Source organism: Microbacterium sp. GXF6406, from assembly GCF_054798215.1.
This window is the reverse complement of sequence record NZ_JBSJZH010000013.1, coordinates 1-56310: the sequence shown is the minus strand read 5'-3', so window position 1 is coordinate 56310 and position 56310 is coordinate 1. Positions and strand designations below refer to the sequence as shown.

At 67.0% G+C, this 56310-nt stretch carries 53 protein-coding genes, 4 tRNA genes, 1 other RNA gene and 1 pseudogene (1 of these 59 only partly in view); 13 read left to right on the top strand and 46 right to left on the bottom strand.

Going from position 1 to position 56310, the window contains the following annotated elements; genetic code table 11:
- The 4 genes and pseudogenes from rpmF to ACWAUG_RS09035 form a co-directional block, all read right to left on the bottom strand.
- On the bottom strand, window positions 1–156 hold the 5' portion of the coding sequence (gene rpmF, locus ACWAUG_RS09050; RefSeq protein ID WP_441904435.1) for a 50S ribosomal protein L32. It extends 54 nt beyond the left edge of the window; the window shows 156 of its 210 coding nt (coding positions 1–156); the start codon lies at window positions 154–156; its stop codon lies beyond the left edge, outside the window.
- Between the two features lie 5 nt (window positions 157–161).
- A pseudogene (locus ACWAUG_RS09045) lies at window positions 162–656 on the bottom strand (YceD family protein); the annotation flags it as partial.
- Window positions 657–764: 108 nt separating this feature from the next.
- Window positions 765–1262: a pantetheine-phosphate adenylyltransferase gene (coaD, locus tag ACWAUG_RS09040; protein ID WP_298039016.1), complete on the bottom strand. Its 498-nt coding sequence runs from the start codon at window positions 1260–1262 to the stop codon at window positions 765–767.
- A gap of 25 nt (window positions 1263–1287) precedes the next feature.
- Window positions 1288–3468: an ATP-dependent DNA helicase RecG gene (locus ACWAUG_RS09035; RefSeq protein WP_460802204.1), complete on the bottom strand. Its 2181-nt coding sequence runs from the start codon at window positions 3466–3468 to the stop codon at window positions 1288–1290.
- Between the two features lie 44 nt (window positions 3469–3512).
- On the opposite strand from ACWAUG_RS09035, the gene rsmD reads away from it, so the two are divergent.
- On the top strand, window positions 3513–4091 hold the full coding sequence (gene rsmD, locus ACWAUG_RS09030) for a 16S rRNA (guanine(966)-N(2))-methyltransferase RsmD (protein ID WP_460802203.1): 579 nt from the start codon (window positions 3513–3515) through the stop codon (window positions 4089–4091).
- Here rsmD and thiL read toward each other — a convergent pair.
- Window positions 4061–5056, bottom strand: a complete 996-nt coding sequence (gene thiL, locus ACWAUG_RS09025) for a thiamine-phosphate kinase (RefSeq protein WP_460802202.1) — start codon at window positions 5054–5056, stop codon at window positions 4061–4063. The two genes, rsmD and thiL, sit on opposite strands and share 31 nt — an antisense overlap.
- A 23-nt stretch (window positions 5057–5079) precedes the next feature.
- On the opposite strand from thiL, the gene ACWAUG_RS09020 reads away from it, so the two are divergent.
- Window positions 5080–5589, top strand: coding sequence for a DUF3515 family protein (locus ACWAUG_RS09020; protein WP_298039005.1), 510 nt, complete (start codon window positions 5080–5082; stop codon window positions 5587–5589).
- On the opposite strand, the gene ACWAUG_RS09015 is transcribed toward ACWAUG_RS09020, so the two are convergent.
- The 7 genes from ACWAUG_RS09015 to ACWAUG_RS08985 form a co-directional block, all read right to left on the bottom strand.
- Window positions 5590–6678: a D-alanine--D-alanine ligase family protein gene (locus tag ACWAUG_RS09015; protein ID WP_460802201.1), complete on the bottom strand. Its 1089-nt coding sequence runs from the start codon at window positions 6676–6678 to the stop codon at window positions 5590–5592. It lies immediately after the preceding gene.
- On the bottom strand, window positions 6584–7717 hold the full coding sequence (locus ACWAUG_RS09010) for an NAD(P)H-dependent glycerol-3-phosphate dehydrogenase (RefSeq protein ID WP_460802200.1): 1134 nt from the start codon (window positions 7715–7717) through the stop codon (window positions 6584–6586). The genes ACWAUG_RS09015 and ACWAUG_RS09010 overlap by 95 nt, the downstream gene beginning before the upstream one ends.
- Window positions 7707–8471: a lysophospholipid acyltransferase family protein gene (locus tag ACWAUG_RS09005; protein ID WP_460802199.1), complete on the bottom strand. Its 765-nt coding sequence runs from the start codon at window positions 8469–8471 to the stop codon at window positions 7707–7709. Before ACWAUG_RS09005 ends, ACWAUG_RS09010 begins: the two co-directional genes overlap by 11 nt.
- A complete protein-coding gene (gene murA / locus ACWAUG_RS09000) occupies window positions 8468–9841 on the bottom strand; it encodes a UDP-N-acetylglucosamine 1-carboxyvinyltransferase (protein ID WP_298038996.1) in 1374 nt (457 codons plus the stop codon). The genes ACWAUG_RS09005 and murA overlap by 4 nt, the downstream gene beginning before the upstream one ends.
- A gap of 69 nt (window positions 9842–9910) precedes the next feature.
- Complete coding sequence (gene leuD, locus ACWAUG_RS08995; protein ID WP_298038994.1) at window positions 9911–10507, bottom strand: 3-isopropylmalate dehydratase small subunit; 597 nt, start codon at window positions 10505–10507, stop codon at window positions 9911–9913.
- A gap of 2 nt (window positions 10508–10509) precedes the next feature.
- Window positions 10510–11970 (bottom strand): 3-isopropylmalate dehydratase large subunit, encoded by a 1461-nt coding sequence (leuC, locus tag ACWAUG_RS08990; RefSeq protein ID WP_298038992.1) that lies wholly within the window; start codon window positions 11968–11970, stop codon window positions 10510–10512.
- Window positions 11971–12117: 147 nt separating this feature from the next.
- The gene (locus ACWAUG_RS08985; RefSeq protein WP_298038990.1) at window positions 12118–13131 is read right to left on the bottom strand and encodes a TerC family protein; all 1014 of its coding nucleotides are present in this window, start codon (window positions 13129–13131) and stop codon (window positions 12118–12120) included.
- 328 nt (window positions 13132–13459) lie between these two features.
- Between ACWAUG_RS08985 and ACWAUG_RS08980 the strand changes: the two genes are divergently transcribed.
- Complete coding sequence (locus tag ACWAUG_RS08980) at window positions 13460–15121, top strand: substrate-binding domain-containing protein (RefSeq protein WP_460802198.1); 1662 nt, start codon at window positions 13460–13462, stop codon at window positions 15119–15121.
- 156 nt (window positions 15122–15277) lie between these two features.
- Here ACWAUG_RS08980 and ACWAUG_RS08975 read toward each other — a convergent pair.
- A tRNA-Glu gene (locus tag ACWAUG_RS08975) sits at window positions 15278–15350 on the bottom strand.
- A 146-nt stretch (window positions 15351–15496) separates the two neighbouring features.
- Window positions 15497–15572 (bottom strand) — tRNA-Glu (locus ACWAUG_RS08970).
- 165 nt (window positions 15573–15737) lie between these two features.
- Here ACWAUG_RS08970 and ACWAUG_RS08965 point away from each other — a divergent pair.
- On the top strand, window positions 15738–16376 hold the full coding sequence (locus ACWAUG_RS08965; protein ID WP_460802197.1) for an MBL fold metallo-hydrolase: 639 nt from the start codon (window positions 15738–15740) through the stop codon (window positions 16374–16376).
- A 21-nt stretch (window positions 16377–16397) separates the two neighbouring features.
- Here ACWAUG_RS08965 and pepN read toward each other — a convergent pair whose 3' ends face one another.
- Window positions 16398–18875 (bottom strand): aminopeptidase N, encoded by a 2478-nt coding sequence (gene pepN, locus ACWAUG_RS08960; RefSeq protein WP_298038007.1) that lies wholly within the window; start codon window positions 18873–18875, stop codon window positions 16398–16400.
- Between the two features lie 291 nt (window positions 18876–19166).
- Between pepN and ACWAUG_RS08955 the strand changes: the two genes are divergently transcribed.
- Entirely contained in the window at window positions 19167–19370 is a 204-nt protein-coding gene (locus ACWAUG_RS08955; protein WP_298038010.1) for a cold-shock protein, read from the top strand.
- A 56-nt stretch (window positions 19371–19426) separates the two neighbouring features.
- On the opposite strand, the gene ACWAUG_RS08950 is transcribed toward ACWAUG_RS08955, so the two are convergent.
- The 11 genes from ACWAUG_RS08950 to ACWAUG_RS08900 all read right to left on the bottom strand — a co-directional run bounded on the left by ACWAUG_RS08950 (window position 19427) and on the right by ACWAUG_RS08900 (window position 29684).
- On the bottom strand, window positions 19427–20401 hold the full coding sequence (locus ACWAUG_RS08950; RefSeq protein ID WP_460802196.1) for a DNA topoisomerase IB: 975 nt from the start codon (window positions 20399–20401) through the stop codon (window positions 19427–19429).
- Entirely contained in the window at window positions 20398–20673 is a 276-nt protein-coding gene (locus ACWAUG_RS08945) for a hypothetical protein (protein ID WP_298038016.1), read from the bottom strand. The genes ACWAUG_RS08950 and ACWAUG_RS08945 overlap by 4 nt, the downstream gene beginning before the upstream one ends.
- 71 nt (window positions 20674–20744) lie before the next feature.
- Window positions 20745–20816 (bottom strand) — tRNA-Gln (locus ACWAUG_RS08940).
- Between the two features lie 93 nt (window positions 20817–20909).
- Entirely contained in the window at window positions 20910–21410 is a 501-nt protein-coding gene (locus ACWAUG_RS08935; RefSeq protein WP_298038017.1) for a lipocalin family protein, read from the bottom strand.
- Between the two features lie 63 nt (window positions 21411–21473).
- Window positions 21474–22979, bottom strand: a complete 1506-nt coding sequence (gene gltX, locus ACWAUG_RS08930) for a glutamate--tRNA ligase (protein ID WP_460802195.1) — start codon at window positions 22977–22979, stop codon at window positions 21474–21476.
- A gap of 12 nt (window positions 22980–22991) precedes the next feature.
- The gene (locus tag ACWAUG_RS08925; protein ID WP_460802194.1) at window positions 22992–23768 is read right to left on the bottom strand and encodes a class I SAM-dependent methyltransferase; all 777 of its coding nucleotides are present in this window, start codon (window positions 23766–23768) and stop codon (window positions 22992–22994) included.
- Window positions 23765–25015, bottom strand: a complete 1251-nt coding sequence (locus tag ACWAUG_RS08920) for an MFS transporter (RefSeq protein ID WP_460802193.1) — start codon at window positions 25013–25015, stop codon at window positions 23765–23767. Before ACWAUG_RS08920 ends, ACWAUG_RS08925 begins: the two co-directional genes overlap by 4 nt.
- 10 nt (window positions 25016–25025) lie before the next feature.
- On the bottom strand, window positions 25026–25802 hold the full coding sequence (locus ACWAUG_RS08915) for a fumarylacetoacetate hydrolase family protein (RefSeq protein WP_298038025.1): 777 nt from the start codon (window positions 25800–25802) through the stop codon (window positions 25026–25028).
- A gap of 92 nt (window positions 25803–25894) precedes the next feature.
- Window positions 25895–26989 carry a branched-chain amino acid aminotransferase gene (locus tag ACWAUG_RS08910; RefSeq protein ID WP_460802192.1) on the bottom strand — a complete coding sequence of 365 codons (1095 nt, stop codon included), beginning with the start codon at window positions 26987–26989 and terminating at the stop codon, window positions 25895–25897.
- A gap of 46 nt (window positions 26990–27035) precedes the next feature.
- The gene (locus ACWAUG_RS08905; RefSeq protein WP_460802191.1) at window positions 27036–28085 is read right to left on the bottom strand and encodes a 3-isopropylmalate dehydrogenase; all 1050 of its coding nucleotides are present in this window, start codon (window positions 28083–28085) and stop codon (window positions 27036–27038) included.
- 63 nt (window positions 28086–28148) lie between these two features.
- A complete protein-coding gene (locus tag ACWAUG_RS08900) occupies window positions 28149–29684 on the bottom strand; it encodes an MFS transporter (RefSeq protein ID WP_460802190.1) in 1536 nt (511 codons plus the stop codon).
- Window positions 29685–29741: 57 nt separating this feature from the next.
- On the opposite strand from ACWAUG_RS08900, the gene ACWAUG_RS08895 reads away from it, so the two are divergent.
- Window positions 29742–30290, top strand: a complete 549-nt coding sequence (locus ACWAUG_RS08895) for a TetR/AcrR family transcriptional regulator (protein ID WP_460802189.1) — start codon at window positions 29742–29744, stop codon at window positions 30288–30290.
- A 10-nt stretch (window positions 30291–30300) separates the two neighbouring features.
- On the opposite strand, the gene serA is transcribed toward ACWAUG_RS08895, so the two are convergent.
- From serA to ACWAUG_RS08880, 3 genes are all read right to left on the bottom strand, one after another.
- Window positions 30301–31905: a phosphoglycerate dehydrogenase gene (gene serA / locus ACWAUG_RS08890; protein WP_298038034.1), complete on the bottom strand. Its 1605-nt coding sequence runs from the start codon at window positions 31903–31905 to the stop codon at window positions 30301–30303.
- A gap of 130 nt (window positions 31906–32035) precedes the next feature.
- Window positions 32036–32368 (bottom strand): hypothetical protein, encoded by a 333-nt coding sequence (locus ACWAUG_RS08885; protein ID WP_298038036.1) that lies wholly within the window; start codon window positions 32366–32368, stop codon window positions 32036–32038.
- Window positions 32365–32850, bottom strand: coding sequence for a hypothetical protein (locus tag ACWAUG_RS08880; protein ID WP_460802188.1), 486 nt, complete (start codon window positions 32848–32850; stop codon window positions 32365–32367). The genes ACWAUG_RS08885 and ACWAUG_RS08880 overlap by 4 nt, the downstream gene beginning before the upstream one ends.
- 72 nt (window positions 32851–32922) lie before the next feature.
- Here ACWAUG_RS08880 and ACWAUG_RS08875 point away from each other — a divergent pair, with 72 nt between their 5' ends.
- On the top strand, window positions 32923–33837 hold the full coding sequence (locus tag ACWAUG_RS08875; RefSeq protein WP_460802187.1) for a hypothetical protein: 915 nt from the start codon (window positions 32923–32925) through the stop codon (window positions 33835–33837).
- A gap of 69 nt (window positions 33838–33906) precedes the next feature.
- Here the strand turns inward: ACWAUG_RS08875 and ilvC are convergent, their stop codons facing one another.
- The 7 genes from ilvC to ACWAUG_RS08840 form a co-directional block, all read right to left on the bottom strand.
- The gene (gene ilvC / locus ACWAUG_RS08870; protein WP_298038044.1) at window positions 33907–34935 is read right to left on the bottom strand and encodes a ketol-acid reductoisomerase; all 1029 of its coding nucleotides are present in this window, start codon (window positions 34933–34935) and stop codon (window positions 33907–33909) included.
- Window positions 34936–34978: 43 nt separating this feature from the next.
- Window positions 34979–35488 (bottom strand): acetolactate synthase small subunit, encoded by a 510-nt coding sequence (ilvN, locus tag ACWAUG_RS08865; RefSeq protein ID WP_298038046.1) that lies wholly within the window; start codon window positions 35486–35488, stop codon window positions 34979–34981.
- Between the two features lie 4 nt (window positions 35489–35492).
- A complete protein-coding gene (locus ACWAUG_RS08860) occupies window positions 35493–37295 on the bottom strand; it encodes an acetolactate synthase large subunit (protein WP_460802186.1) in 1803 nt (600 codons plus the stop codon).
- Between the two features lie 63 nt (window positions 37296–37358).
- Window positions 37359–39068 (bottom strand): dihydroxy-acid dehydratase, encoded by a 1710-nt coding sequence (gene ilvD, locus ACWAUG_RS08855; RefSeq protein WP_460802185.1) that lies wholly within the window; start codon window positions 39066–39068, stop codon window positions 37359–37361.
- Window positions 39069–39077: 9 nt separating this feature from the next.
- Window positions 39078–39875, bottom strand: a complete 798-nt coding sequence (gene otsB / locus ACWAUG_RS08850; protein WP_460802184.1) for a trehalose-phosphatase — start codon at window positions 39873–39875, stop codon at window positions 39078–39080.
- Between the two features lie 39 nt (window positions 39876–39914).
- Entirely contained in the window at window positions 39915–41327 is a 1413-nt protein-coding gene (locus ACWAUG_RS08845; protein WP_460802183.1) for an alpha,alpha-trehalose-phosphate synthase (UDP-forming), read from the bottom strand.
- Between the two features lie 32 nt (window positions 41328–41359).
- Window positions 41360–42583: an MFS transporter gene (locus ACWAUG_RS08840; RefSeq protein WP_460802182.1), complete on the bottom strand. Its 1224-nt coding sequence runs from the start codon at window positions 42581–42583 to the stop codon at window positions 41360–41362.
- A 141-nt stretch (window positions 42584–42724) separates the two neighbouring features.
- Between ACWAUG_RS08840 and ACWAUG_RS08835 the strand changes: the two genes are divergently transcribed.
- Window positions 42725–43018 carry a hypothetical protein gene (locus ACWAUG_RS08835; protein ID WP_298038062.1) on the top strand — a complete coding sequence of 98 codons (294 nt, stop codon included), beginning with the start codon at window positions 42725–42727 and terminating at the stop codon, window positions 43016–43018.
- Window positions 43019–43029: 11 nt separating this feature from the next.
- Here ACWAUG_RS08835 and ACWAUG_RS08830 read toward each other — a convergent pair whose 3' ends face one another.
- Genes ACWAUG_RS08830 through ACWAUG_RS08820 form a run of 3 tightly spaced genes read right to left on the bottom strand, consistent with a single transcriptional unit; the run spans window position 43030 to window position 45642 of the window.
- Entirely contained in the window at window positions 43030–44208 is a 1179-nt protein-coding gene (locus ACWAUG_RS08830) for an acetyl-CoA C-acetyltransferase (protein ID WP_460802181.1), read from the bottom strand.
- Window positions 44205–44858 (bottom strand): CoA transferase subunit B, encoded by a 654-nt coding sequence (locus tag ACWAUG_RS08825; RefSeq protein ID WP_298038068.1) that lies wholly within the window; start codon window positions 44856–44858, stop codon window positions 44205–44207. Before ACWAUG_RS08825 ends, ACWAUG_RS08830 begins: the two co-directional genes overlap by 4 nt.
- Before the next feature lies 1 nt (window position 44859).
- On the bottom strand, window positions 44860–45642 hold the full coding sequence (locus ACWAUG_RS08820; RefSeq protein WP_298038071.1) for a CoA transferase subunit A: 783 nt from the start codon (window positions 45640–45642) through the stop codon (window positions 44860–44862).
- A 106-nt stretch (window positions 45643–45748) separates the two neighbouring features.
- Here ACWAUG_RS08820 and ACWAUG_RS08815 point away from each other — a divergent pair, with 106 nt between their 5' ends.
- Complete coding sequence (locus ACWAUG_RS08815) at window positions 45749–46537, top strand: IclR family transcriptional regulator (protein ID WP_460802180.1); 789 nt, start codon at window positions 45749–45751, stop codon at window positions 46535–46537.
- 84 nt (window positions 46538–46621) lie between these two features.
- On the opposite strand, the gene ACWAUG_RS08810 is transcribed toward ACWAUG_RS08815, so the two are convergent.
- Window positions 46622–46694, bottom strand: a tRNA-Lys gene (locus ACWAUG_RS08810).
- Between the two features lie 151 nt (window positions 46695–46845).
- Between ACWAUG_RS08810 and ACWAUG_RS08805 the strand changes: the two genes are divergently transcribed.
- Both ACWAUG_RS08805 and ACWAUG_RS08800 read left to right on the top strand, forming a co-directional pair.
- Window positions 46846–47652, top strand: coding sequence for an inositol monophosphatase family protein (locus ACWAUG_RS08805; RefSeq protein ID WP_298038077.1), 807 nt, complete (start codon window positions 46846–46848; stop codon window positions 47650–47652).
- Window positions 47653–47666: 14 nt separating this feature from the next.
- Window positions 47667–48245, top strand: a complete 579-nt coding sequence (locus ACWAUG_RS08800) for a hypothetical protein (RefSeq protein ID WP_460802179.1) — start codon at window positions 47667–47669, stop codon at window positions 48243–48245.
- 71 nt (window positions 48246–48316) lie between these two features.
- Here ACWAUG_RS08800 and ACWAUG_RS08795 read toward each other — a convergent pair whose 3' ends face one another.
- Together ACWAUG_RS08795 and ssrA are read right to left on the bottom strand one after the other, a co-directional pair.
- Window positions 48317–49765, bottom strand: coding sequence for an aldehyde dehydrogenase family protein (locus ACWAUG_RS08795; RefSeq protein ID WP_298038082.1), 1449 nt, complete (start codon window positions 49763–49765; stop codon window positions 48317–48319).
- Window positions 49766–49960: 195 nt separating this feature from the next.
- Window positions 49961–50330, bottom strand: a transfer-messenger RNA (tmRNA) gene (gene ssrA / locus ACWAUG_RS08790).
- 144 nt (window positions 50331–50474) lie between these two features.
- Between ssrA and ACWAUG_RS08785 the strand changes: the two genes are divergently transcribed.
- Window positions 50475–51134, top strand: a complete 660-nt coding sequence (locus tag ACWAUG_RS08785) for an SIMPL domain-containing protein (RefSeq protein WP_460802178.1) — start codon at window positions 50475–50477, stop codon at window positions 51132–51134.
- Window positions 51135–51143: 9 nt separating this feature from the next.
- On the opposite strand, the gene hflX is transcribed toward ACWAUG_RS08785, so the two are convergent.
- Entirely contained in the window at window positions 51144–52649 is a 1506-nt protein-coding gene (gene hflX / locus ACWAUG_RS08780) for a GTPase HflX (protein WP_460802177.1), read from the bottom strand.
- Window positions 52650–52708: 59 nt separating this feature from the next.
- On the opposite strand from hflX, the gene ACWAUG_RS08775 reads away from it, so the two are divergent.
- On the top strand, window positions 52709–53350 hold the full coding sequence (locus tag ACWAUG_RS08775; RefSeq protein ID WP_460802176.1) for a class I SAM-dependent methyltransferase: 642 nt from the start codon (window positions 52709–52711) through the stop codon (window positions 53348–53350).
- 39 nt (window positions 53351–53389) lie between these two features.
- On the opposite strand, the gene ACWAUG_RS08770 is transcribed toward ACWAUG_RS08775, so the two are convergent.
- The 3 genes from ACWAUG_RS08770 to ACWAUG_RS08760 all read right to left on the bottom strand — a co-directional run bounded on the left by ACWAUG_RS08770 (window position 53390) and on the right by ACWAUG_RS08760 (window position 56194).
- Window positions 53390–54772: an LLM class flavin-dependent oxidoreductase gene (locus ACWAUG_RS08770; RefSeq protein ID WP_460802175.1), complete on the bottom strand. Its 1383-nt coding sequence runs from the start codon at window positions 54770–54772 to the stop codon at window positions 53390–53392.
- Window positions 54773–54859: 87 nt separating this feature from the next.
- The gene (dapF, locus tag ACWAUG_RS08765) at window positions 54860–55732 is read right to left on the bottom strand and encodes a diaminopimelate epimerase (RefSeq protein WP_298038092.1); all 873 of its coding nucleotides are present in this window, start codon (window positions 55730–55732) and stop codon (window positions 54860–54862) included.
- Window positions 55733–55768: 36 nt separating this feature from the next.
- Entirely contained in the window at window positions 55769–56194 is a 426-nt protein-coding gene (locus tag ACWAUG_RS08760; RefSeq protein WP_298038093.1) for a GNAT family acetyltransferase, read from the bottom strand.
- Between the last annotated feature and the right edge of the window lie 116 nt (window positions 56195–56310).

The following is a 56310-nucleotide window of genomic DNA, read 5'->3' as shown; positions in this document are numbered from 1 at the left end:
CGAGTCGGTGACGACCTTCGCCTGGTGCGGACGGCTGTAAACGGTCTTGCCGTTCTCCTCCGTCTTCACGAGGGCGATCGGGGCCGCCTTCCACTGCGCGCGACGCGAGCGGGTGTTGGAACGGGAAACCTTGCGCTTCGGGGGGTTACCGGCCATGGCTTACTCTCTTCTGTGTTCTCAGGAGCACGACGGTCTGCCGCACTCCCCTGGTCTGTGATCTGCTGGAGCGCACTCCATCGAGGATCGATGGGAGCGTCTGCCTCCACTCCGGCGCTTTCGGTCAGCCGCTCGCCTGTAACCGGATCGAGTCCGAGGCAATCCGGCTGACACACCGGCTGAAAAGGAAGCGCCATGACGGCGGCTTCCCTGACAAGAATTTCAAGATCCACGTGGTTGTCTTGAACTTCGAAGTCAGTCTCTTCCTCACCAGGATACGCGAAAAGCTCCTGGAACTCGACTTCGACAGGCCGGACGATCTCCGTGAGGCATCGTCCGCAGACTCCGGAGTACTCGGCATCCGCCGTTCCGGAGACGAGAATGCCCTCGTGGACAGATTCGAGACGGACATCGAGATCGACCTCGGTGCCGGCGTCGAAAGTGACGATCCCCTCACCCCAGCGTTCAGCCAGAGGAACCGTGATCTGATGCTCACGCATCTCACCGGGGTGTCGAACGATGTCTCGGACCGGCACCACGAAGGGGCCGTTGAATCGGGTCTTCACACCTTCATGCTACCGGCCGCACCTGAGCGCGGGGCCGGTATCTCAGAGCCCGCGTGCGCCAGTGTCGAGGAAAGCCGCCACAGCACGCGGCACGAAAGGAGCGACATCGCCGCCAAGACCGGCGACCTGACGCACGAGAGAGCTCGACACCATGGCGTGGGCGGGGTCAGGCAGCAGGAACACCGTCTCGATGTCTGCGAGATGGCGGTTGACGATCGCCATGGGCGATTCGTAGGCGACATCGATTTGCGAACGGATGCCCTTCACGAGCACTCCCGCGTTCACATCGCGCGCATAGTCGACGAGAAGCCCCATGCTCCAGGATCCGACCACGATGTTGCCGCCCATGCCGTCTTCCTCGATGGACTGCTCCAGCAGAGACAAACGCTGCGCGATCGGCAGCATTGCCTCTTTTCCGGGGTTGTGCACGACCAGGACGTGGAGCTCGTCGTACAGCTTCGCCGCCCGACGGATGACGTCGAGGTGACCGAGGGTGGGCGGGTCGAAAGACCCCGGGACGACGGCGATCCGGCTGCTCATGGAAATCAGCCTATTGCACCCCTCGTCAGTTCTTCGCGAGAGCGGCGCGATCCTCGTCGCTCACCCGTCTGGCGATGGCATCGCGAAGATCCGGATGCTCCGCCAGCTGCGGGTCGTGATGAAGAATCTCCTCCGCCAGCTCGCGCGCACGGGCGATGAGCTTCGAGTCCTTGACGACTCGCAGCAACCGCAACGATGACCGAACGCCCGACTGGTTGGCTCCGAGAACATCGCCCTCTCCCCGAAGCTCGAGGTCGACCTCTGCAAGCGCGAATCCGTCGAGAGTGGCTGCGACGGCATCGACACGCTCACGGGCGAGCGAGTCCTCTTCCGTCTCGGTCACGAGCAGACAGAGCCCCGGCACGCCGCCGCGCCCGACGCGACCGCGCAGCTGATGCAGCTGAGACACCCCGAAGCGATCGGCGTCCAGAACGATCATGGTCGAGGCATTGGGCACGTCGACGCCGACCTCGATGACGGTCGTCGCGATCAGCACATCGATCTCGCCACGGGCGAAGGACTGCATGATGGCGTCCTTCTCATCGGAGGGCATCTTGCCGTGCAGAACGGCGCGTCGCAGTCCGCCGATCGTCGGATGCGTCGCAAGGGCGGCCTCCAGCTGGACGACGCCCCAGCGCGGGCCGGTTCCTCCTTCTTCGGAAGGCAGGAGCGCTGCAGCATCCTCCTGCCCGCCAGATTTCGTCGTCGTGTCGATCGCGGCGCACACGGCGAAGACCTGGCGCCCGAGCGCGATCTCCTCCGAGGCCCGTTCCCACACGCGGTGCCACCATGCGGGATGCTCCGCGAGAGGCGCGACGAAGGATTGAATGCCGGCACGGCCGGCGGGCATCGTACGAATCACCGACGTATCGAGGTCGCCGAACACCGTCATGGCGACCGTGCGCGGGATCGGCGTCGCGGTGAGGACGAGCGCATGAGGGCTGGATCCCTTGGCGCGGAGCGCCTCACGCTGCTCGACGCCGAAGCGGTGCTGTTCATCGACGACCACGAAACCCAGGTCGGCGAATGTCGTCTTCTCCCCCAGCAGGGCGTGCGTGCCCACGACGATCAGCGCCTGCCCGGACGCGACGCGCAACGCAGCTCTTCGCCGCTCCGCGGCCGGCATCTGTCCGGTGAGCAGAGTCGGCATGAGCTGCGCCGACAGGTCAGGGCCCAGCATCTTCGTGATCGATCGCAGGTGCTGACCCGCGAGCACCTCGGTCGGGGCGATCAGCGCCGACTGCCCGCCGCTCTCGGCCACCTGCAGCATGGCCCGAAGGGCGACGAGCGTCTTGCCGGAGCCGACCTCTCCCTGCACGAGCCGGTTCATCGGCCACGTTCCGATCAGGTCGTCGGAGATCTGGTCACCGACCGTCTGCTGGTCGGGAGTCAGCGTGTACGGCAAGGCCGCGTCGAATCTCTCGAGCAGCCCTCCGGCGCCGGCCGGGCGCGCCGTCGCGTTCAGAGAGCGGACGGCCTCGCGCTGCTGCAGGAGCGCTGTCTGCAGGACGAGCGCCTCGTGCATCCGCAGGGTGCGCACCGCGGGATCGACGTCGGTCTTCGTCTCGGGCCGGTGCACCTGGATCAACGCGGTGCGCGCATCGAGAAGGCCGTTGGCCTCGCGCACGTCGGCCGGCAACGGGTCGGGCACATCGCCGAGCTTCGTCAGCACCGATTCGATGATCTCCCGCAGCTGCGCGCTCGCAATCGTCGCCGTGGCCGGGTAGATGGGGATGGGTCGGTGGGCCCGTTCCTCGACCTGCGCCTTGCGATCCTCATCGTCATCGAAGAGCTCGTACTGCGGATGAGAGAACTGGGTGACCTCGTTGAAGGCGCTCACCTTGCCGGAGAACACGCCTCGACGGCCGGGGCGCAGCTCATCGCGCCGCCACTCGGCCTGGCCCAGGTTCTTGGCGAAGAACATCAGGGACACGCGCCCGTGCCCATCGCCGATGATCACGTCCGTCATCGCGCCGTTGCGGTTGCGCATCATGCGCGCCGACGACGACAGCACCTCGGCGACGATCGTCACGGTCTCGCCGATCGGCAGCTCGCGGATCGGCGTGAGCTCGGCGGCGTCGGCATAGCGACGCGGGTAGTGCGCCAGCAGATCGCCCAGGGTCTGCATGCCGAAGGCGCGCTCGAGCTTCTTCGCCGGCCCCTGGCCGATGGCCTCGGGCAGAGCGGTATCGAGGGAGAACGACATGTCTGAAGTCTAGAGAAGGTCACAGACACCCATAGGCTGAACAGGTGACGAGGATCATCGCAGGAGCAGCGCGCGGCGTGCGCTTGGACGTGCCCGGCAGCGGCACCCGACCCACGAGCGACCGTGTGCGCGAGTCTTTGTTCGGCGCGTTGGAGTCGATGGATGCTCTCACCGGTGCGCGCGCGCTCGATCTGTACGCCGGCTCCGGCGCCCTGGGCCTCGAGTCCCTCAGCCGCGGCGCCGTGTCACTGGATCTCGTCGAGAAATCGCGCCCCGCGGCATCCGTCATCCGCAAGAACGCGGATGCCGTGGCGAAGGCGATGGGTGAAGCATCCGCCCGTGTCCACGAAAGTGCCGTCCAGACGTTCCTCAAGCGAGCCGAGCGCACGTGGGACCTCGTCTTCACCGACCCGCCCTACGACCTCAGCGATGACGCCATGACGGGCGACCTCATCGCTCTCGCGCCACGGCTGTCACCCGATGCCGTCGTCGTGATCGAACGCGGCAGCCGTGCGACACCGCCCGATGTCTCCGCCGCCGGTCTCGAGATCTTCCGCGAGAAGACCTACGGAGACACGGCGATGTGGTGGGCTCAGCCCGTCGACGAGTCCCAGTCCCGATAGGGATCCCAGCCGGCGGTGTCCACAGCTTCACCGTCGCAGAGCACACCGTGCTCCCGCCGCGGGCGGACCGCGCCGATCACCCGGAAACCTTCAGGAACGGCACCGGCCGGGAACGTCGCGAGCAGAGCATGGTCCTCTCCGCCGGAGAGCGCCCGCTGCGGATTCTCCCCCAGCGTCGCCGAATCGATGTCGATCGTGATGCCGGATGCTGTCGCCATGCGCCCCGCATCCAGAACCAGGCCGTCCGAGACGTCCATCATGGCCGTCGCACCGGCACGGGCCGCGACCGGACCCAGAGAGATCGGCGGCTCCGGACGCAGCTGAGCGGCGACGGCACCGAGCTCGCCGGCATCCAGAACCGTTGCGTCCACCGGAACCGGCTCACCGTCGGTTCGGAACCGTTCGAAGAGCAGCGACAGACCCCGCGCCGAGACACCCATGTTCCCTGCGATCGCCACCACATCACCCGCACGGGCACCGGAGCGCGTCACCGCGGCACGGCCCTCGAGATCACCGAGCGCGGTCACCGCGACCGTCAGGGTATCCGAGACCGTGAGGTCTCCCCCGACCACAGCGCAACCGGGCGCGAGCGCATCGCACGCCGCGCGAAAGCCCTCCGCCATCCGCTCCACGAACGACAGCCGTGTCTCCCGAGGAACCGCCAACGCCACGAGCAGCGCCGTCGGACGCGCGCCCATCGCCGCCACATCGGAGAGATTCACCGCGGCCGACTTCCAGCCGAGATCGAATCCGTTCGACCAGGCCAGCCGGAAGTCCGGGCCGTGCACGAGCGTATCCGTCGTCGCGACGACGGAGCCCGATGGAGCCGAAATGACTGCAGCGTCGTCTCCCGGGCCGAGCAACGCATACGAGGCATCGCCCGTGCGCTCGAGGATCGCGCGAAGCACGGTTCCCTCCGAGATATCGCCCAGGCAGGGGTCGAAGTCTGTTGAGCGAATGGACATAGTCCCAACGGTAGCCTGGAAGCATGCTCCGCCGTCTCGCCGCACCCGCCGTCGTCCTGCTCGGGGCCGCCATGCTTGCCGGGTGCTCGAGCACCGTGCACCTCGAGCCGGCCGCCGATTCGAACAACCCCCTGTGCGCCGAAGTCATGGTCAGCCTGAAGACCGTAAACTCCGTCGCCGAGCAAGAGCGCCGCTGGACCGATGCCCAGGCCACCGCCGCCTGGGGATCGCCGACCTCGTCGATCCTGCTGACCTGCGGACTCGACAAGCCCGCGCCCACCAGCGAACTGCAGTGCGTGACGATGGAGGGCGTCGACTGGCTCGTCGACGCCACCGACACCCCGAAGCTGCGGCTGACGACCTACGGCCGCGAACCCGCCGTGCAGCTGTACGTCGACACCGGCGTCGTCAGCTCCAACGATGTCATCAGCAGTCGCGGAATCGTCGGCGCCGTGACCTCGATCCCCGCGACGAACGAGTGCACGACACCGGACGAGATCGACGAGGAAGCGGCCGAACAGCTGCTCGACTGATCAGCGTCCGAGGCCGCCCTCGATGAGTTCGGTGATCAGGTCGGTATAGCTCAGGCCGGATGCGACCCAGCACTTCGGGAACATGGAGATCGGCGTGAAGCCGGGCATCGTGTTGAGCTCGTTGACGATCAGCTCGCCCTGCGGGGTGACGAAGAAATCGACACGTGCGAGCCCCTGACCATCGACGGCCTCGAAAGCGCGCAGCGCCGTCTCACGCAGACGCTCGATCAACGATGCGTCGATATCGGCCGGACAGACGATCTCGACCCCATCACCACCGAGGTACTTGCCCTCGAAGTCGTAGAAATCGCGGGTCGTCAGCACGACCTCGCCGGGAAGCGATGCACGCGCCGGAGAGCCGTTGCGTCCGGCGAGGACACCGACCTCGATCTCCCGACCCGTGATGCTCGTCTCCACGAGCACCTTCGGGTCCTCCGCGAAGGCGATGCGCAGAGCCTCATCGATTCCCTCGCCATCGACGACCCTCGAGACTCCGACGCTCGAGCCGGCGCTGGCCGGCTTCACGAACACCGTGTCGCCGAGCTCCGCGATCCGGGCGCGCACAGCCGCGGCATCCTGCGTCCACTCGCGATGACGCACCGTGATGCCGGACGCCACCTGAATGCCGGCCGACGACAGGGCGAGCTTCGTGAAGTGCTTGTCGAGGCTGACCGCGGAATCCAGAATCCCGCACCCCGCATAGGGGATCTCGAGCACGTCGAAGAAGCCCTGAATGGCTCCGTCCTCGCCGTGCAGCCCGTGCAGCAGCGGCAGTACGACGTCGATCTCGCCGTGGTCGGTCACCGAGCCATCGGCATGCACCACACGCAGCGTGCGGTCGCCGTCCGGCTGAGGCCACAGCACACGCGAACCGTTGTCGAGCACCTCGGGCATGCTCTCGGCGTTCAACGCGAACTTCGCCGCGTCATCCTGCTCGAGGACGAACGCGCCCGCACGGGTGATCCCGACCGGGATCACATCGAAGCGATCGCGATCAATCGCCTGCAGCACTCCGCCCGCCGTTGCGGAACTGATGGAGTGCTCGCTGGAACGCCCGCCGAAGAGCACCGCCACCGTCTGCTTGTCCATGATTGGTTCTCTCCTCCTGGGGAGTGTCGTCGTCCGTGGTCAGATGCGGAGCGATGTCGCGCGGGTTCATCTTCCCGTCGAGCACCATCTTCACCTGCTCCACGATCGGCATGTGCACGTCTGCTTCATGAGCCAGCTGCAGGATCGGGGCGACGGATGCCAGCCCCTCCGCGGTCTGGTTCATCTGCTTGATGACGTCCTGATAGCTGTATCCCTGCCCGAGCAGGCGCCCGGCCGTGTTGTTGCGGCTCAGCGGCGACTGGCACGTGGCGATGAGATCACCGAGGCCGGCCAGACCCTGCAGGGTCTCCGGCTGCGCGCCGTTCGCCACTGCGAAGTCCGTCATCTCGACGAGTCCGCGTGTGATGATCGACGCCTTGGTGTTCTCGCCGTATCCGACGCCGTCGACGATGCCGATCGCGACCGCGATGAGGTTCTTCAGCACGCCGCCGAACTCGGTTCCGATGACATCGGTGTTCACGAACGTGCGGAAGTAACGATTGCGCGCAGCCCGCGCGGCGGTATCGGCGGTGTCCTGACTGGGCGACGCGATGACCGCGGCGGTGGGTTGCTCCCGGGCGATCTCAAGGGCGAGGTTCGGTCCGGATGCCACGGCGATCCGATTCGGATCGCACCGCAGCTCCTGCTCGATGACCTGACTCATCCGCAGGCCCGAGGAGCGCTCGACGCCCTTCATCAAGCTGATGATGGGAATCTCCCGGTCCGCGAGAAGCGGGCGCACGGCTTTGAGGTTCTCCCTCAGCGACTGGCTGGGCACCGAGAGGTAGACCTGGTCCACGCCGTCGAGCGCACGTGAGAGTTCATGCGTCGCGCCCATGCTGCGCGGCAGATTGATGCCGGGGAGGTACTTCGAATTGCGCTTGGCCTCGGCGATCTCGAGCGCCTGCTCGGGGCGCCGCGCCCACATCGTGACGTGCGCGCCCCCGTCGGCCAGGATCTTGCCGAAGGTCGTCCCCCAGCTTCCGGAGCCGATGACTGCGACACGGGGCCCATCGGATGCGATCGGTTTAGGAGTCAAGGCGACCCGTCTCCTTCTGTCCGTGATCGGCAGGATTCCAGCGTTTCGACGGGGCCTTCTCCTCGCGGAGATCCTCGAGCAGTGCCGTGATGGCGGCCATGAGCCGTTCCGTGGCCTCGGTGACCGCCGCCTGATCATGCTCCTTGCCGACCAAGTCGCTGATGTCGACGGGGTCTCCGATGCTGATCTGAACACGCTTGCGCGGAGGCCAGAGCTTCAAGCCCTTCGAGTAACGGCCCATGATCTCCTGCGTACCCCACTGAGCCATCGGGATCAGCGGAATGTCGCCGGCCATCGCCAGTCGAACAGCGCCCGACTTGCCGCGCATGGGCCATAGATCGGGGTCGCGAGTCAACGTGCCCTCGGGGTAGACGATGACGCCCCGGCCGTTCTCGACGAGTGCGCGCGACTGCGCGATCGTCTGCGCTGCGGCCGTGCGCGACGACGATCGTGCGACGGGAACCATCCCGGTGCGCGTGAGCGCCCACCCGAGAACCGGAACACGGAACAGGCTCTCCTTCGCCATGAACCGCGGTAGACGTCCCAGCCGCCAGACGGCGACGGCGACGACCAACGGATCGAACTCCGAGTAGTGGTTCGGAGCGAGCACGAACGCGCCCGTCGCCGGGAGCTTTTCGCGCCCGCGGAAGCGGAGCTTCGCGACGAAGGACACGAAGGGCACGACGAGCACCGCCAGAAGCCAGAACAGACTCGGGCGTGCCCTCTCCGATGACCGGGAAGCCACCGGAATCACCCGATGACGTCGAAGTCGGCGCCGACGGCCTCGAGCTTCTCGAGGAACTTCTCGTAGCCGCGGCTGAGGATGTCGACACCGGAGACCTTCGACTCGCCGGTCGCGGTGAGCGCGGCGATCACGTGGCTGTAGCCGCCGCGAAGATCGGGCACGACGATGTCGGCACCTCTCAGCGGCGTGGGTCCGGTGATGACGGCAGCCTGTTCGAGCTCGCGACGCGGCACGCGGCGCGGCCCGTCCTGGAGTCCGTGCGGGTGCACGACGATGTCGGCGCCCATCTTCACGAGCGCGTCCGTGAATCCCATGCGGTTCTCGTACACGGTCTCGTGGACCACCGAACGGCCGTTGGCCTGAGTCAGAGCGACAACGAGCGGCTGCTGCCAATCGGTCATGAATCCGGGGTGGACATCGGTCTCGACCACGACGGGCTTGATCTCCCCATCGCGACGGAACAGGATGCCGTCCTCCTGGATGTCGAACCATCCGCCGGCCTTGCGGAACACGTTGAGGAACGTGAGCATCTCCTGCTGACGTGCACCGCCGACGAAGATCTCACCGTCGGTCGCGAGAGCCGCCGATGCCCAGGACGCGGCCTCGTTGCGGTCGAAGATCGACCGGTGGTCGTAGCCGCGCAGGTGCTCGACGCCCTCGATGAGGATGACGCGGTTCGGCTCGTAGGAGATGATCGCGCCCATCTTCTGCAGAAGCGCGATCAGATCCATGATCTCGGGCTCGATGGCGGCGTTGCGCAGCTCGGTGATGCCCTCGGCGCGGACGGCGGTGAGCAGCACCTGCTCCGTCGCCCCCACACTCGGGTAGGGCAGATGGATGTTCGCACCGTGGAGTCGTCCGCCCTGCGTGGACAGTCGGATGCCGCTGGGCAGCTTCTCGACGACCGCGCCGAACTTGCGCAGCGCATCCAGGTGGAAGTCGATCGGACGGTCGCCGATGCGGCAGCCCCCGAGGTCAGGGATGAACGCCTCGCCGAGACGGTGCAGAAGCGGTCCGCAGAACAGGATCGGAATGCGCGATGCACCCGCATGCGCGTCGATCTCCTCCATGTGGGCGGACTCGACATCGCTCGGATCCAGCACGAGGGAACCCGGCTCATCTCCCTCGGAGACGCGGACCCCGTGAACCTCGAGCAGAGAGCGGACGACAGCGACATCGCTGAGGTTCGGCACATCGCGCAGGATGCTGGCGTCTTCACCGAGGAGTGCGGCCACCATCGCCTTGGTCACGAGGTTCTTCGCGCCGATCACATCGACGCGCCCGCGCAACGGTCGGCCGCCACGGATCGCCAGTACATCTCCGGTCAAAACAGGACTCCATCCTGAGGCTCTGCACGCGCGACGGACGTCACACGGCATCGCTTCGGTATTCACAGTCGCGGCCCCAGGCCGCTGGGGCGGATGCCCCGACTCACGGTGTGCTCGATGTCAGCGGACAGGGAGCGTGCGTGGGCGCCACGACTCGCGGCGCGCCTCGAACTGAGCGATCTTGTCTTCGTTGCGCAGCGTGAGCCCGATGTCATCGAGCCCTTCGAGGAGCCGCCACCTAGTGTAATCGTCGACGCCGATCTCGACATGGACTTCACCGATCGTGGCCGTGCGCTCTTCGAGGTTCACAGTGATCTGCGCACCGGGGTTCGCGTCGATCTCGGCCCAGATGCGTTCGAGGTCTTCCTCTGAGATCGTTGCCGCGAGCAGGCCCTGCTTGCCGGCGTTGCCTCGGAAGATGTCCGCGAAGCGCGGGCTCAGCACGACAGAGAAGCCGAAGTCTCGCAGCGCCCAGACGGCGTGCTCCCGGCTGGATCCGGTGCCGAAGTCGGGACCGGCGACCAGGACCGACGCGCCCTGGAACACCGGCTGATTGAGCACGAAGTCCTCATCCTGTCGCCAGGCGTAGAACAGTGCGTCATCGAAGCCCGTCTTGGTGACGCGCTTGAGGAACACCGCGGGGATGATCTGGTCCGTGTCGACGTTCGAGCGCTTCAGCGGAGCGGCGATCCCGGTGTGGGTGGTGAACTTCTCCATGGTCAGGCTCCAACCAGCTCTGCGGGCACGTCGAGGTCGTTCGGGCTCGAGAGGGTTCCGCGCACCGCGGTGGCGGCGGCGACGAGCGGCGACACGAGGTGCGTGCGACCGCCCTTGCCCTGTCGACCCTCGAAGTTGCGGTTCGAGGTCGATGCGCAGCGCTCCCCCGGCGCCAATTGATCGGGGTTCATGCCCAAGCACATCGAGCATCCGGCGAAGCGCCACTCCGCTCCGAACTCCGTGACGATCTTGTCGATGCCCTCGGCCTCGGCCTCCAGGCGCACCCGCGCGGAACCGGGCACGACCATGACGCGCACGCCTTCTGCCTTCTTGCGTCCCTTGATGATCGATGCAAAGGCACGCAGGTCCTCGATGCGACTGTTCGTGCAGGACCCCATGAACACGGCATCCACGGGCACTTCCTTCAGCGGCGTTCCGGGAACCAGATCCATGTACTCGAGCGCCCGCTCGGCGGCGATCCGCTCGTTCGGGTCCTCGAAGTCGGCCGGGTTCGGCACGGCCGCCGACAGCGAGCTGCCCTGCCCGGGGTTGGTGCCCCAGGTCACGAACGGCTCGAGCTCATCGGCGTCGATGAAGACCTCGGCGTCGAAGACGGCGCCCTCATCGGTGGGGAGCGTCCGCCAGTAGGCGACCGCGTCGTCCCAGTCCTGCCCCTGCGGGGCGTGCGGCTTGTCCTTGACGTAAGCGAAGGTCGTCTCATCGGGGGCGACCATGCCGGCACGGGCGCCGGCCTCGATCGACATGTTGCAGATCGTCATGCGCCCCTCCATCGAGAGGGCCCGGATCGCACTGCCGCGGAACTCGAGCACGTAGCCCTGTCCGCCGCCGGTGCCGATCTTCGCGATGACCGCCAGGATGATGTCCTTGGCGCTCACGCCGGGCTTGAGCTCGCCGTCGACCGTGATCGCCATGGTCTTGAACGGCTTCAGCGGCAGCGTCTGGGTGGCCATGACGTGCTCGACCTCGCTGGTGCCGATGCCGAAGGCCATCGCGCCGAATGCGCCGTGGGTCGAGGTGTGCGAGTCGCCGCACACGACCGTGATGCCGGGCATGGTCAGGCCGAGCTGCGGACCGACCACATGAACGATGCCCTGCTCGGCATCGCCGAGCGAGTGGATGCGCACGCCGAACTCCTCGGCGTTGCGCCGCAGGGTTTCGATCTGCGTCCGACTCGTGAGATCGGCGATGGGCTTATCGATCTCGAGCGTCGGAGTGTTGTGGTCTTCCGTCGCGATCGTGAGGTCGAGGCGGCGCAGCGGCCGATCCTCGGTGCGCAGACCGTCGAAGGCCTGCGGACTGGTCACTTCGTGCACGAGGTGCAGGTCGATGTAGATCAGGTCGGGCTCACCGTTCTCGCCCTTGACGACGAGATGGTCATCCCAGACCTTCTCGGCGAGGGTGCGAGGACGGCTCGCGAATACGGTGGAATCAGCTGAGGTCATGTCGATATCTCCAGAATTCGGCGGTTCGGCCACGCTGAACGCCGCGACGAGATGGCCTAGTACGAGGTCTCGCCGCGGCCGCTAAGAAGAAGAACCACACGCCGCATGTCGGTCAGTTTACACCGCGGCGACGACCGGATTGACCGCTCAGTGCGTGGGCGGGCTGGGGTGCAGCTGATCCGGTCCGCGACGACGGTCGCGCGAAGAGGCGATCAGGCTGGCCACGGTCGCGACGCCCATCGCCGCGACGATCACGGTGAGGGACAACCAGATCGGCACATCGGGAGCCCAGGCGATGGGCTGGCCGCCGTTGATGAACGGCAGCTCGTTGACGTGCATGGCGTGCAGCACGAGCTTGACGCCGATGAAGCCGAGGATGACCGCGATGCCGTAGTGGAGGTAGCGCAGGCGGTCGAGAAGGTCGCCGAGGAGGAAGTAGAGCTGACGCAACCCCATCAGGGCGAAGATGTTCGCGGTGAAGACGAGGAAGCTGTTCTGGGTGATGCTGAAGATGGCCGGGATCGAGTCGATCGCGAACATGAGGTCGGTGACGCCGATCACGACGAACACCATGATCATCGGGGTCCAGATCCTCTTGCCGTCGACGACCGTCCGCAGCTTCGAGCCGTCGAACTCATCGCTGATGTCGATCCGGCGCCGAAGCATCCGGACGACGAAGTTCTCCCGCTTGGGCTCCTCGTCATCGCCCTCCGGCATGGCCTGCTTGATCGCCGTCCAGATCAAGAAAGCGCCGAACAGGTAGAAGATGGGCGAGAAGTTCTCGATGATCGCGACGCCGGCGAGGATGAAGATGCCGCGCAGGACGATCGCGATGAGGATGCCGACCATCAGAACCTGCTGCTGCAGGCGCCGTGGCACGGAGAACTGAGCCATGATCAGCACGAAAACGAAGAGATTGTCGATCGAGAGGCTGTATTCGAGCGCCCAGCCGGTCAAGAACTCGGCCGCGAAGTGCGCATCGGCCACGAAGAACAGTACGCCGGCGAACACGAGCGCGAGCCCCACGTAGAAGACGACCCAGAGTGTCGACTCCTTGGTGGAGGGGATGTGCGGGCGGAGGCGGACCAGAAGAAGATCGCCGATGAGGACGAGGACGAGGACCACCATCGCGGTGATCTCGAACCACACAGGAATGTTCACGGGTGCGGGGCACCTTTCGAGAGGAGTCGGAAAACGGCCGAAAGTCTCTCCCCCGCGCTTCGCGCGGCCTGCGCCCGGAGCAACGATGTCGGTGCTCGTGATGACGGACGCAGAGATCTGGGATACTCCCTCTCGCGGGTTCGATGTTACCCGAGTCATGGCCCCGGGGACGAAATACGGATTAAGCAGGCGTGCCGGAACTTTGCCCCACTTATCGGGCCCGACATACAATTCTGTGATACCCGAATTAAACGTACGACGTCGTACCTCCCGATGACGATGTCGCACTCCCACACGCGGTGCAACCCGCCGTTCCTAGGAGACTCCTATGGGTCGTATTACCCCAACCATGATCGATGACGACGATGACGTGCTGGTAACGAGGCGCCGCAGGAACACTGTTCTCCTGGCCATCGTCAGCATCCTCCTCGCAGTCGCTCTTCTCGTCGTCGTCAGTGTTATCTTCACGAAGCGATCCGCTGTCGCGGACGGTGCTGATGATGCTCCGACCTCGGCATGCATCGCCGAGGGGATGCGCATCATCGCCGACCCGTCCGTCGCCGATGCGCTCCGCGCCGTCGTCGACGATGCGCAGACCGCAGATGGCTGCGCCGCTCTGTCGGTGACGGAGGTGGACAGCGTCGTCACCGCTGATTCCCTGGCCGAGGGCAACGCCCCCGAGTTCGACATCTGGGTTCCGGATTCCGATATGTGGCCCTCCTACGTCACCGCCCAGTCGAAGACGACCGGCGCAACCCCGGTCGAGCTCGCCGTCGGCGACATCGTCGCGAGCACACCGGTGGTCTTCGCCGCGAATGAGGACGTTGCCGAGGTCCTCGGGTCCCGGGATGTCGGCTTCTCCAGTCTGACCCGCCCGGACGCGCTCGACATCAAGGCCGCGCTGCCCGACCCGACCAGGATCTCCAGCAGCTCGGCCGCGCTGCTCTCGCTGCAGACCGCGGTCGCCGGCGACGCCCGTACGTTCACCGGCCTCATCCTCAGCCGCGCCCTGGGCGCGCCCACGACGGCGGATGCCCTCGAGATCGCGGCGACCACCGGAAACATCGCCGTCACGACGGAGCAGGCCCTGCGTCAGCACGTCGAGGCCGACGGCCTCGTCGCCATCTATCCCGCCGATGTCCAGCCCTCGCTCGGCATCCCACTGGTCACTGCGGCCGGCGCATCCGCGGGCCCCCTCGCCGCCGCCGACGCGATCTCCGCAGCGATGCAGACCGCCGGCGATCGCCTGGCGGACTACGACCTGCGCGACGCCGTCGGTGTCGACGCGTCCTCCGAGGACGCAGCCGCGATCACCCCGATGGACAGCGTGAACCAGGCCGAGGTGCTGCGCACATGGCGCGTCCTCACCGCTCCGTCGCGCATGCTCGCGCTCAGCGACGTGTCCGGTTCGATGAACCAGCTTGTCGACGGCAGCCAGACCCGCATCTCCCTGTTCGAGCAGGCAGCGGTACGCGCGATCCACTCCCTGTCTGACGATTCGTCCATGGCCGTCTGGGCGTTCTCCAGCCGCCGCATCGGCGCCCAGGACTGGCAGGAGGTCCTCCCCTTCGGCCCGCTCGGCGATCCCGAGCACAAGAAGCGCGCCATCGAGACGGCGAGCAGCCTCCACACCTACGTCGGCGGCGGCACGGGCCTCTACGACAGCGTGTACGCAGCGGTGAAGTACATGAAGGAGACCTACGTCCCCGGCGAGATCAACCTCGTGCTGCTGAACACCGACGGCTACAACGAGGATGATGACGGACTCGACCTGCGCGGCCTGCTCGAGGAACTCGAGAAGCTCTACGACCCGGCCACCCCGGTCCCCGTCATCGCGATCGGTTACGGCCCCGACACTGATCAGGACGCGCTCGAGCAGATCGCCGCGGCGACGGAGGGCGCCGCCTACCAGGCGCTCCAGCCGGCAGACATCACGACCGTGCTCGTCGACGCCGTCACGCAGCGAGGATGCCGCCCGTACTGCAGCTGACACATCCGGAGAATCCGTGCAGCGGAAAGGCCGACGAGGGAAAATCCCTCGTCGGCCTTTTGCTTCGCTCTCCCTATCGCCGCGCCTCCGCCGTAACGGATCGGGTGTTATCGAAAATGCGAAAACCCCCGGTGGAACCGGGGGCTTTCTGTTGCGTGACCCCAGCGGGATTCGAACCCGCGTTACCGCCGTGAGAGGGCGGCGTACTAGGCCGCTATACGATGGGGCCAGTCACGCTGCTCGGTGCGATCAGACCGCGACCGGAGCAGTATCTATTCTCGCACACTCGGCCAGGTGCTCGTGACCACCGGGACCTCGGCACCGCATCCACCCACGAACAACGAAAGCCCCACCCGAGGGTGAGGCTTTCGGATCTGGTGACCCCAGCGGGATTCGAACCCGCGTTACCGCCGTGAGAGGGCGGCGTACTAGGCCGCTATACGATGGGGCCAGATCAGTACTGTCTTCGGCGCTTTGTTTCCTCCGCGCTGGCGACTCATAAAGTATGACACGAGAATTTCGCTCCGGCCAAATCGAGGCCCTTGTTCCTGCTTCCCGGGCACGTCGCCACGTTCCCGTAGTTGCCGTAGAGGTCGGCACGCGCTTGACTCTGCATATGCGCGTTACGAAGCACGAACATGCCGCCCTCCGCATCGACCAGGCCGGAGAGAGCCTCCTCATCGATCCCGGCTCTTTCACGAGTCCCCTGGAAGACCTCAGCAATGTCGTCGGCCTGGTCATCACGCATGAGCACGCCGACCACTGGACCCCGGAGCACTTCGACCGGATCCTGCGCCAGGTGCCCGGGCTGCCCATCTACGCCCCCACTGGCGTCGCCGCCGCTGCCTCGGGATACGACATAACCGTGGTCCACCCTGGCGATACCGTGACGGTCGGCGCGTTCACACTGCGATTCTTCGGCGGCGATCACGCCGTCATCCACGAATCGCTCCCACTTGTTCAGAATGTCGGAGTTCTCGTGAACGAGCAGCTCTACTACCCGGGAGATTCCTATGCGGTCCCGGAGGGCGTCTCGGTCGACACGCTCGCAGCTCCCCTGGGCGCCCCGTGGCTGAAGATCGGCGACGCGATGGACTTCGTGCTCGCCGTGCAACCGAAGCGCGCCTTCGGAACGCACGACATGACCCTGTCGACGATCGGTCGCAATATGCACCGGCAACGCCTGCAGTGGGCCACCGAGCAGAACGGCGGCGAGTTCTTCGAGCTGGACCCGGGCGACACGCTCGATATCTGAGCGCGCCGCCCGGCGACGCGCCTACTGGGCCGCGCGCACCCGCAGATCGCGGGCGAGGTGGTCGCGCTGCTCGATCACGAGACGGCGCAGCGATCGTGGCGCATCGTCGTTCTCGGCCAGCCAGGTGTCGACGAGCGTCAGGTCGTCGGATGCCGGGAATAGCCCGACGACGAGGCGACGCGCGATCTCGATGCTCCGCTGCGCCCACGCGTCGCGGATGCGCTCGAAGTAGCCCGCGTCGAGGTCGGCGATGAGATCGCGGCGCCCTCCGGCGCGCACACCGCTCATCGTCGCGCTGAGGTGATCGTTCGTGAGGGTGAGGTCCTGCCACGCCGCGTGCCATCCGACGGTGCGGGACTCGACCGTCGGCTTCGCCCAGAGCGCCGCGAGCGAGGCAGTGCGGCCGCTGGCGGTGTCGTCGCGCTCGAGCTCGGCGCTGATGTCGTCACCGGTCGCGTGCCCGGTGGTGCGCAGCGCGGTCAGCAGCGCCCAGCGCAGGTCGGGATCCAGCGGGAGGCCCGCAGGCGCGTCGCCTGCAAGAAGACCGCGAACGTCGTCGACGCGGGAGTCATCGTGAGCGGATGCCGCGGCGAAGGCGCGTGCCCAGGCGATCTGCGTGTCGCCACCGGCAGCAGCGGCCTGCAGAGCCGCCCAGGTCGTCTCCACCCATCTCCGCCGCTGCGCCGACCGAGCTTCACTCGGGACGTAGTGGCCGATCGTATAGGCGGCATTGGCGATCACGCCGGTCAGCAGACCCACGTTGGCTTCGGCCGGCGCGTGAACCGCGACGATCGCGAGGTAGCGTTCGGACGGGAGCTCACCATCGCGGGTCGCATTCCACAGCGACGACCAGACGAGCGCACGCGGCAGCGGCTCCAATGTCGACAGCGCCTGCTCCGCGGCATCCACAGAACGGGCATCGAGGCGCGCCTTCGCGTACGTGAGGTCGTCGTCGTTGAGCAGCACGAGGTCCGCGTCGGCGAGGTCGACCGGAGTCTCGCCGTCGAGGATGTCGAGCTCGGCCTGATCCGTGCGCACCAGTCGTCCCTCGACGAGGCCGTAGAGTCCGACCCGCAACCGGTGCGGACGCGGATCGCTCTGCACCAGCATCCGCGCGCCGTCAGGCGCTGTCTCGAGAGACAGCGTCGACATGCCGCTCGTCTCGAGCCACGCGCGAGACCACGCGCGCAGGTCCCGCCCGGAGACCGCCTCGAGCTGCACGAGCAGGTCGTCGAGCGTCGTGTTGCCGTAGGCATGGGCTGCGAAGTAGCGGCGCGCACCCTCGAAGAAATGCTCCTCGCCGACGAACGCGACGAGCTGCTTGAGCACCGAGGCGCCCTTGGCATAGGTGATGCCGTCGAAGTTCAGCTTCGCCGCTTCGAGGTCGGCGATGTCGGCGACGATCGGATGCGTCGTCGGAAGCTGGTCCTGCTGATACGCCCAGGCTTTGCGATTCGCGGCGAAACGCTCCCACGCATCCGTGTACCGGGTCGCGGCGAACGACGCGTGCGAGCCCATGTAGTCGGCGAACGACTCCTTGAGCCACAGGTCGTCCCACCAGCGCATCGTCACGAGGTCGCCGAACCACATGTGGGCCATCTCATGCAGGATCGTGTTCGCCCTGCTCCCCCGCTGCGCATCGGTCGCGGTGCCGCGCACGAGGTACGACTCGGTGAAGGTAACCAGGCCCGGGTTCTCCATCGCGCCGAGGTTGTACTCGGGCACAAAGATCTGGTCGTACTTGCCCCACGGGTAGGGGAACGCGTACGCGTCGCTGAAGAAGTCCAGCCCCTGCTTCGTGACCTCGATCACGTCATCGGCCTCGAGGAACGCCGACAGCGATGGGCGGCAGAGCAAACCGAGCGCGATCGTCTGCTCCCCGCGCGTCCATTCCGCATCGACCCGGTGATAGGGACCGGCGGCCACGGAGGTGATGTAGCTCGACAGCGGGAGCGTGGGCGCGAACTCCACGGTCTGCGCCTCTCCGAGCAGGGCGACGTCGACAGGGCTCTGATTCGACAGGACGTGCCATCCGGCCGGCGCGTGCACGACGAATGTGTACGACGCCTTCATATCCGGCTGCTCGAAGCACGCCATGACGCGCCGCGAGTCGGCGGGCTCGTACTGCGTGTAGAGATAGGTCTCACCATCGACCGGGTCGACGAATCGGTGCAGGCCCTCGCCCGAGCGGCTGTATGCGCCCACCGCGTCGATCACGACGGTGTTCGACGCGGTGAGACCGGACACGCGCACGCGGGCTCCGTCCCAGTCGACGGGGCGCGCCGCGCCGTTGACCGTGACCGATTCCACGGCCTCACCGATGAAGTCGATCCACGTGGTATCCGTCGTCGCATCGAAGGCGAGCGTCGTCGTGCTGCGGAACCCGGTCCGCTCGGGGTCACGCGCCGAACGGAGGTCCAGTTCGACCCGGATGCTGTGAACGGTGACCGACGCGGATCGCGCGGCGGTCTCTTCGCGAGAGAGATTGGCAGAGCTCATGACCCCATCGTTTCATGAGCGGATGCCGTCTCCAGGGAACCATTCACCCTCGGATCGGTTAGGCTGAACCCGTTACACGATGACGGCCGGGCTCTCCGGACGTTCATCGGTCCGAATGCCATCGAGGCATGGTGGCCGCTTTCCATTCCTCCCTCATCTACCTCACCTTCTCCGGGCTCGATACGCCGCACATATTGCCGCTCCCCGAAGAACCCCCAAGCTGCCGTGGCGCGATGTCGTCACGGCGAACCGGATCGACGATCGATCCACGAACACCGAAGGAAACACAGCATGGCCACTGGCACTGTCAAATGGTTCAACTCCGACAAGGGCTACGGCTTCATCGCTCCCGATGACGGCTCCGCAGATGTCTTCGCGCACTTCAGCGCGATCCAGGGCAGCGGACACCGCAACCTCGAGGAAGCGCAGAAGGTCGAGTTCGACACGGAGCAGGGACCCAAGGGCCCCCAGGCGACGAACATCCGTTCGCTCTGATCTGAGCTTCGAGGCCCGGTTCCGCATCATGCGGAGCCGGGCCTTCGCTTTCCCCCTCAGCGCTGTCGAAGCAGCCGCAGCACGCACTGCTCCTCGACGCTGAGATAGGCCTTCGGCGTCATCCGGCTCATAGCGTGCCGCAGGCGCGCAATCGTGCTGCTGTCCTCGAAGGCGGCGAGAACGCGCGGATCGATATATGACTCCTGCGTGACCGCGGGAGTGTTCCCCAGTCGCTCCGCCACACCCGTCACGATATCGCGGAGATTCGTCTGGTCGTCGCCGCTTTCAGCCGCCAGCATCGCGGATGCCGTCAGCAGGGTCCCGCCCCACGTGCGGAAGTCCTTCGCCGAGAACTCTTCGCCCATGTGTCTCTTCACATATGCGTTGACGCGCCTGCTGTCGATGTCGTGGAGGTTCCCGTCGTCGTCGAAGAACCGGAAGAGCTCGTATCCCGGCATCTCCTGGAGCTGTTCGACGACGCGTACGATGCGCGGGTCCCGCACGCTCTTGATATGGCGCCTCCCGTTCTTACCGATGAAATCGAACGTCACCGTGCCCGCAGCGATCCGCATGTGCTTGCGACGGAGCGTGGTGACGCCGTAATGCCGGTGCTTCCGGGCGTATTCGGCGCCTCCGACGCGGAAGAACTCCTGATCGATCAGCGCGACGATGCAGGCGATGACCCTGTCCTCTCCCAGCCGGCGCCGTCGAAGATCGTGGTCGACCTGTTTGCGCAGCCGCGGCAGGCGTTGCGCGAACCGCAGCACCCGGGCGTACTTCGCCTTCTCCTGCTTCCGCCAATGCGCCGGGCTGTAGATCGCCTGGGTCCGTCCCGCTGCGTCCACACCGCGCGCCAACACCGCGGAGCGGGAAGTCCGCGCTATCTCGACGTCGGTCCACGCAGGAGGGATGGCGAGGGCGTTCAACCGCGCGATCTCGCGAGCCCGCGTGATCTTCCGCCGACCATCCCAGTAGACCGGCGAGCCGTCGACCATGTGCCGTGACAGAGGCAGCCGGCGCGGCGCGCTCATCGCGTCGCTTCCAGACGCTGAGACCCCCGCCCACCGGACGGGTTCCCGTCACGACAGATCACTGCCGCAGCGGCGACTTTCTCCCGCAGTTCGATTGCGTCGGCCACCACACTCATCTCCGACAGATCTGCTCCTCGCCGCTTGTCCTCTGAAAGCGTCGAGATCGCCGAGTTCCAGCGCATGTGCTCGAAGCGGGCCTCCATGGATGCCGCATCACTGACGTCCGTGATCGAGCCGGTGCTGGTCGCGGCCCGGGTGGTCTCTCCGCTCACCTCGGTTGGAGGGAGAGGAACGCCACGTCCGGATACGACAAAACCCCCGGATGAACCGGGGGTTTTCTCTGCTGGGGTACCTGGACTCGAACCAAGAATGGCGGTACCAGAAACCGCTGTGTTGCCAATTACACCATACCCCATGGGCGGGAACTGCGCCCCGCACCGAGATATAACTTTACCTGACATCCGCCATCCCTCCAAAACGTGGCGCACCTCCCGGGCGAGTCGAGGTCTCAGACCTCGACTCGACGCCCGGACTGCCCCGCTTCGATCCAGGAATCCAGGGCATATCCCTGCTCCTGGGCGGTCGCCAGATAATCCGTCTTCCGGGCGGCATCCATGTGAGGCTCACGGCTGAGCAGCCACAGATACTTGTGATCCGGCGTGCCCACGAGCGCGTGACGATACTCGGGATCGATGCGGAGCACCCAGTAGTCGGCCTTCGTGAAGGGGATCCACCGCAGACCCTCGGGGAGGAATGTCACCTGAAGGCGGCCCGGATGCTCCTCATCGGGAACCGCGTGACCCAGCGCCTGGGTCGGCTTGCCGTCTTCATCATGACAGCGGTTGTCGACGGTGACAGTGCCGTCGTCGTTCAACGAATATTCGGCTGTCACATTGGTGGCCGCGTCGTCCTCATAGCGCAACGGCAGACGGCCGATCTCGTACCAGAGACCGAGATAGCGCTCCAGATCGAGACTCTCTACCGATCGAACGTTGTTGTCCTCAGACATTGATCCTCCTCGCCTTGTCCGCCCCACGATAAACGGGACGGACAAGAACGCGAAGGGGGTTGCTTACGCGGCGAGATGCTGCGACAGCGCACGCAGGCGGCGCAACGACTCTTCCTTGCCGAGCAGCTCCATCGACTCGAACAGCGGGGGCGAAACGCGCCGACCGGTGATCGCAACCCGCGGCGGGCCGTAGGCCACACGCGGCTTCAGCTCGAGGTTCTCGATGAGAGCGGCAGAGAGCGCGTTCTGGATGTTCTCCGTCGTGAAGGCCTCAACCGGCTCGAGGGCCGCCACACAGGCATCCAGCACCTCGGCGCCGTTCGCGGGAACGCCCTTCAGAGCATCCGCGTCGTAGGAGACCTCATCGACGAACAGGAAACCGAGCATGCCGGGCACGTCACCGAGCAACTGAACGCGCTCCTGAACCAGCGGCGCAGCACGGAAGGCGAGCACGAGCTGCTCGTGCGTGGGCTCGTCGAACAGACCGGCTGCTGCGAGGTAGGGCAGGATCCGCTCCGCGAAGTCCTTCTCCCCCAGCATCCGGATGTGGTCGCCGTTGATCGACTCGGCCTTCTTCTGATCGAAGCGGGCCGGGTTCGGGTTGACGTTCTCGATGTCGAACGCCGCGATGAACTCGTCGAGGGAGAACACGTCCTGATCGGCCGAGAGCGACCACCCCAGGAGCGCGAGGTAGTTGAGCAGACCCTCGTGGATGAAACCGCGCTCGCGGTGCAGGAACAGGTCGGCCTGCGGATCGCGCTTCGACAGCTTCTTGTTGCCGGTCTCGCCCAGCACCAGCGGCATGTGCGCGAAGCGGGGCACGAACGTCGTGACGCCGGCCTCGATCAGTGCCGCGTACAGCGCGAGCTGGCGCGCCGTCGACGGCATGAGGTCCTCGCCGCGCAGCACGTGGGTGATGCCCATCAGTGCATCGTCGACGGGGTTCACGAACGTGTACAGCGGGATGCCGTTGGGGCGCACGACCACGAAGTCCGGGAAGGAGCCCGCGGGGAAGGTGACCTCGCCGCGGACCAGGTCGACGTAGGTGAGGTCCTCGTCGGGCACGCGCAGGCGCAGCGCCGGCTGACGCCCCTCGGCCCGGAACGCGGCCTTCTGCTCATCGGTCAGATCGCGGTCGTAGTTGTCGTAGCCGAGCTGCTTGGCGCGGCCGGCGGCCTCGTTGCGCGCGTCGATCTCCTCAGCGGTCGAGTAGCTCTCGTACAGAGCTCCCGTCGTCATGAGCTTGTCGATGACGCCGCGGTAGATGTCGTGACGCTCGGACTGGCGGTACGGCGCGTGCGGGCCGCCCACCTCAACGCCCTCGTCCCAGTCGATCTTCAGCCAGGTGAGCGCGTCGACGAGCTGCCGGAAGCTCTCCTCGCTGTCGCGTGCGGCATCGGTGTCCTCGATGCGGAACACGAGCTTGCCGCCGTTGTGCCGGGCGTAGGCCCAGTTGAACAGCGCCGTGCGGACCATGCCGACGTGCGGCAGACCGGTCGGAGACGGGCAGAAGCGGACGCGGACATCGGATCCCGACGCGGTCGTGGTGAGGGGGTGCGGAGTAGCCATATCCCCTCAATCCTACGCGGAGCTCCTCCGCTGCACAGCGATTGCCGCCACGTGCTCGAGTGCGATCGTCCCGGCGTCGTCGTAACGAGCGGAGACGGTGTCAAACGCAGCGCGGAAACGGAGACGCGCCGAGCCGTCGAGGAGCTGGTAGAACCCGCCCGCCGAAGCCACACCGCCCTCCACGGACGCCCATAGTATCTCGGGGGACGCGCGCCAAATCCGTTCCTCTTCCGTCACGGACACGGTGGCCCACCCGGCGGCCCGCAGCATCGATGCGAACCCCTCGGCTGTGCGTTCGAAATCCTTTTCCGGCGGCAGTCGTCCGCCCGTTGCACGAGGCAGCGCCGACTCCTCGACCACCTCGCCCCAGAACCAGGACGGGGAGCGGGTCCAAATACTCGCAGCAACGACGCCGGCGGGCGCCGCGACCCGCAGCAACTCCGCAGCGGAACGCCGCGGGTCATCGACATGGTTCAGCACGAAGTTCGCCGTCACCGCTGCGAACGACGCATCCGCGAACGGGAGGCCCGGCAGTGCTGCGTCGACGAGGGAGAGACGCGGATGCCGATGCCCCGCGACCACGCGCATCGACGACTCCGGCTCCGCGGCCGTCGCAGACCACCCGTGCGCGGACAGCCGTGCGGCGAGTTCCCCGATCCCCGCCCCGACATCCAGCGCCGGACGGCCACGACCCGCACCGAGCTCCTCGACGATGGACTCAATCGTGCCGGCGCAAAGCTCCGCATAGGACGCCGCATAGGCGCGACCCGTCCCCTCCCAGGCGGTCATGCCCGCGGCATCCGTCCGAGCGGGGCGAGAACGAGTGCCGCGACCACGACGACGGCGGCGATCGCCGCCAGCCCGCCGTACTCGAAGCGCGCCATGATGATGCCCGCGAGCACCGCACCGCCGGCACCGCAGAAGCTCATCAGCGAGTCGCTGCGACCCTGGCGGCGCGTGCGCAACGACGGAGCCGATGCCTCGGTGAGCAGGGCCGCACCGGCCACGGTCGACGCGCTCCAGCCCAGTCCGAGCAGGATCAGGGCGATAACGACGCCCCATTCGATCTCTCCGGCGAAGAACGCGAAGGCGAGGGATGCGGCGAGCACGATCTGGCCGAGGACGATGACCCGCGTGCGACCCCACCGGTCGGCGAGGATGCCGAAGACGGGAGAAAGCGCGTACATGCCGGCCACGTGGAAGGCGATCGTGAATCCGACGAGCACCGTGACATCCGCAGCATCCGCGTGCCCGCCATGAGCGGCGTGCGCCATGTGCGAAAGGTGGATCGGTGTCATCGCCATCACCGAGACCATCACGATGTGCGCGCCCGCGATCGAGAACATCGCGTAACGCGCGACTCGAGGACGGTCGACGCGTTCCACAACCCTCATCACCCCTGCGTTCTCGGCGACGAGGCGCTGAGCGACACGAAGCGGATCGGGCCGGAGCGCAATCAGATACAGAACCAGAGCCGCGAGCTGGGCGACCAGCGAGAAGAGGTACGAACCGGTCTGCGGCGGCATCCCCACCAGCTGACCGAGGCTCTCCCCCGGCCCGAGCAGCAACGGGCCGGAGACGGCACCGACCGTCGTCGCCCACACCACGATCGACAGGTCACGCCCGCGGTGCTGCGGCTGAGCAATATCGGTCGCCGCGAATCGGGACTGCAGGTTTCCTGCGTTACCGGCGCCGATCAGGATGATGCCGGCCAGCAGGAGGGGGAAGATCCGCAGCGCCGCGGCCAGGATCACGATGCCGATGCCGATGAGCGCGAACAGATTCCCGAGGGTCAGCGACGGCCGACGGCCGAAGCGTTGAGCGAAGCGCGCAAGCGGGATCGCGCAGATCGCGGCTCCGAGCGTCACGGATGCTGTGGCCAGACCGGAGAGTGCATCGTCACCCGAGATGTCAGCGGCCAGCAACGCACCGAGCGACACGGTCGCACCGAACGCGATGCCGCCGAGCACCTGGCCGATAGACAGCACGATGACCGTGCGGCGTTGAATCGTCCGCTGATCGGCGACAGTCGTCATTCGGCGACGATCAGCCGACAGGCAGCGCGTCGCGCACGCCGTTGCGCAGGATGCCGATTCCCGAGACTTCGACCTCGACGGTGTCGCCGGCTGCGAACGCGCCGACACCGGCCGGTGTTCCGGTGAGGATCACATCGCCCGGAAGCAGCGTGAAAACCGCCGAGGCGTATTCGATGATCGCCTCGACCGAGTGGATCATGTCGCTCAGCGGCGCGCTCTGGCGCACCTCGCCGTTCACCCGTGTCTGGATCGTGGCGTCCGCGCGATCGAACTCGGTCTCGATGACCGGTCCGAGCGGGCAGAAGGTGTCGAATCCCTTGCCGCGGGTCCACTGTCCGTCCTTCTTCTGAAGGTCGCGCGCCGTGACATCATTCGCGACGGTGAAGCCGAAGACGTAGTCCATCGCCTTGTCAGCAGAAACATTCTTCGCGATGCGACCGATCACAACGGCGAGCTCGCCCTCGTGCTCGGTGCGCTCCGAGATCGTCGGACGCACGATCGTGTCGCCGGGACCGATCACCGACGTGTTCGGCTTCAGGAAAAGTAGCGGCTCCTCCGGCGCGACGCCGCCCATCTCAGCCGCATGATCGTGGTAATTCTTGCCGACGCAGACGACCTTCGAACGCGGGATGACGGGCGCGAGGATCGCCGCATCCGCCAGGGGAACACGCTCACCCGTCGTCTCATAACCCGCGAACATCGGGTCGCCGGCGAGGACGACGAGCTCCTGCTCATCGACGATGCCGTAGCGGATGGCGTCATTGTGGCTGAAACGAGCGATCTTCACGCTCTCAGCCTAGTCGCGGCATCCCGTCTTTCACCCGCCGAGCCCCCGCCCTGCAGCAGGACGGGGGCTCGGCGAAGTGAGAAAGAATCAGATCAGGCGTCGAGCCGGACCAACCAGCCGTGCTTGTCGTCACGGCGACCGTACTGGATGTCGGTGAGTTCCTCACGCAGCGACAGCGCCAGCCCGCCCGCGGGCTGCGGCTCGTCACCGTCGCGGGTCACGAGCGCACCGATCGGCGTCACCACGGCGGCGGTGCCGCACGCGAAGACCTCGACGATCTCACCCGAGGCGACGCCATCGCGCCACTCCTGCAGCGAGACCGCACGGCGCTCGATCGTGTGGCCACGGTCCTCGGCGAGCTGCAGCAGCGAATCGCGCGTGATGCCCTCGAGGATGCTGTCGGACTGCGGGGTGACAACGCGGCCATCCTTGAAGACGAAGACGACGTTCATGCCGCCAAGCTCTTCGACGTTGCCGTCCTGGTCGAGGAAGACGACCTGGTCGCAACCCTGCTCATAGGCCTCCGCCTGCGGCAGAAGGCTGGAGGCATAGTTGCCGCCGGTCTTGGCCTGCCCGGTTCCGCCTCGTCCGGCGCGGGCATAGGTCTCGCTCAACCAGATCCGCACGGGCTTGACGCCGCCCGTGAAGTACGAGCCCGCTGGGCTCGCGATCAGGTAGTAGGCGACCTTCGCGGCGGGGCGCACACCGAGGAACGCCTCCTTCGCGAACTCGAACGGTCGCAGGTACAGGCTCTGGTCCTCCCCCGACGGCACCCAGGCCCCGTCGACGGCGATCAGCTCGCGCAGCGACTGCATGAAGTACTCGACGGGCAGCTCGGGCAGAGCCATGCGCTGCGCACTGCGCTGCAGGCGCCGGGCGTTGTCCTCTGCCCGGAAGGTGTGGATCGAGCCGTCGGCGTGACGGTACGCCTTGATGCCCTCGAAGATCTCCTGGCCGTAGTGCAGTACTGCGGCGGCCGGGTCGAGAGGGATCGGGCCGTAGGGCTGCACACGCGGGCGGTGCCAGCCGCCGCGCTCCGACCAGCACACATCGACCATGTGGTCGGTGAACACCGAGCCGAAGCCGGGGTCCCGAAGGATCTGCTCGCGCTCTGCCGCGGACTTCGCGGCGAGATTGCGGGTCACGGAGAACTCGAGCGGTGCGAGTTCGGAGGGGGTGGTAGTCATGTCACATCCTGCGTTCGATGCGGGCGGCGCTCGCGTGGATTCCAGGTTACGCCTGGAGTCGCGCGATGATCGCGTCGCCCGTCTGGCTGGTGGTTCGCGAACCGTTCCGCTCGGCGATGTCGGCCTCGACCGCGCGGGTGACGCGGCCGGCCTCGTCCCGGAGGCCGAGGTGATCGAGCAGCAGGGCGATCGAGAGGATCGCCGCCGTCGGATCGGCCTTCTGCTGGCCGGCAATATCGGGCGCCGAGCCGTGGACGGGCTCGAACATCGAGGGGAACGTGCCGTCGGGGTTGATGTTGCCCGAAGCGGCGAGGCCGATGCCACCGGTGACGGCGCCTGCCAGATCCGTGAGGATGTCGCCGAAGAGGTTGTCGGTGACGATCACGTCGAAGCGGGAGGGGTTCGTGACCAGGAAGATGGTTGCCGCGTCGACGTGCAGATAGTCTACGGCCACATCGGGGTGCTCCGTTGCGACCTCGTCGACGATGCGCTTCCAGATGCCGCCGGCGTGCACGAGGACGTTGGTCTTGTGAACGAGCGTGACCCTCTTGTCGCGGCGCTCGGCGAGGTCGAATGCATAGCGGACGACGCGCTCCACACCGAAGGCGGTGTTCACGCTCGTCTCATTCGCAATCTCGTGCGGAGTGCCGATGCGGATCGCACCGCCGTTTCCGACATACGGCCCCTCGGTGCCCTCACGCACGACGACGAAGTCGATCTCGCCCGGGTCGGCGAGCGGGCCGGATGCTCCGGGATACAGCTTCGACGGACGCAGATTCACGTAGTGATCGAGGGTGAAGCGCAGCTTCAGCAGCAGCCCGCGCTCGATGTTGGCGTCCTTGAGCCGGGGGTCGCCCGGGACTCCGCCGACGGCACCGAGGATGATCGCATCGTTCGTCTTGATCGCGGCGAGGTCGTCATCGGTGAGCGTATCGCCGGTCTCGAGGTACCGTGCGGCGCCGAGCGAGAAATGCGTCTTGTCGAACGTGACGTCGCTGGAGTCGGTCACCGCGTCGAGGACCCTCTCGGCTTCGGCGACGACCTCGGGGCCGATTCCGTCTCCGGGGATGACGGCCAGCTTCACGACACGCGACATGGACTCTCCTTGCATCGGGATATCCGCGACGCCACTGCGAGGCGGGTATCCCCAGCGTACCGCTCAGCGTGTGCGCGGATTGCGCAGTGTGACGGCGCCGATGACCGCTGCCAGGACGACGAGCCCGGCACCGATGAGAGAGGTCACGGCGACTCCGGATTCGAAGGCGTCGGTCGCCGCCGCCCACAGGGCGGAGGCCCCGGGCTCGGTGAGATCCTGCACCGCCGAGTACGCTCCGGCGAGGGTCTCGCGCGCTGCATCCGCCGTCTGCGATGCGATGCTGTCCGGGACGACGAGAACGGCACGGTAGATCGCCGTTATGACGCCGCCGAGCACTGCTGTGCCCAGCACTGCGCCCAGCTCGTACGCCGTCTCGGAGACCGCACTTGCGGCGCCCGCCTTCGCGGACGGGGCGCTGGAGAGGATGAGCTCGTTCGAGATCGTCTCCGCCGCGCCGATGCCGAGCCCGACGAGCACGGAGGCCGCGATGAGCGGCGCGAGGTGCTGTTCTGGAGCGGCGACCGACATGAGTAGGTAGCCCGCGACGGTGAAGACGAGAGCAGCGGGGATGATCACATGCGGCGGCACGCGACGCGCGATCGGCACCACAACGAGGCCGGAGATGATGATCGCCACCATCGCCGGCAGCAGCGCGAAGCCGGCGGCCATCGGCGCCATCCCCAGTACGAGCTGCAGGTGCTGCGGCACGAAGTACATGAATCCGACGAGGGCGACGACGCTGAACAGGTTCACCAGGATAGCCCCGGAGAACGACCCGCGACGGAACAGCGCCATGTCGAGCATGGGCGATGCCGAGCGCGTCTGGCGCCTGACGAAGAGCCATCCCATCAGGACGCCGACGACGATGAGCACCACCGATACGGCCCCGATTCCCTCGGTGGCGACCTCCTTGATCGCGTAGACGACGGGCACCATGGTCGCCATCGAGAGCACAATGCTCAGCGGGTCGATGCGGCCCGGATTCGGGTCGCGGCTCTCAGTGACGAGGAACGGCGCGCACACGAGCAGCGGAACAAGCACGGGCACGGCGAGCAGGAACACCGATCCCCACGCGAAGTGCTCGAGCAGGAAACCGCCGACGATCGGGCCCAGGGCGGATCCGGCGGAGAACGCCGTCGCCCAGATCGCGATCGCCAGACGGCGCTGGTCGCGGTTGAGGAAGGTCGAGCGCAGCAGCGCCAGCGTCGAGGGCATCAGCATCGCCCCGAAGAAGCCCAGCAGGGCGCGCGCCGCGATGAGCAGCGCCGCCGTCGGCGCGAATGCGGCGAGGGCGGAGACCGCCGCGAATCCGATGGAGCCGATCAGCAGCATCTTCTTGCGACCGAAGCGGTCCCCCATGGTCCCCATGGAGACGAGGAGCCCGGCGAGCACGAGCGGATAGACATCGATCATCCACAGCTGCTGCGCGCCGGTCGGCACGAGCGCCACCGCGATCTCGGGCAACGCGAAGCTCAGCACGGTGTTGTCGACCGAGACGAGGAGCACCGGCAGCATCAGCACGACCAGCGCGAGCCAACCCCGCACTCCCGCACGCGGCGCGTGCACTCCCCCGGTGTCGGTGCGCACCTGATCCGTCACGATGCATGTCCTTTCACAGGACGATTACTTAACCGTCCAGCCGGTATAGTAACAGACATGCCCAGACCTCCTCTCGCCCGCGAGAAAGTCCTCGACGCCTTCCAGACGATCCTCATCGAGGAGGGCGAGCGCGCCGCGACCCTGGATGCCACAGCGAAGGCCGCGGGTGTGTCGAAGGGCGGCCTGCTGTACCACTTCGCCTCGAAGGACGAGCTCGTGACCGGTCTTCTCGAGCGGCTCGACGCTCTCGCCGCTGACGACCTCGATCTCATGACCGCCGCGCAGAACGGTCCGGTGGACTATTACATCCGCAACTCGCTGCTCGAGGACTCGGCGTTCGACCGCGCGCTCATCGCCGCGGCACGGATCGCGCAGGGCGGTGATCTCGACGCATCTGCCGCGCTCCGGAGCATCCGCGAGTCGTGGGCGGGCTGCCTGCGCCCCCACGTGCACGACGACGCCGCACTCGACCTCGTGATGCTCATCGGCGACGGCCTCTATTACAACAACGTGCTCGACGCCGTCCAGGGCGGACTGGCCGGGCCCACGCCGAGAGGCGCGCAGCTCGAGCAGCTCATCGCCCTCGCGCTGCGCGCCTCCCGGTGAATCGGATCGATCAGACCTCTGCGACGTCGATCGCGCGGACCACGGTCGCCTCGATCGCCTCGCCGACCTCGGCGAGCAGCTCATCGGGAACACGCGAGTCGACCGTGAGAACCGTGAGCGCCTGGCCGCCTGCCTCGCGGCGCGCGACCTGCATACCGGCGATGTTGATGCCGGCCTCGCCGAACTTCTGTCCGAACACCGCGACGATGCCGGGACGGTCGGTGTAGAGCAGCACGATGTGGTGCTGCTCGATCGGCACCTCGATGTCGTGGCCGTTGATGCCGACGATCTTCTGCACCATGCGGGTGCCCGCCAGCGTTCCGGCGACCGTGAGGACGGTGCCGTCGGCCAACGCACCGCGCAGCGTGGTGAGGTTGCGGTATTCGGGGCTCTCCTTCTCGACGATCAGACGCGCCTCGATGCCGCGCTGCTCGGCGAACAGCGGTGCGTTGACGTAGGAGACGTTCTCGCTGACGACGTTCGACAGGATGCCCTTGAGCGCTGCCAGACGGTAGACGCTGACGTCGTAGTCGGCGAGCTCGCCGCGCACCTCGATGTCGAGGCTGGTGAGTGCCGAGGAGCTCAGGCCGCTGAAGATCTGACCGAGCTTCTCGACCAGGGCGATGCCCGGGCGGACGAACGGATCGATGATGCCGCCGGCGACGTTGACGGCATCCGGGACCAGGTCGCCCTCGAGTGCGAGCTTGACGGACTTCGCGACCGAGATGCCCGCCTTCTCCTGCGCCTCATCGGTGGAGGCGCCCAGGTGCGGGGTGACGACGACGTTGGGGAGGTCGAGGAGCGCGTGCGCGGAGCCGCCTTCGACCGGGGGCTCGGAGGTGAAGACGTCAAGGCCGGCACCGGCGATCTCACCGGCGACGAGCGCCTCACGGAGCGCGACCTCGTCGATCAGGCCGCCGCGGGCGACGTTGATGACGTAGGCGCTCTTCTTCATCGCGGCGAACTGCGCCGTGCTGATCATGCCCGTCGTCTCGGGCGTCTTGGGCATGTGGATCGTGAGGAAGTCGGCCTCGGCGACGAGCTCGTCGAGCGTGCGCAACTCGACGCCCAGCTGCTGTGCGCGGGCGCTCGTCACGTAGGGATCGTAGGCGACGACCTTCATGCCGAAGCCCTGCATGCGGGCAGCGACGAGAGCGCCGATGCGACCCAGGCCCACGATGCCGAGCGTCTTCTCGAACAGTTCGGTGCCCGTGTAGGAGCTGCGCTTCCACGCACCACCGGCGAGCGAGGCGTTCGCGGCGGGCACGTGGCGGGCAAGGCTCAGGATGTGCGTGCAGGTGAGCTCCGCCGCCGAGATGATGTTCGAGGTGGGAGCGTTGACGACCATGACGCCGGCCTTGGTCGCCGCAGGGATCTCGACGTTGTCGAGACCGACGCCCGCACGGGCGATGACCTTGAGGTTCGGCGCGTGCGAGAGCGCCTCGGCGTCGATCTTCGTCGCCGAGCGGATCAGCACGGCAGAGGCGTCGGCCAGGGCTGAGAACAGCGCAGGTCGGTCGGTGCCGTCGACCTGACGGACATCGAAGTCGGGGCCGAGGGCCTCGATCGTGGCGGGCGAGAGAACTTCGGCGATGAGCACGACGGGCTTCGACACAGCGGATCCTTCGAGGTTAGCGACTTGCGCGGGTGGGATCGATGCGCCGCACACCGTCGGGGGCGCGATCGAGAACCACCTTACCGGAGGGCGAACCGTGCTCCGCGCCGTATGACGCGCAGTGACGGGATCACTGCGTCGAGAAGATGGGCACGAGCGCGTACAGCAGCACGTTCATCCAGAACACCATGGCCAGCCCCACGCCGGCCAGCAGGACGAGCGCGAGCTCGAGGAGCGGACGCCGTAGACCGATGATGAGTGCCACGAGGAAGGCGATGAGCGGGAACACGACCGAGACGATGAGCATGATCCATACCGGCGCCCCGGGGTCCCAGGAGACGAGCGCGATGAGGTAGACGATCGCATTCGCCATCGCGGCGACGGTGAGGATCCCCGCCACGGCAATGATGAGGGCGCGCGCCCAGCGCGCCGGGCGCTTCTCGAGCGCAAGACTGTCGGTCACGATGCCACTCCCGTCATGACGAAGGGCCACGGCACGAGGAGCAGGACTCCTGCGAGCAGGGCGCTCACGCGCACCCAGGTGCGCGAGGAGCGGGTGAGGGCCCAGGACGCCGCGAACCACAGCGCCGGCGCCGCGGCGGCGGCCCACAGCGCGATACCGAATTCACCGGCCACACCCGCGAGGAAGACATTGGGGCCGAGCTTCGCGGCCGAGCTGATCCAGCCGATCGTGTACAGCAGGTACACGCCGCCGATCACGCCGAGGAAGACGAGCAGCGGCGTGCTGATACTCGCGGGCTCCTGCACGTCGACTTCCGCCCGAACGCGGTCGTCATCCTCGTCGAGACGACCGACCGTCTCGCTGTCCTTGCCCACGGCGGCCCAACCATCCGGCAGCACGGGCTTCTCGCGCCTCGCGGACGGGCGCGCGGGCTGATCCTCGTCGCCCTCCCAGGAGAGCGCGTCGTCGGCATCCGTAGTCATATCCCCAGCGTAGCGATTCTGCAAGGGACCCCGATATGCTCAGGGAGTTCACAGACTGAGGGGGAATTCTCCGTGACCGAAAGCAAGAACCCGGACGCCCGGACGTCGACCGAACGCGAGTGGACGCCGTCCGCCGAGGGCAAGAAGAAGGCGACCACGTTCCGGATCATCGCAGCGGCGCTGTGGGCGGTCGCGATCGCGCTCGAGGCCGTGTCGATCTTCTGGCTGCTGCGGCAGCGCGAGTGGGTCGGCGAGGACGGCACGCTCAAGCGCGATCCCGAGACCGGCCTGCTGGTGACCGAGAACGCGACGGCGATATTCCCCCAGTGGGCGTTCATCACGCTGCTCGTGGCACTCGTGATCATCGCGGCTCTGGCGATCACCGGGTCCGTCCTATGGAAGAAGGCCAATCGCCTCGACCCGGCGAAGAAGTCCGAGACCGTGAGGTTCTTCGTGCAGAACCAGCTCGGCGCCATCATCTCGATCGTCGCGTTCCTGCCGCTGATCATCCTCATCTTCCTCAACAAGGACATGGACAAGGGCCAGAAGACCACAGCCGGCATCGTCGGCATCGTGCTCGCCGCCCTCGCTGCTTACATCGGCATCGACTTCGCACCGGCCTCCGTCGAGCAGTACACCGCCGATCAGTCCGCGGTCATCCAGCTGCTCGGACAGGACGAGGTCGTCTGGGTCGCCGGCGGCTCGGTCTACCACGTGTGCGAAGACGTCTCCGATATCCAGACCGGCAGCGAGAAGGTCACCGGTACGACGGCCGAGGCCGTCGCCGCGGAGAAGGAGCGCCTGACGCTCAAGTTCGCCTCCGAGCTGAAGGCCTGCGGCCTGCCCGTGCCGGAGAACGCGTCCGAGATCGCCGGCGCGTTGCGCCTCATCCAGAACGGCGAGACCGACACCCTGCTCCCCGAGCCGGTCTGGGGCGAGGGCGTCACACCGCCGATCGAGATCGCCGAGGCCGCTCCGGTGGAGTGAGCGGAACGAGAGCATGAAGAAGGCGGGTGCCCCGAGGGGGCACCCGCCTTCTTCGTATCGAACGCCGGCTCAGCGAGCGGCGGAGCCGTCGACGTAGTCCTCGTCCTGCTGCTTCCATGCGAAGAGCGAACGCAGCTCCTTGCCGGTGACCTCGATCGGGTGCTGCTCCTCCTTGGCGCGCAGCGCCTGGAACTCAGCGGCACCGTTGTCCTGGTCGTCGATGAAGCGCTTCGCGAAGGCACCCGACTGGATGTCTGCGAGAACGCCCTTCATGTTCTCCTTGACCGCTGCGTCGACGACGCGCGGGCCCGAGACGTAGTCGCCGTACTCGGCGGTGTCGGAGATCGACCAGCGCTGCTTGGCGATGCCGCCCTCCCACATGAGGTCGACGATGAGCTTCAGCTCGTGCAGAACCTCGAAGTAGGCGATCTGCGGCTGGTAGCCCGCCTCGACGAGGGTTTCGAAGCCGGCCTGCACGAGGTGGCTCATGCCACCGCAGAGGACGGCCTGCTCGCCGAACAGGTCGGTCTCGGTCTCTTCCGTGAAGGTCGTCTTGATGACGCCGGCACGCGTGCCGCCGATGGCCTTCGCGTAGGAGAGTGCGAGCGCCCAGGCCTGGCCCGAAGCATCCTTCTCGACGGCGATGATGTCCGGGATGCCGCGACCGGCGACGTACTCGCGGCGAACCGTGTGGCCCGGCGCCTTCGGCGCGACGAGGATCACGTCGACGCCCTCAGGAGCGTCAATGTAGCCGAAGCGGATGTTGAAGCCGTGCGCGAAGGCGAGCGTCTTGCCCTCGGTGAGGTTCGGAGCGATCGACTCGGAGTAGATCGTGCGCTGGTGCTGGTCCGGCGCGAGGATCATGATGACGTCGGCCCATGCCGTGGCATCCGCCACGTTCTTGACCGGGAAACCGGCCTCCTCCGCCTTGGCGATCGACTTCGAGCCGTCCTTCAGCGCGATGGCGACCTCGACGCCCGAGTCACGCAGGTTCATGGCGTGGGCGTGGCCCTGCGAGCCGTAGCCCACGATGGCGACCTTCTTGCCCTGGATCAGGGACAGGTCGGCGTCGTCGTCGTAGAAGATCTCAGTACTCACTTGTATTGCTCCTTGGTTGTGGTTCAGAAGAAGGGTGTGGGGGTCAGCCGCGCAGAACGCGCTCGGTGATGCTCTTGCCGCCCCGGCCGATCGCGAGCAGCCCCGACTGGGACAGCTCCTTGATCCCGAACGGCTCGAGCGCCCGAAGCAGCGCATCGACCTTGCCCTTGTCACCGGTGGACTCGATGACCAGAGCATCCGACGCATAGTCGACGACCGATGCGCGGAACAGGTTGACGACCTCGATCACATTCGACCGCGTCGCGTTGTCCGTGCGGACCTTCACCAGCACGTGGTGCCGCTGCACGGATGCCGCCGGGTCGAGCTCGACGATCTTGATGACGTTCACCAGTTTGTTCAGCTGCTTGGTGACCTGCTCGAGCGGCAGCTCGTCGACATCGACGACGACCGTGATCCGGGAGATCCCGGGGACCTCGGTCACGCCGACGGCGAGTGACTCGATGTTGAAGCCGCGGCGGGCGAACAGCCCGGCGACGCGGGTCAGCAGACCCGGGGTGTCCTCGACCAGAAGACTCAGCACGTGAGACGACATGTGGTCAGTCCTCCACATCGAAAGCGGGCGCGTGATCGCGCGCGTACTGGACGTAGTTGTTGCTGACGCCCTGGGGAACCATCGGCCAGACCATGGAATCAGCCGAGACGACGAAGTCGATCACGACCGGACGGTCGTTCGTCTCGAGGGCGAGCTTGATCGCAGCGTCGACCTCTTCTTCCTTCTCAACGCGGATCGCGAGGCACCCGTACGCCTCGGCCAGCTTCACGAAGTCCGGGATGCGGATCGTGCCGTGGCCCGTATTCAGGTCGGTGTTCGAGTGGCGCCCGTCGTAGAACAGCGTCTGCCACTGGCGCACCATGCCCAGCGAGGAGTTGTTGATCACCGCGACCTTGATCGGGATGTTGTTGATCGCGCAGGTGGCCAGCTCCTGATTGGTCATCTGGAAGCATCCATCGCCGTCGATCGACCAGACGACGCGGTCCGGCTCGGCGACCTTGGCACCCATGGCTGCGGGCACCGAGTACCCCATGGTTCCGGCGCCGCCGGAGTTCAGCCAGGCGTTGGGGCGCTCGTACTTGATGAACTGAGCAGCCCACATCTGGTGCTGTCCGACACCTGCGGCGTAGATGCCCTCGGGGCCCGTCAGCTCGCCGATCCGCTGGATCACGTACTGCGGCGCGAGCAGACCGTCGGTCGGCTCCGTGTAGCCCAGCGGGAACTCGTCGCGGAGCCCGTCGAGGTAGGACCACCATTCGGCGATGTCGGGCTGGCCGTCGGCGACCGTGCCGCGGAAGGCCGCTTCGAGATCGATGAGCACATCGCGCACATCGCCGACGATCGGCACATCCGCGGTGCGGATCTTGGAGATCTCGGCCGGGTCGATGTCGACGTGCACGATCTTGGCGTGCGGGGCGAACAGTGCCGCCTTGCCGGTCACGCGGTCGTCGAAGCGTGCGCCGAGGGAGACGATCAGGTCGGCTTCCTGCAGGGCGAGGACGGCCGGGACCGTGCCGTGCATGCCGGGCATGCCGAGGTGCTGCTGGTGGGAGTCGGGGAATGCGCCTCGAGCCATCAGCGTCGTCACGACCGGCGCTCCGGTGGTCTCAGCGAGTTCCTTCAGCTCTGCCGAGGCACGGCCGCGGACGACACCACCGCCGACGTAGAGCACGGGCTTCTTGGCCTCGGCGATCAGCGTCGCGGCCGCCTGGATCTGCTTGCCGTGCGCCTTCGTCACCGGACGGTAGCCGGGCAGGTCGATCTTCGGCGGCCAGTTGAAGGGGCCGCTCTCCTGCTGCGCATCCTTGGTGATGTCGACCAGCACGGGGCCGGGGCGTCCGGTCGAGGCGATCTCGAAGGCCGCCGCGATCGCGCCGGGGATGTCAGCGGCCTTCTTCACGAGGAAGGAGTGCTTGGTGATGGGCATCGTGATGCCCACGATGTCGGCTTCCTGGAAGGCGTCCGTTCCCATCAGGGTCGAGAACACCTGCCCGGTGATCGCCACAAGAGGAACGGAGTCCATGTAGGCGTCGGCGATCGCGGTCACGAGGTTCGTCGCGCCGGGGCCGGACGTGGCGATGCAGACGCCGACCTTGCCGGATGCCGAGGCGTATCCCTCGGCGGCGTGACCGGCGCCCTGCTCGTGGCGCACGAGGATGTGGCGGAGCTCGGAGGCGTCCATCAGCGGGTCGTAGACCGGAAGGATCGCTCCGCCGGGCAGACCGAAAACGTCGGTGACGCCCAGAAGCTCGAGAGAGCGGACGACGGCTTCAGCACCCGTCAGCTCGGGCGCGGTGTTCTGCGCAGATGGTGGCCGGGGCACGGCCGAAACGGAGTCAGCAGTCATGTCTTTCCTTGTGATCTGAGGATGCGTCGGCGGGCCGCATGGGGCACGGGGCCTGCCGATGGTTCAACCGGTCGTCGCTCCCTGAGCGGCGGAGCCGACGAGTCGTGAGTACTTGGCAAGAACGCCACGGGTATAGCGCGGGGGAAGCGGCTCCCAGCCAGAGCGGCGGGAGGCGAGCTCCTCATCGTCGACGAGTAGATCGAGTGAGCGAGCTGCGATATCGACCCGTATCAGATCACCATCGCGCACGAAGGCGATGGGACCGGAGTCCACCGCTTCGGGTGCTATGTGGCCGATGCACAGGCCGGTTGTGCCGCCTGAGAATCGTCCGTCTGTCAAGAGTAATACATCTTTCCCGAGCCCCGCGCCCTTGATGGCCGCGGTGATCGCGAGCATCTCGCGCATGCCCGGCCCGCCCTGGGGCCCCTCGTAGCGGATGACGATCACGCTTCCGGCCTCGATCTCACCGGCGGCCACGGCATCCATCGCCGCGCGCTCGCGCTCGAAGACCCGGGCCGGCCCCTCGAAAACGGCCGCATCGAAGCCCGCCGTCTTCACGACCGCCCCCTCGGGCGCAAGAGAGCCGTGCAGGATCGTCAATCCGCCGGAGGCGTGGATCGGGTCGTCGAAGCGGTGGATGACCTCCCCGTCGATGGGCCCGGGGTCGAGGTCTGCGAGGTTCTCGGCGAGCGTTCGTCCGGTGACGGTGAGCGCATCGCCGTGCAGCAGCCCCTCCTCCAGCATGGCCTTCATGATGACGAGGATGCCGCCGTGACGGTCGACGTCGTTCATGACGTACTTGCCGAACGGCTTCATGTCGGCGACGTGCGGCACACGATCGCCGATGCGGTTGAAGTCGTGCAGGCTCAGTTCGACCTCGGCCTCATGCGCGATCGCGAGCAGGTGCAGGACGACGTTCGTCGATCCGCCGAGGGCCATGGCCAGAGCGATCGCGTTCTCAAATGCCTCACGGGTGAGGATGTCGCGCGTCGTGATGCCCTGGCGGAGCAGCTCGACGACGGCCTCGCCGGAACGGTGGGCGTAATAGTCCCGACGGCGGTCCGCGGAGGGCGGTGCGGCGGAGCCGGGAAGACTCAGCCCCAGCGCTTCGGCGACCGACGCCATCGTGTTCGCGGTGTACATGCCGCCGCACGCTCCCTCACCGGGCGCGATGGCGCACTCGATGCGCTTGAGGTCCTCCTCGCTCATGAGACCCGCGCGGCAGGCGCCGACGGCCTCGAAGGAGTCGATGATCGTGACGTCCTTCTCGGTGCCGTCCGACAGCTTCACCCACCCGGGAGCGATGGATCCGGCGTAGAGGAAGACGCTCGACAGATCGAGGCGGGCACTGGCCATCAGCATCCCGGGGATCGATTTATCGCATCCCGCGAGCAGCACGGAGCCGTCGAGGCGCTCGGCCATCATCACGGTCTCGACGGAATCGGCGATGACCTCACGAGACACGAGGGAGAAGTGCATGCCCTCGTGGCCCATCGAGATGCCATCGGAAACGGAGATCGTCCCGAACTGCAGCGGGTACCCGCCGCCGGCGTGCACGCCCTCTTTCGCCCCCTGCGCGAGACGGTCCAGGCTCAGGTTGCAGGGGGTGATCTCGTTCCAGCTGGAGGCGATCCCGATCTGCGGCTTGTCCCAGTCCGCATCCCCCATGCCGACGGCGCGCAGCATGCCGCGCGAGGTCGTCGCCTCGATGCCGTCCGTGACGACACGGCTGCGGGGTTTGATGTCGATCGACGCGGGATCGTTCGGGGACATGACGGCAGTCTATTCCTGTCGGGCGGCGCGCTCCGTCGCGAGCGCCTCCAGAAGTGCGGCCATGTCTTGTGGGGTGTCCACACGCAGCGTTCCCGCCGACTCCCCCGGGCCCACGCGCACACCGAGATCGCCCGCCTCGAGCACGCGCATGGCGTCCTCGTCGGTCACGTCGTCGCCGGCGAACAGGATGCCGGTCGCATCGAAGTGCTCGCGCAGAACGGTCATCGCCGTGTCCTTGCCCTCGACGCGCGAGGAGAACTCCAGAACCCGGTGCCCCGAACGTCGGCGCCAGTGCGGGTAGAGGTCTGCGACGAGAGCATCGATCTCGGCGAATGCCGCCTTTTCAACCTCGGGCGTGGCGCGACGGGTATGGATGCCCATGCCGAAGGTCTTCGGCTCGAGGCCGACGCCCTCGAAGCGATCGACGATGGGCTGGGCCGCCGCCCACAGGGCCTCGCGGGCGCCCTCCTCGGTCGTGCTGCCGGGGGCATCGGATGCCCCGATCCCCGGGAACCAGTACTGGGCGCCGTGGGATCCGGCGAGCGCGACGGAGGACTCATCGTCGTGCTCGGTGATGATGCGCAGATCGTGCATGCTCCGCCCGGACACGTAGGAGACGAAGGTGTCGGGCAGCGCCGCGAGCCGCTCGAGCTGCGTCTTGACCTCGGGGAGGGCGCGGGCGGCCATGGGGTCCGGGACCAGCGGTGACGCCGTGCCGTCGAAGTCGAGGGCGATCACGAGCCGGGGCGTCGTGGCGATGGCGGTCAGTGCGTCATCGGGCGAACCGGGGGTCCAGGTGCGGGTCACTGTGTGTCTCCTCATCGGGGCGTCGTAGCGACCAGCTTCTCACGCGCGCGAGGCTCGGGCGTCCGCGAGGGCCTGCAGGAAGGAGGAGGACCACGCGCTGACGTCGTTCTCGAGCACGCGTTTGCGTAGGGCGCGCATCCTCTTGCCCTGTTCGCCGGCGGGCATCTCGACGGCTGTCATGATCGCGTCCTTGAGGCCTTCGATGTCATGGGGGTTGACGAGGATGGCCTGACGCAGCTCATCGGCGGCTCCGGTGAACTCGCTGAGCACGAGCGCCCCGCGGTTGTCGGCCCGGGTGGCGATGTATTCCTTGGCGACGAGGTTCATTCCGTCGCGGAGCGCTGTGACGAGCATGACGTCGGCTGCGAGGTAGAGGGCGACCATCTCGTCGCGGGGGAACCCCTGGTGGAGGTACCGGATGGCGGAGTGGCCCATGGTGTCTGTATCGCCGTTGATGCGGGCGACGGAGAGTTCGATCTCATCGCGCAGGGTGACGTAGGCGTCGACGCGTTCGCGGCTGGGGCTGGCTACCTGGATGAGAGTCACGTCTTCGACGTGCAGGCGTCCTTGGCGCAGGAGTTCGCTGTAGGCCTTGATCCGGTGGCGGATTCCCTTGGTGTAGTCGAGCCGGTCGACGCCGAGCAGGATGTGCTTCGGGTTGCCGAGGCTCTCCCTGATCTCGGCGGCTCGTGCCTGGATGCGCGGCGATGCGGCGAGCTCCCGGTACGGGGCGGTGTCGATCGAGATGGGGAACGCCTTGACGAGTGCCGGATGGGTGCTGCTCTCCCCCGGCACCTCGACGACCGAGGACTTGACGTCGTACTTGAGTCGACGCCGCACGGCTGCGAGGAAGTAGTTCGCATCCTGTGCGCGTTGGAAGCCGATCACGTCGGCGCCCAGGAGTCCGCGCAGCACCTGGTCGCGCCAAGGCATCTGCGCATACAGTCCGTGCGCGGGGAACGGGATGTGGTGGAAATAGCCGATCGTGACGTCGGGGCGCAGAGCGCGCACCATCTCGGGGACCAGCTGCAGCTGGTAGTCGTGCACCCAGACGGTGCCGTTCTCGGCGACGGCTGCGGCAGCGGCCTCGGCGAAGCGACGGTTCACCGTGACGTAGGCCTCCCACCATTCGCGGTGATACTGGGGCGGCGCGATCACATCGTGATAGAGCGGCCAGATCGTGTCGTTCGCGAAGCCCTCGTAGTACTCGGCGATCTCCTGCTCGGACAGCGCGATCGGGATCAGCCGGATGTCGTTCGCGGTGAAGGGATCGAGTTCGAGATCGGGTTGGCCCGCCCATCCGACCCAGGCGCCGCCCGCTGCCTGCATCATCGGTTCGAGGGCCGCGACCAGCCCTCCCGGAGAGGTTCGCCAGCTCTCCTGCCCGTCGGCGTCCAGGACCCGGTCGACCGGGAGCCGGTTGGCGACGACGACGAAATCTGCGGCGGTCATGGAGACTCCTCACACTCGATGTATGCCCCAGGCTAGCGAGTCGTGCGCCTCCGGCGGCCGAGAATCCCGTTGGCGAGGCCGGCGAGGAACACGACGAGTGCTGCGGCGATCGGCAGAATCAGCGCAGCGTCCGTGCCGATCCGCTCGCCGATCTCACCGGTCACGGCCGATCCGATGGATTGTCCGACGATGACGGCGGAGCCGAGCATCGTCATGACGGTGGCGGAGCGTCCGCGCGGGCTGCGAGCCGCGCCGAGGCTGTACTGCGTCACGAGCGTGGGACCGATGCCGACGCCCATGATGGCCAGGGCCACCATCATCATTCCGGGTGAGTCGACGCTCAGCAGCAGGCAGGATCCGCCGAGCAGGATCGCCGAGAACACGATCCATCGTGCGGAGATCGCAAAGCGCGCCGGCAGCCAGGCCACTCCGAGTGCCAGAACCGCCGACCCCACGCCCATCACTCCGTAGAGCAGCCCCGCTTCCTCAGGAGCGCCCCGGTCGGCCATGAAGGCGGTGAGGGATGTCAGCATCGTGCCGAAGAACAGCCCGACGCCGAGGATCCCGATGACGACGATCAGGACGCTCGGCCGGAACAGCTCCGCGACCGACGAGGGCGCGCGCCCGTCGGCGTCCCGTTCCTGGGAGACGGCACGTGCGCTCGGGTGCAGAGCGAAAGCACCGACGAAGACGATGGTGAGCGCTGCGGCGACGATGAGCGGCGCGCCGGGGGCGATGCCCGCGGCGAGCACGCCGACGAGGAACGGCCCGAAGACGAAGACCATCTCGTCGGCCGCGGACTCGTAGGCCATCGTTCCCGAGATGGTGCGCGAGCGCCCGAGCTCCGGCATCCGGTCGTTGATGATCGTGACCAGGCGCGATCTCGACAGCGGTGCCACCTGCGGCGCGGTCGCGCCGATTCCGAAGCCGGCGAGGAGAACGAGGGCGTCGGCGCTGGCCGAGTGCACTGCGAGGGTGAAGATGACGAGCATCGTGCCGTTGGCGAGGGCCAGCAGCGACAGCACGATGCGCTGGCTGAATCGGTCGGCCGCAGCGCCCAGCAGGGGTCCGAAGCAGGCGGTGCCGAGTCCGACGGCGGCCGAGGTCAGCCCGCCCAGCGATAGGGAGCCGCGCTCGGCGACGACCAGGGTGAGGACCCCGACGACCATCATGGCGAACGGCAGCCGGGCGATGAAGGCGATGAAGAAGTACGGAAGGCCTGCTTCTCGCAGGAGGGATGTGCGTGTCTGTGTCATGGCTCTCACGCGCCCGCGGCGCGGATACGGTGCCGCCGTTGTCCGTCGGGGTGCCGACGTCCGGTAGATGCACGACTTCGGGCGCCGAAGCGCCGCACCCATTCTACCCGGGCACGCCGTGCCGCGGGTAGGTTGGGGGGCATGCGTTACCTCTTCAGCACCGGCCTCATCGGAGCGATCACCGCGGGGGTCTCACTCCTGCGCGGAACCAGGGATGCCCCGATCACATGGCGCGCTGTCCTCGCCTGGCTCAGCTGGGGGATCACGCTCGCCCTGGCGGTCGGCGCGGCCGTCGACATGAGCCGCGAGAGCCGCGGCATGCTCGTCGCCTCGGACTCTCCGCTGCAGTCGAAGCAGGCGAAGAAGGCGCAGAAGACGCAGGCGAAGGCGCAGAAGCAGCAGGCCGATGCGCACGCGCAGGCCCGCGGCCGCTGAGCCCTCGCCCGTCAGAGGGTGAGGATCAGGGCCTCCCCCTGTCCGCCTCCGCCGCACAGCCCGATGGCCGCGGTGCCGCCTCCGCGGCGCGAGAGCTCGTGCGCCATGTGCACGACCAGTCGATTGCCGGATGCGCCGATCGGATGTCCGATCGCGATCCCGCCGCCGTGGATGTTGACGATGTCTTCGGAGAGGCCGAGGTCGCGCTGGGAGCGGGCGACGACGGCTCCGAAGGCTTCGTTGATCTCGACGAGATCCACATCGGATGCCGCGATGCCCTGTTTCTCGAGGGCGCGGGCGATCGCCTGCGCGGGCTGTGTCTGCAGAGAGTTGTCGGGGCCGGCGGTCTGACCGCTCGCCCCGATCACCGCGAGCACCGGCCAGCCGTACTCTTCGGCGTTCTCGCGGGTGGTGACGACGACCGCTGACGCACCATCGGAGATCTGCGAGGCGTTGCCGGCGGTGATCGAGCCGTCCTTCGCGAAGGCGGGGCGCAACTTCGCCAGGCTCTCCAGCGTCGTATCCGGGCGCACTCCCTCATCGCGCGTGACCCGAACCGCGTCGCCGCGGCGCTGCGGAACCTCGACCGCGACGATCTCGGCGTCGAAGACGCCCGCTTCCGCCGCGGCGGCGGCGCGCTGGTGCGAGAGGGCGGCGACGGCATCCTGGTCGGCGCGTGTCAACGCGAAGCGCTCGTTGTGGCGCTCGGTCGAGGCGCCCATGCTCTCCTGGTCGTAGGCGTCGGTCAGGCCGTCGTGCGCGAGATGGTCGAGCACTTCGACGCTGCCGTAGGTCCAGCCGTCGCGCGAGCCCATGAGCAGGTGCGGCGCCCGCGTCATCGACTCCATTCCGGCGGCGACGACGGTCGTGGCATCCCCCGTCCGGATCATTCGTGCGGCATCGATGATCGCCGTCAGTCCCGACAGGCAGACCTTGTTGACCGAGTGGGCGGGAACATCCCACCCGATGCCGGCGCCGATCGCCGCCTGACGGGCGGCGTTCTGCCCGGATCCCGCGGCGAGCACCTGGCCGACGATGACCGCGTCGATGGCTGCGGGATCGATGGATGCCTTCTCCAGTGCGCCGCGGATCGCGAACGAGCCCAGCTGGGGTGCGGTGAACCCGGCCAGCTGCCCCTTCAGACGCCCCTGCGGGGTGCGTGCGGCGGCGACGATGACGATGTCGGTCATGACTGCTCCTTCAGCTCCGGGGAGATCGACAGCGGCGGTTCTGTCGCGGCGATGACGTCGTGGACGCTGACGCCCGGCGCGGTCTCCATGAGCACCAGTCCGTCATCCGTCACATCGATCACGGCCAGGTCGGTGATGATTCGGTGAACGACGCCGCGCCCGGTCAGCGGCAGCGAGCACTCGTTGACGATCTTCGCCGAGCCGTCCTTGGCGACGTGCTCCATGAGGATGATGAGCCGCTCGGCGCCGTGGACGAGGTCCATCGCACCTCCCGGGCCCTTGACCATCTTCCCGGGGATCATCCAGTTGGCCAGGTCTCCGGAGGCCGAGACCTGCATGGCGCCGAGAACGGCCGCGTCGATCTTGCCGCCGCGGATCATGCCGAAGCTCGTGGCCGAGTCGAAGAATGCCGTGCCGGGGAGCGTCGTGACGGTCTCCTTGCCGGCGTTGATGAGATCGGCGTCGATGTTCTCCTCAGTCGGGTACGGTCCGACGCCGAGGATCCCGTTCTCCGATTGGAGCACCAGGGTGATCCCGGCGGGCACGTAGTTGGGCACCATCGTCGGCAAACCGATGCCGAGATTGACGTAGGAGCCATCGGTCAGCTCGGCGGCGGCCCGCGCCGCCATCTGCTCGCGTGTCAGAGCCATCTCAGTTCCCCTCGTTCGTGGCGGGCGCGACAGTGCGACGTTCGATGCGCTTCTCGATGTCGGTGCCGACCTCGATCATGCGATGCACGAAGACGCCGGGAAGGTGGATGCTGTCGGGGTCGATCTCGCCGGGTTCGACGAGGCGCTCCACCTGCGCGATGCACACGCGCCCGGCCATGGCCGCCAGCGGGTTGAAGTTTCGGGCGGCCTTGGTGAAGACGAGATTGCCGTGCCGGTCGCCGAGGGCTGCATGCACGAGCGCATAGTCAGTCGATATCGCCTCTTCGAGCACGAACTCTTTCTCGACGCCATCGACCGCGAAGCTGCGGGTGTCCTTAGGCACCGAGGCGGCCGCGACCGATCCATCGGCGTTGTATCGACGGGGCAGTCCGCCCTCGGCGACCTGCGTGCCCACGCCGGTCTGCGTGTAGAAGGCCGCGATCCCGGAGCCTCCGGCGCGCAGCTTCTCGGCCAGAGTCCCCTGCGGGGTCAGCTCGAGCTCGAGCTCCCCCGAGAGGAACTGCCTCTCGAACTCCTTGTTCTCGCCCACATAGGACGAGGTCATCTTGCGGATGCGCTTCGCATTCAGGAGCACCCCGAGCCCCCAGTCGTCGACGCCGCAGTTGTTGCTGACGACGCTGAGGCCGGTCGTTCCCTGCGCGAGCAGGGCGTCGATGAGGGCGATCGGGTTGCCGGAGAGGCCGAAGCCGCCGACGGCCAGCGAGGCTCCATCCGAGATATCGGCGACGGCTTCGGCCGCCGTGGCCCATTCTTTGTCGATCACGCGGCACTCCTTTGTGTGGGGGTCTGGTTCCAGCATCCGCCCCAGAAGTCTCAACAATGAAGGCACATCTTGCGATATGGCCGATACCGGGGATAGCGTCCACATTATGGAACACGCTTCCCGCTCGGTCCCCGGCGCCCAGGCCATCGCACGGGCCGCTTCCCTCCTGCGACTGGTCACAGCCGCCGGCGAGAACGGTGCGTCCCTCGCCTCCCTCGCGCACGACGCCGACCTTTCCCGCTCCACGGCCCACCGCCTCCTCAGCGCGTTGCGCATGGAAGGACTCGTCGATCGCGACGAGGAGACGACGCGTTGGATGCCGGGGCCCGAACTCTTCCTCATGGGCACGGTCGCCGCGGCACGCTACGACGTGACGGCGCTGGCCCGCGACATCGTCCGGTCCCTGGCCGTCAAGACCGAGGAGAGCGCCTTCCTCTCCGTGCGGCGCGGAGACGAAACCGTGTGCCTACTCCGAGAGGAGGGATCCTTCCCGATCCGATCGTTCGTGCTCAGCGAAGGCGTGCGCTTCCCCCTCGGCGTTGCGAGCGCCGGACTCGCGATCCTCTCGTTCCTGCCCGAGCATGAAGCGAACGCCTATTTCGAGCGGCATCCCCACCTCGGCGAGCGCTGGGGCCGCACGCACACCCGGACTCCCCTGCGCCGACGCCTGGCGGAGACTCAGGAACGCGGATACGCCGTCAACCCGGGCCTCATCGTCGAGGGCAGTTGGGGAATGGGTGCCGCGGTTTTCGATCGCGCCGGGCGCCCGGAATGGGCGCTGAGCCTGACCGGTGTGGAATTCCGCTTCGGGCCGGATCGCTCGCCGCAGCTCGGACGCACGCTCCTCGCCCACGCGCATGAGCTCTCCACGCGCATCGCGAATACGCGCCGCTGAGCCGGAGCCGCTGCGGCTCAACGGCATCCGAGAAGCAGAAAAGCCCCGTTCACACTGGCGAGAGTGTAAACGGGGCTTGTTCCGTGCACCCCCAGGGACTTGAACCCTGAACCCATTGATTAAGAGTCAATTGCTCTGCCGATTGAGCTAGAGGTGCTTAGCTGGGTTATCCCCGGCCGAGATAAAACATTACCGGAGGCCGGGGAACATGCCAAATCGGGCCCGATCATCGAGCGGCCCGGGCGTGGCGCGAGGAGTCGCGGCGATGGGGCTGGGTTGCCGAGGCGACCGGCCAGTATCCTGAGAGGGTGACCCTCTCCCCCGCAGAAAACGACCTGTCGTCGGATCTCGCCCTCGCTCTGCGACTGGCCGATGCGGCGGATGCGCAGTCCCTGCCCCGCTTCGACGCCGCGGATCTGAGGATCTCGACGAAGGCCGACCGGACGCATGTCACGGATGCCGACCTCGCGACCGAGCGCGCCATCCGCGAGCAGCTGTCGATCGAGCGCCCCGAAGACGGCATCTTCGGTGAGGAATTCGGCGCCACCGGCAGCACGAACCGTCAGTGGATCATCGACCCGATCGATGGCACCGCGAACTTCATGCGCGGCGTCCCCCTCTGGGGCACCATGATCTGCCTCGCGATCGACGGCGTCCCCGCCGTCGGCGTGGTCAGCATGCCGGCGCTCGGCCGCCGTTGGTGGGCCTCCACCGGCAACGGCGCCTGGACCGCGACGGAGAACGGCCCCCGACGCTTGCAGACCTCGGCCGTCGCATCCGTCGACGATGCCGCCGTCAGCTTCCAGAGCATCACCCAATGGGCGGATGCCGGCCACCTGCCCGCGCTCCTCGCCCTCGCCGAGCGCGTCTGGCGCGACCGCGCCTACGGCGACGTGTACTCGTACATGCTCCTCGCCGAAGGCCGCCTCGAAATGGTCGCCGAGTTCGACGTCAAGGAGTACGACATCGCCGCGGCCGTCCCGATCGTCCGCGAAGCCGGCGGACGCTTCACCTCCTTCGACGGCGAGGACACGATCTCCGATCGGTCATCGCTGGCGACAAACGGCCTTCTCCACGAGGCCTTCCTCACCATCACCCACCCCACGCACGACTGATCAGAAGGCCGGAGATGACCCCCCGCATCCCCCTCATCGCACTCACCGCCACCGCACTCGCGGTCGTCCTGAGCGCGTGCTCACCGACCCCGAAGCCGGAGGAGACCGCCGCGGCATCCCCCGAGGTGTCTACCCCCGCCCCCGCGCCCGCCGAAGACGCCGCGCCGGTCGTGAACGAGCCGGAGGAGACGACGCCCAGCGAAGCCACCTGCGAATCGATCCTCTCGGAGAACACCGTCGCCTCCCTCACCGACTTCGGCTGGACCTACGAGCAGCAGGAGTTCCGCTTCGGCGGCGATATCGTCGAGGGCGGAATCCAGTGCGTCTGGGGCGACTACACCATCGCCTCCGACCACGTCCAGATCTTCGGCTGGGCACCGCTTGATGCAGCAGCATCCAATGCAGCACAGCAGAAGCTGCTCGGAGAGGGTTGGCAGCGCGCCGACAGCGATGGGCACACCTACATCACGACGAACCCCGCTTTCGCGGTCGCGACCGATGACGACGGCTTCGGGATGACCTACGAGTTCGGCGACGGCTGGACCACCGTGTCCGACACGAAGCAGGGCCTGCTGCTCATCACCGCCCCCTGACGCGGGTCGAGATTCGTGAAGGCGGTTGAGAACCCGGCGATCTCGTCGGGTTCTCAACCGTCGATGACGACTCAGAACGGGTAGCGCTCGATGTCTGCCTGCATCGTCACCCACTGCAGATCGCAGAAGGTGTCGAGATTCACCGACGAACCGAAGTGACCGCCGCTGCCCGATGCCTTCGTCCCGCCGAACGGCGCGACCGCCTCGTCATCGACCGTCTGATCGTTGATGTGCACAGCTCCGGATTGGATGCGATCGGCCAACTCGAATGCACGGTATGGGTTGCCCGTGAGGACCGAGACCGACAAGCCGTACTCAGAGGAGTTGATGATGTCGATCGCTTCGTCGACGGTGTCGTACACCGTGATCGGGGCGACCGGGCCGAAGATCTCCTGAGCGAACGCCGGCGCATCATGCGGCACGTTCGACAAGACCGTCGGGCGATAGAACAGGCCGTCATAAGTGCCGCCCGCTTCAAGCTTCGCGCCCGCCGCGACCGACTCCTGCACGATGCCGTCGACCTTCGCGAGCTGTGCGGCATCGATGATCGGACCGAGCGCGTTCTCCGGGTTCGTCGGGTCGCCGACCGTGATCCGCTCCGCGCTCGCCGCGAGCTTGGCCGTGTACTCCTCGACCAAGCTGCGGTGCACAAGGTGGCGTCCGGTCGTCATGCAGATCTGCCCCTGATGCAGGAAGGAGCCCCAGGCACCGGCAGACGCCGCGGCATCCACGTCGGCGTCGGGCAGGACGAGCAGCGCGTTGTTGCCGCCGAGCTCGAGGTGCACCTTCTTCAGGAGGGGTGCAGCGGCTTCGCCGATCTTCCGGCCTGCCGCCGTCGAGCCCGTGAACGAGATGCAGGGAACAGCGGGATGAGCGACGAGCGCCGCCCCGACGTCCGCCCCACCGGGCAGAACGTGCAGCAGTCCATCCGGGAGGCCGGACTCAGCGAGGATCTCGGCGAGGATGAGACCGCCCGCGATCGGCGTGCGCGGGTCGGGCTTGAGGATGACGGCGTTGCCGAGCGCCAGCGCGGGCACCACGGAGCGCGCCGACAGGATCGCGGGGAAGTTGAACGGGCTGATGACGCCGACCACGCCGACGGGGATGTAACGCCCGATCGATGTGCGCGGCTTCATGCTGCGCAGCAGCTGACCGTACGGCTGCGACGCAAGCGCCGCACCCTCGGCGAACTCGGAGGCGACCAGCCCGGCTTCGAATGCGGCTTTTCCCGCACCGGATCCAGATTCCGGCACCAACCATTCGGTCAGTCGCTCCGGGTTCTCCTGCAGGATCGCGGAGGCTCTCGCCATGACCGCCGCGCGTTGCGTGTACGGCAACGCCGCCCATTCCCGCTGCGCTGCCTGCGCTGCGGCGACCGCCGCCTCCAGATCCGCCGGGTTCGCGAGGCCCACCTTCGCGATCACTTCGCCTGTCGCGGGCGCCTCGACCTCGAGAACGCCTCCCACGCTGGCGACGAAACCGCCGCCGGTGTAGATCTTCTCGGCCCAGATCGTTGTCATGCTCGGTCCTCACTCCTCAGTTCTCGATCGGTCCGACGACAACCGTCTGACACGCGAACGGCACGCGCTGCGGCATCGTCGATCTCGCGGAACAACCATAGCGAGACCAACTGGTCGCCCCTCGGCGCAGAAATGAAAAAGCCTCTCGATCCCTGTGCGTACAGGGACCGAGAGGCTTCTCACAGTGACAACGGCTTGTGGAGCTGGGGGGAATCGAACCCCCGTCCAACGCTGAGCCTCCGCGGCTTCTCCGGGCGCAGTCTGTGCAGACGTTCTACTCGGCTCCGACCTTTGTCACAGACACCTAAGTCGACAAGCCCAGCCTGGGAAGAGTCCTGCGTGACGTCCAGACGCCATCACGCAGCAAGATCCCTAGATGACGCCAGGGTCCGTATCGGGATCACATACGGTCTGACGGACTATCGGGCTCGCTTATGCAGCGAGGGCGAAGTCGTTGCGCTTGGATTCGGCAACTATGTTTTTGCAGGGAGCGTTCACGAGATAACCCTGCATCCTCGGCCCGCTTCACGTGGATTCACAGGCGCTGTCGAAACCGATCAGCCCCGTGGTCCTTCATCTGAAGGTGCCGTTGTCACTCTGTGGAATTACCATCTCGGAAACCGAAGTGCCCGAGCATCACACACTACAACGGATCCGCGACCGACGCCATTCCCCTGCCTGCGCCGGGCGCTGCCGTAGAGTCTCTGGCATGAGCGATGTCACCATCACCGTGCGGGGCGACAACGAGATCCGCGTCACCCCCGAACGTGCCACCATCCATCTCACCGTCTCCTCCGACGGCCACGATCGTGCCGCCGTCGTCACCGAGGCTCTCAGCCGCGCCGAACCCCTGCGAGCGGGGCTCGAGGAGCGAGTCGAGGCGGGAACCCTCGTCGAATGGAGCAGCAAGCGCCTGAGCGTGCGCGGCGACCGCCCCTGGAACAACGAGGGCAAGCGCCTCGCCACCGTCTACCGCGCCTCGGTCGACTTCACAGCGACCTTCGCCGAAGCATCCGAACTCTCCCTCTGGGCATCGGAGATGTCCGGTGAGGACGGCCTCAAGATCGGGCATGTCAGCTGGGCCCTGACCCCGCACACGCGCGCTCGCATCGAGCAGGAGGTCGCCGCGGCAGCCGTCGGCGTCGCCGTGGCCCGCGCCGAGGCGTACGCGGCGGCGCTCGGGCTGACCTCGGTCGTGCCGCAGGAGATCGCCGACGTCGGCATGATCTCGGCGCCGCGCGCGGCACAGCCCGGCCTGCAGGTTCGCGCGGCCGCCTTCGCCGCTGCGGAGAGCGCACCGGCGATGTCCTACGAGCCGGACGACATCGTCGTCTCGGCAACGGTCGAAGCCCGCTTCACCGCCTCCTGAACGGCATGTTCAGCGGGTGAAGGGCGCGAGTTCCGCAGCCAGGCGCTCCGACACGTGCGCGTGCACCTCGGTGCCGTGCTCGCCGTGCTCGGATGACAGCAGCATCCCGGTCTCGTGGATCGCCGCGACCAGATCGCCGCGGTCGTAGGGAATGAGCGCCCGCACCTCGACAGCGGGCTTGGGCAGCGCGTCCTCGATCGCGATACGCAACTGCTCGATGCCCTCACCCGTGCGGGAGGACACGAAGTGAGCTCGCGGCTCGAGCCCCTGCAGAACCAGGCGGTCGTCGTCGGTCAGGAGATCGGCCTTGTTGAAGACCACGATCTCCGGCAGGTCGCGACCGCCGACGTCGCCGATGACATCCCTCACCGTCTGAAGCTGTCCGGACGGATCGGGGTGCGCGCCGTCGACCACGTGCAGGACGATATCGGACTCCCCGACCTCCTCGAGCGTCGAGCGGAACGCTTCGACCAGTTGATGCGGAAGATTGCGCACGAAGCCCACGGTGTCGGTGAGCGTGTAGACGCGCCCATCCGCGCTCTCCGTACGACGCACGGTGGCATCGAGGGTCGCGAACAGGGCGTTCTCGACCAGCACGCCCGCGTGCGTGATCGCGTTCATCAGACTGGATTTTCCGGCGTTCGTGTACCCGGCGATCGCAACCGACGGAATGGTGTTGCGCTTGCGCTCCGCCCGTTTCGCATCTCGTGCCGGGGCGAAATCCCGGATCTGACGCCGCAGCAGCGCCATCTTGGTTCGGATGCGGCGTCGATCGAGCTCGATCTTCGTCTCACCCGGACCACGCGAGCCCATTCCGGCCCCGCCGGCACCGACCTGGCCACCGGCCTGGCGGCTCATCGATTCGCCCCAGCCGCGCAGACGCGGCAGCAGGTACTCGAGCTGGGCGAGCTCGACCTGGGCCTTGCCCTCGCGGCTCTTGGCGTGCTGGCTGAAGATGTCGAGGATCACCGTGGTGCGGTCGATGACCTTCACCTTCACGACGTCCTCGAGCGCACGGCGCTGGCTCGGAGCGAGCTCCGTATCGGCGATGACGGTATCGGCGCCCGTCGCGGCGACGATGTCCTTCAGCTCCGCCGCCTTGCCCCGGCCGACATAGGTCGCCGGATCCGGGTGCGGACGCCTCTGCAGCACGCCATCGAGCACGACGGCCCCCGCAGTCTCCGCAAGGGCGGCGAGCTCGCGCAGCGAGTTCTCGGCATCCGCCTGCGCGCCCTGCGGGTACACACCGACGAGAACCACGTTCTCCAGGCGCAGCTGCCGGTACTCGACCTCGGTGACGTCCTCGAGCTCGGTCGACAGGCCCGCGACACGGCGCAGCGCATGACGATCGGCGAGATCCCACTGGTCGCCGTCACTGTCCGCATGCCCCGCAGTCGACGCATCCTGCAGCGCTTGCGCGTCACCGAACACCCTCACCTGCGTGCGCTTGTCCGCGCTCGCGAGCACCCGGTCCAGCGTGTCGTCGGAGTTGGTATCTTCTGTGGCTTTCGTCATCCTCTGCCTTCTGTGTGCGGCGCCTCAATGTTAGCCCGCCTCTCCGGTACGCTCACGGTATGGGGTCCGATCATTACTTCACTGCGGACCCGGCAAGTGCGGAGAACCTGCGCACCATCCCGGTGACGCTCGCAGGACGCGAACTCGAGGTGACCACCGCCGGTGGCGTCTTCAGTCCCGACCGCCTCGACGCCGGAACAGCAGTCCTCTTCGCCAATATGCCTCCGCTCCCACCGAGCGGCGACTTTCTCGACCTCGGCAGCGGTTGGGGCCCGATCAGCATCACCATGGCGCTGGCGTCACCCCATGCCACGATCTGGGCCGTCGATGTCAACGAGCGCGCCCTGGATCTCGTGCGCCGAAACTCTGAGGTTCTCGGCCTGACCAACATCAGGGCCGTCACACCCGATGCCGTTCCCGAAGACATCGCCTTCCGGACCATCCGCTCGAACCCGCCGATCCGGGTCGGCAAGAGCGTGCTCCACGACATGCTCCAGAAGTGGATCCCTCGTCTGGACGAGCGCAGCGACGCCTACCTCGTCGTGCAGCGCAATCTCGGCTCCGACTCGTTGCAGCGGTGGCTGGACGCCACCTTCGACGAGGGCTACAGCATCTCGCGTGCCGCGACGGCGAAGGGTTTCCGGGTGTTGAAGGTGCGCCGGCACGGCAACCCGCCGACCGAACCGATCGACCTCATCTGACAACGATGCCCCGGGATTTCCTCCCGGGGCATCGTCGCATCAGACGCCGGTGCGCTGGCTCAGGCTGTAGCCCGCGCCGCGGTGCGTGTCCGGCAGTCGATCGCCGTCACCGTGCAGCTTGTGGCGCAGGGTTCCGGGAGTGTACTCGGTCTGGTAGACGCCCCGGCGCTGCAGCTCGGGGACGATGAACTCGACCACATCCTCGAAGGTCCCCGGTGTGATCGCATAGGCGAGGTTGAAGCCGTCCACATCGGTCTCCTCGACCCAGTCCTGGAGGAAATCGGCGACCTCGGCGGGAGAGCCGACGACACGGGGCCCGAGGCCCCCGATGTTGCCGAGCCGCGCGATATCGCGCACCTTCCATTCCTTGCCGTCCTCGTTGGCCTGCTGGAAATTCGCCACGGTCGACTGGATCGCGTTGCTCTTGACGTTGCCGATCGGCTCGTCGAGGTCAAACTGGGACAGGTCGACGCCCATCCAGCCCGACATGAACACGAGAGCGCCCTCGTCACTGGCGTACTGCAGGTAGTCCTCGTACTTGGCCTGGGCCTTCTCGCTCGTCTCGTCGGTGATGATCGTCAAGAGCGTGTAGATCTTGGCGGAGTAGCGGTCGCGGCCGGCTGCTTCGAGACCATCGCGGACCCGCTTGACCGTCTCGGCGAGGCGCGCCTTCGTGGGGGCGGCCACGAAGATCGCCTCCGCGTTGCCCGCTGCGAACGCGATGCCGCGCGGCGATGCGCCCGCCTGGTAGATGACCGGGGTGCGCTGCGGGGAGGGTTCGGAGATGTGGATGCCGGGGACGGTGAAGTGCTTTCCGTGGTGCTCGATGTCGTGCACCTTCGCGGGGTCGGTGAAGACGCCGTTCTCGCGGTCGTTGATGACCGCATCGTCCTCCCAGGACCCCTCCCAGAGCTTGTAGACGACCTCGAGGTATTCGTCGGCGATGTCGTAGCGCTGGTCGTGCTCGAGCTGGTCCTCGTGGCCCATGTTGCGCGCGGCGGACGGCAGATAGCCGGTCACGACGTTCCAGCCCACGCGGCCATCCGTGAGGTGGTCGAGCGTCGTCATGCGACGGGCGAAGGGATAGGGGTGCTCGTACGCCGTGCCGGCCGTGACGCCGAAGCCGAGATGCTCGGTGACGGCGGCCATGGCGCTGACGGTGAGGATCGGGTCGTTGACGGGAACCTGGGCGCCGTGGCGGATGGCGGCTTCGTTCGAGCCGCCGTAGACGTCATAGGTGCCGAGCACATCGGCGATGAAGATGCCGTCGAATCGGCCCTTCTCGAGCAGCTGAGCGAGATCCGTCCAGTACGAGAGCTTCTTGTACGTGGCGGAGCGGTCCTGCGGGTGACGCCACATGCCCGAAGCCTGGTGCGCGACGCAGTTCATGTCGAAGGCGTTGAAACGGATCTGCTTGCTCATAGGCACCATCGTCGGGCATGAGCCCGGTCGCCGTCACGTCTGCATGTCATGAAGCGACTCATTTCACGGCCGGTGCCGGCCTCGACATCAGGCGAGTTCGATCGTGCCGCTGTAGACGAGCTGGGCCGGACCCGAGAGGGCGACGTGCTCGCCGTCCTCGGCGGGGAACATGCGCACGCCGAGCGTGCCGCCCGGGACCTCGACCTGCCAGTTGTGCGGTGCACGCTCGCCGGCCCAGTGCCGCACCGCGAGGGCGGTGGCCGCAACACCGGTGCCGCAGCTCAGGGTCTCCCCCACGCCGCGCTCGAAGACACGCATCGAGACGTGTCCCACGCCGTCGCGGACCAGTGGTTCGCCGGGGACCACGAATTCGACGTTCGCTCCCGATACAGGCGCCGGGTCGAGTTCGGGGATGAAGGAGAGGTCGAGGCCTGCGAGTTCTTCCTCGGATGCCAGGGCGACGACGACGTGCGGATTGCCGACGTCGATCCCGAGACCGGGTCGGGCCACATCGAGGCCGCGGGCCTTGGCGAGGGGCTCGCCGTCGGCGAGCTTCCACCGGCCGAGGTCGACCTGGTAGCCGTTGGCGCTGGCGGTCACATCACGGACGCCGGCACGCGTGCCGATGGGCAGCGTGGAACCGGGCTCGATCGTGGCAAGACCACTGCGCACCAAATAGTGCACGAAGACACGCACCCCGTTGCCGCACATCTCGGCGATCGAGCCGTCCGCATTGCGGTAGTCCATGAACCACTCGGCGTCCGGTTCCTCGGCGAGAGCCGCGGCCCCCGCGTCGATGGCCGTCGAGCGCACCACGCGCAGCACGCCGTCGGCGCCGATGCCGAAGTGCCGGTCGCAGAGGGCCGCGACCTGCTCGGCCGTCAGATCGAGCTCACCGTCCGGGTCGGGGATGATGACGAAGTCGTTGCCGGTGCCGTGCCCCTTGGTGAATGCGACCATGCGTTCAGTCTAAAGACGTTCCGCAACGCCGACTGTTCACATGTCGGCGATGAGGCGTTTCCCGGCGTTGCGCACGTCGAAGCTCTCGTAGCCCACGGCGTCGTAGAAGCTGAGCACGGCCTCATTCTCGGTGCGGACCATGAGCTGCACCTTGGGGCACCCCATGGCGGCGAGCAGACGTTCCGCCTCGGCGAGAAGACCGCGGGCGATGCCCTCGCCCTGACGCGCAGGCGTCGTGGCCAGGTAGTAGATCCATCCGCGATGCCCGTCGTATCCCGCCATCACGGAACCGAGGACCGTCTTCTCGTCGTGGGCCACGAGGAACAGTTCGGGCTGCACGCGGAGCTTGCGCTCGATGTCCTGCCGAGGATCGTTCCAGGGCCTGGTCAGCCCGGTCTCCTGCCACAGCTCGATGACGGCATCCGTGTCTTCTCGCGCGAACGCGCGCACCTTCCAGCTCACTGTACGAGCCTATGAGGTGCCGAACGGGCCCTCGCGTCGGGGGGGGGTGCCCCTATGTCTTTCGTCAAGTCTTTGGCGGACGAATTGAGATACTTGGTGCGTGGAGTTTCAGGCGA

Coding starts and splice junctions, on each gene's coding strand:
- ACWAUG_RS08835 (WP_298038062.1), top strand. CDS start 42,725: ATGCGTTACCTCTTCAGCACCGGCCTCATCGGAGCGATCACCGCGGGG.
- ACWAUG_RS08910 (WP_460802192.1), bottom strand. CDS start 26,989: ATGACTACCACCCCCTCCGAACTCGCACCGCTCGAGTTCTCCGTGACC.
- thiL (WP_460802202.1), bottom strand. CDS start 5,056: ATGTCCATTCGCTCAACAGACTTCGACCCCTGCCTGGGCGATATCTCG.
- ACWAUG_RS08795 (WP_298038082.1), bottom strand. CDS start 49,765: ATGACAACGATCTGGGCCGAGAAGATCTACACCGGCGGCGGTTTCGTC.
- ACWAUG_RS08980 (WP_460802198.1), top strand. CDS start 13,460: ATGGGTCGTATTACCCCAACCATGATCGATGACGACGATGACGTGCTG.
- ACWAUG_RS08785 (WP_460802178.1), top strand. CDS start 50,475: ATGAGCGATGTCACCATCACCGTGCGGGGCGACAACGAGATCCGCGTC.
- ACWAUG_RS08840 (WP_460802182.1), bottom strand. CDS start 42,583: ATGACACAGACACGCACATCCCTCCTGCGAGAAGCAGGCCTTCCGTAC.
- ACWAUG_RS08815 (WP_460802180.1), top strand. CDS start 45,749: ATGGAACACGCTTCCCGCTCGGTCCCCGGCGCCCAGGCCATCGCACGG.
- ACWAUG_RS08950 (WP_460802196.1), bottom strand. CDS start 20,401: ATGAGCGCGCCGCGCCGGCTGCCTCTGTCACGGCACATGGTCGACGGC.
- ACWAUG_RS08905 (WP_460802191.1), bottom strand. CDS start 28,085: ATGTCGCGTGTCGTGAAGCTGGCCGTCATCCCCGGAGACGGAATCGGC.
- ACWAUG_RS09020 (WP_298039005.1), top strand. CDS start 5,080: ATGCTCCGCCGTCTCGCCGCACCCGCCGTCGTCCTGCTCGGGGCCGCC.
- ACWAUG_RS08920 (WP_460802193.1), bottom strand. CDS start 25,015: ATGACGACTGTCGCCGATCAGCGGACGATTCAACGCCGCACGGTCATC.
- ACWAUG_RS08895 (WP_460802189.1), top strand. CDS start 29,742: ATGCCCAGACCTCCTCTCGCCCGCGAGAAAGTCCTCGACGCCTTCCAG.
- gltX (WP_460802195.1), bottom strand. CDS start 22,979: ATGGCTACTCCGCACCCCCTCACCACGACCGCGTCGGGATCCGATGTC.
- pepN (WP_298038007.1), bottom strand. CDS start 18,875: ATGAGCTCTGCCAATCTCTCTCGCGAAGAGACCGCCGCGCGATCCGCG.
- ACWAUG_RS08845 (WP_460802183.1), bottom strand. CDS start 41,327: ATGACCGCCGCAGATTTCGTCGTCGTCGCCAACCGGCTCCCGGTCGAC.
- ACWAUG_RS08775 (WP_460802176.1), top strand. CDS start 52,709: ATGGGGTCCGATCATTACTTCACTGCGGACCCGGCAAGTGCGGAGAAC.
- ACWAUG_RS08925 (WP_460802194.1), bottom strand. CDS start 23,768: ATGACCGCCTGGGAGGGGACGGGTCGCGCCTATGCGGCGTCCTATGCG.
- ACWAUG_RS08955 (WP_298038010.1), top strand. CDS start 19,167: ATGGCCACTGGCACTGTCAAATGGTTCAACTCCGACAAGGGCTACGGC.
- ACWAUG_RS09015 (WP_460802201.1), bottom strand. CDS start 6,678: ATGGACAAGCAGACGGTGGCGGTGCTCTTCGGCGGGCGTTCCAGCGAG.
- ACWAUG_RS08935 (WP_298038017.1), bottom strand. CDS start 21,410: ATGTCTGAGGACAACAACGTTCGATCGGTAGAGAGTCTCGATCTGGAG.
- ACWAUG_RS08825 (WP_298038068.1), bottom strand. CDS start 44,858: ATGGCTCTGACACGCGAGCAGATGGCGGCGCGGGCCGCCGCCGAGCTG.
- murA (WP_298038996.1), bottom strand. CDS start 9,841: ATGCCGTGTGACGTCCGTCGCGCGTGCAGAGCCTCAGGATGGAGTCCT.
- ilvN (WP_298038046.1), bottom strand. CDS start 35,488: ATGTCGTCTCACGTGCTGAGTCTTCTGGTCGAGGACACCCCGGGTCTG.
- hflX (WP_460802177.1), bottom strand. CDS start 52,649: ATGACGAAAGCCACAGAAGATACCAACTCCGACGACACGCTGGACCGG.
- ACWAUG_RS09035 (WP_460802204.1), bottom strand. CDS start 3,468: ATGTCGTTCTCCCTCGATACCGCTCTGCCCGAGGCCATCGGCCAGGGG.
- ACWAUG_RS08800 (WP_460802179.1), top strand. CDS start 47,667: ATGACCCCCCGCATCCCCCTCATCGCACTCACCGCCACCGCACTCGCG.
- ilvD (WP_460802185.1), bottom strand. CDS start 39,068: ATGTCCCCGAACGATCCCGCGTCGATCGACATCAAACCCCGCAGCCGT.
- ACWAUG_RS08965 (WP_460802197.1), top strand. CDS start 15,738: ATGCGCGTTACGAAGCACGAACATGCCGCCCTCCGCATCGACCAGGCC.
- coaD (WP_298039016.1), bottom strand. CDS start 1,262: ATGAGCAGCCGGATCGCCGTCGTCCCGGGGTCTTTCGACCCGCCCACC.
- ACWAUG_RS08830 (WP_460802181.1), bottom strand. CDS start 44,208: ATGACCGACATCGTCATCGTCGCCGCCGCACGCACCCCGCAGGGGCGT.
- ACWAUG_RS08770 (WP_460802175.1), bottom strand. CDS start 54,772: ATGAGCAAGCAGATCCGTTTCAACGCCTTCGACATGAACTGCGTCGCG.
- leuD (WP_298038994.1), bottom strand. CDS start 10,507: ATGGAGAAGTTCACCACCCACACCGGGATCGCCGCTCCGCTGAAGCGC.
- ACWAUG_RS08860 (WP_460802186.1), bottom strand. CDS start 37,295: ATGACTGCTGACTCCGTTTCGGCCGTGCCCCGGCCACCATCTGCGCAG.
- ACWAUG_RS08880 (WP_460802188.1), bottom strand. CDS start 32,850: ATGACTACGGATGCCGACGACGCGCTCTCCTGGGAGGGCGACGAGGAT.
- dapF (WP_298038092.1), bottom strand. CDS start 55,732: ATGGTCGCATTCACCAAGGGGCACGGCACCGGCAACGACTTCGTCATC.
- leuC (WP_298038992.1), bottom strand. CDS start 11,970: ATGACCTCAGCTGATTCCACCGTATTCGCGAGCCGTCCTCGCACCCTC.